Source organism: Lentimicrobiaceae bacterium (assembly GCA_023227965.1).
GTDB lineage: Bacteria > Bacteroidota > Bacteroidia > Bacteroidales > JALOCA01 > JALOCA01.
Map to the genome: position 1 here is coordinate 1 of JALOCA010000007.1, position 57,671 is coordinate 57,671.

Sequence of the window (57,671 nt, forward strand, 5' to 3'; positions counted from 1 at the left end):
GGAAAAACAACCTTTTTCAATTAGGAATGTATTTACTTATCGTCATTCTTATCAACATCATAGGTTCGTTTCTCTTTACCCGGTTCGATCTTACTGCCGAAAAAAGGTACTCGCTTTCCCCGGCAACTAAAACGATGTTAAAAGAGCTTGACGATATAGTTTTCTTCAGGGTGTACCTTGACGGGGAATTTCCGGCAGGTTTCAAACGATTGAAAAATGAAACTAAGGAAATGTTAGACGAATTCAGGGCATACAGCAACAATATTGAGTATGAATTTATCAATCCTTCGGAAAGCGGAAACAGCAAAGAAAGAAACGATACTTACCAGCTTTTGGTAGAAAGGGGGCTTAATCCTACCAATTTACAGGTAAAAACAAAAGAAAGCAATTCGCAGCAGATTATCTTTCCAGGGGCTTTAGTAAGCTATAAAAACCACGAAGTTCCCCTGCAACTACTTATTTCCCAAATGGGCATATCATCCGAACAAATCATCAATAACTCCGTAAAACAACTGGAATATAACATAATTAACGCTATCCGAAAACTGGCTGTCCGCGAAAAGCCTAAAATTGCTTTCATTGAAGGACATGGTGAACTTGACAAAATGCAGGTGTATGATATTACCAACGCACTGAGTGAGTTTTACACAGTAGAACGAGTAAAAATCGATGAAAAAGTTTTTAGCCTTACTAAACGCGATAGCACAAAAGACGGGAAAATACACGTAAGAAATCTTTACAAAGCTATTATCATCGCCAAACCCGATTCCGTTTTCAGCGAAAAGGACAAATTTATTATTGACCAGTTTATCATGCGTGGAGGGAAGGTTCTGTGGCTGATTGACCCGGTGAGTGCCAGCATGGATAGTCTGCAAAATACCAGTCAAACCATGGGCATTGCCAACGAAATTAATCTTGAAGACCAGCTTTTTAATTATGGGGTCAGATTAAACAATAATTTGTTGATGGACCTTACCTGTCTTCCTATTTCGATGGTTACCGGAATGATAGGTAACCAGCCGCAAATCAGCCTGTTCCCCTGGTATTATTTCCCGGCAGTTTTTTCGCAAAGCGAGCACCCCGTGGTAAATAATCTCAATGCCGTTAAATTTGAATTTGCGAGCAGCCTCGATACGGTAGGAACAAGCGACATAAAAAAAACCATTCTTCTTACTACCTCAAAATACACCAAAATAGTCAATACACCAGCCCTGATTGACCTCGAAATTTGCCGTAACGAGCCTGACGAAAGCCAGTTCAACAGTTCTTCTCAACCTGTGGCTATTCTGCTCGAAGGGAAATTTGAATCTTTTTACCGCAACCGTATTCCACCTGCACTCGCCGACAACAAATACCTCAGCTTTGTTGAATATGGCGAACCTTCTGCAATGATGGTAATTTCCGATGGCGATGTCATCAAAAACCAGTTTCTGCGTACACAGGGGACGCCTCTTCCTTTAGGCTATGACCAGGATACACGACAATCATTTGGCAATAAAGATTTGATATTGAATATTATGAATTATTTTTGCGATGATTCCGGTTTGCTGGCAACCCGTACCCGTGAAGTCCAACTACGCCTGCTTGATAGCTCCCGGATAGAAAACGAAGGCTCCTATTGGAAATTGCTGAATGTTATTGTTCCCATTTTGCTGGTAGGTATTTTCGGATGGATACAATTTCTGTTTCGAAAAAGAAAATATACGCGGTAATATGCATTTTTACATACCAATTATTAATAGAAACTTATATCTAAGTAAAAGTCCATTCCTGTGTTTAATTCTATTTATCAAAACATTATAAAAATAATGACACACTAAAACAGTAGCAATTATGAAGAAAAACAAGAAAATTATAATAATTACTTTATTACTATTATTAGTTGCTACTGCTCTTATACTGAGCGACAAGACTTTTACCATTCAAAAGGCACTCCGGGATTTTGCCGTTGACGATACCGCTTCAATAACTAAGATATTTTTAGCCGACAAACGCGATAATATGGTTACCCTTACCAAAGTTTCACCCGGTGAATGGAAGGTAAATAATAAATTTACCGCCCGTAAAGAGGGAATAGACATTCTGCTAAAAACAATACTAAACGTAAGTGTAAGAGAACCTATTGCCAAATCAGCTCATAACACTGTGGTAAAACTGCTGGCTACCCGTTCGGTAAAAGTGGAGATTTACCAGAAAGTATTTCGTATCCACATCGGCAAACTCCGCCTTTTCGAACATGAAAAACGCACCAAATGCTATTATGTGGGAGATGCTACCATGGACAATCAGGGCACCTTTATGATAATGGACAAATCTTCGCAACCCTTTGTTTGCTACTTGCCACATCTGCGGGGTTTTCTTACTACCCGCTACACTGCAAAGGAAGATGACTGGCGCGACCACAGTATTTTCCCATTAAAACCACAGGAAGTTACATTTCTGGAAATTCGTTTTTCGGAAACGCCCAAGCAATCCTTCAGGGTTACGCACCGTCCGGGAACCGACCAGTTTACTTTTACTGATTATAACAATAAGCAACTCCTTGATTTTGACATTCCTAAAGTGGTAGACTTATTTACTACTATCAGCACTTTAAAATTTGAAGCATTGCTCAACAACGTTGTGCCTGTTGAAATCCGTGATTCTATCCTTTTGTGTACTCCGCTTCATACCATTACCTTGCACGATAAGTTCAACAAGGAATATGTTTTACAGACTTTCCATAAGCCGCCCCGCTTTGATGATGAAACCAATAGTGCAGGTGTACCTTTACAATTCGATCCCGACCGTATGTACGCTTACTCCGTGTGGAGCAACGATTTGTTACTTATTCAGTTTTATGCGTTCGAAAGTTTTCTGAAACCCGCTGCATTTTACCAGCTTTCGGGAAAATAACAATTGTGCATTCCAGTTGTAATAAAACATTATTTCTGATTTGTTACAAAAATTCGGGAATATCTATTAATGTTTTTTCATTTTTGTTTTGCATATGGTTTTTTTTCTCCTAAATTTGCCCTATCCTTAAGACAGGAACAAATAATGAAAAAAATATTGTATTTTGTTGTTTTTTTGGTTGCACAATTATTTCCAATTGTATTAAACGCACAGGGGCTGGTTATTAATGAAATCATGTCGGCAAACAATAATACCATTGCCGATGAAGATGGGGATTACGAAGACTGGATTGAACTGTACAACGAAACCAACGAAATAATTAATCTTGCAGGTTACTCTCTTTCCGACAAGATAAGTTCTCCAACAAAATGGACTTTTACCAACTATCTACTCGAACCAGGCACCTATTTACTTGTGTTTGCTTCCGGAAAAGACAGACATACACTTCCATATTTCCATACCAATTTTTCTATTAAAGCAGAAGGAGAAGATGTTTTACTCAGCAGTCCACAGGGAGAAATAATCTCTCATTATAATGCTGTTTCTTTGACGGAAAATAATAGTTATGGTTGCCGAACGGATGGTCTTTTGAACAATCTTGTGCTTTTTAAAGGTTCTACTCCTGAGAGTACCAATAATTTTCAGCAAGAGCTAAATAGCATGGACAGTTTGACTTTTTCAAAGCCTCAAGGGTTTTATACCAGCAATTTCAATTTGGTCATTACCCACACTAAGCCCGAAGCAATTATCCGCTACACACTCAATGGCAGCGATCCTACTCCGCAATCGCCCGTTTTTATTTCTCCTTTGCTTATTAAAAATTGTGAAAATGATCCCAATGGAATATCAATGATTCCAACCAACCCATTAGATTTGCCTTATCATGAATTTGTGTGGAAAGAACCGCGAAATAATGTTTTAAAAGCTATAACTTTAAAAGTGCGTTCTTTTATCGATACCATTGCTGTTTCTGATGTTTTTACCCAAACATATATTGTTCACCCCAATATTTTTACCAAATACGCCAATTTTGCCGTAGCCTCTCTGGTTACTGATTCGCTTTGTTTATTTGACTATGCAACCGGTATTTATATCCCTGGTTTGTATCACGACCTTGATCCCACTTGGTATTTTTGGTATGGTACCGGAAATTATTTCCAAAAAGGAGACAATTGGGAACGTCCGGCTAATCTTACTTTTTTTGAGGGTAGTGGTTCTTTAGCTTTTCAGCAAAATGTTGGAATCAGAATAAATGGAGGAGGTACAAGAGTTTTTCCACAAAAGACTCTACGAATATATGCAAGAAATACTTATGGGCAAAGTAATATTAATTATAAATTGTTCCCTGAAAAGAACATAACAAAATATAAACACTTTCTGTTTTCAAACAACGGACAAGATTTTGTTAACTCAACTATAAATGATATTGTTTCTTATTGTATTGTGAAAGAATTGGATATAGAAGTTCAATCATACAGACCTTCTGTTTTATTCATCAATGGGGAATTTTGGGGAATACATAGTATAAGAGATAGGCTTGATAAGTATTATCTTGAATATACAAAAAATATTAACCCTGATAATGTTGATATTATTGAAAACTACCGGGAAGTTGTGGAAGGTGATACTCTTCAATATACCGCTATGCTTGATTACTTAAAAAATCATGATATCACCCAACAAGCGGTTTACGATTCGGTTTCTTCCTTGATAGATATTAATAATTATATTGATTATAATATTTGTAAGCAATTTTTATCTTCCACTGACTGGCCAGGTAATAATGTCTGTTTCTGGAAAGAACGAAGCCCGGGACACAAATGGCGTTGGATGATTTATGATAATAATTTTGCTTTGTTAAATTATGAGGAAAATACTATTGAAATTTCTACAGTAGCGGGAGGTCCTCCCTGGCCTAATCCTGACTGGTCAACTTTTCTGTTAAGGACACTGCTTCAAAATGAAATTTTTAAACAACAATATTTGCAAAGATTTGAATACCATTTATTAAATACTTTCCATCCAAAAAAAATCCTTCATTATATTGATAGCTTATCTGCACTTATCCAGCCTGTTCTTCCCGAACACATTTCCAGATGGAGCTACCCTCAAAGTTTTAATTATTGGCAAGAGCAACTAACAATAATGAAAGAATTTGCCTTAAAGCGTGGCTGTTATGTCCGCCAGTTTCTTATCGAACACTTTAATATTGCCGATTCAACTTATGCAGAAGGTGCTTGTTTATTGAATATACCAAAACTGACTAAAGACATTGTGAAAATTTATGTGGCAGATAATATGGTACATGTAAATATGCCTATGGAATTACACGGAGACATATATATACTCAATATGCTTGGACAAAAAATACTCTATCAACCGGTAGGTGGACAAAACAATTATCAGTTCCCGATAAACGGGGTAAAAGGCTGTTATATAGTCCGGATAATAGTGAACGGGGACTCATATAGCCAAAAAATTGTATTCTAATTTAAAATTCTGAACATTGACATTATGTATGGAATCGCTCACTCTCCCAAGGCTTTGCAAAAGCCTTGGCTACTTATATTTTTTTCTTACTTTTGCCGCTTTTAAAATATTTTGATGAAAAAAATCATCTATTTAATACTATTCCTGTTTGTATTTAGTCATCTGCAAACGTATGCGCAGCATAAAGCTACCATTACCTCTGCCGAGTTGAAAACAGATGTGTATTTTCTTGCTTCCGACTCACTCAAGGGTCGTAAGCCCGGAACCCCGGAAAGCAAAGTTGCAGCCAACTATATTTTAAACGGTTTGGTGCAAAGTGGTACAAAGCCTTTGTGTGAGAATGGTTTCCAACCTTTTGACCTCATCACTAATGTGCAAGCCGGCAAAAACAACATGCTTTTGTTCGGCAATTTTAAAGGAATTGCAGGCAAAGATTTCATTCCTCTATCCTTTTCTGCCAATGCCACACTTTCTGCTCCGGTTGTTTTTGCCGGTTTTGGTTTTGATGCCGATTTTGACAGTATTCATTTACACGACTATCAAAATATGGATGTAAAAAGCAAATGGGTGATGATGCTTCGTGGCGAACCGGATCCGGACAATCCTCACAGCTTGTTTGGCTCCCTGAGTTCCGAAAGAGCAAAAGTGCTTACCGCAAAAGATAAAGGTGCTGCCGGAGTGATATTTGTAAGCGGCAGCAAATTTGAAGAGAATGACAGACTAACCTCTCTTTCCTACGACATGTCTGCTTCCGATGCCGGTTTGCCAGTGATCAATATCAAAAGGATAGTTGCCGACAGTTTATTAAAAAATTCCGGGGTTACCATTGCCCAACTGGAAAGCGATCTTACACTAACCATTAAGTCTAATTCTTTTGAATTACAGACTATTTTAACCGCTCAAACGGAAGTAATTCCCCGGAAAGTACAGGCACAAAACATTGTTGCCTGGATAAAAGGAAAGGATAAGAAACTTTGCAACGAATATATTGTGATTGGTGCACATTACGACCATCTTGGAATGGGAGGTGCAAATTCCGGATCCAGAATTCCGGATACGGTAGCCGTTCATAATGGTGCCGACGACAATGCTTCCGGAGTAGCTGCCGTATTGGAACTTGCCGGTAAATTGGCTAAAGCTAAATTGAAACGTAGTGTAATCTTTGTGCTTTTTGATGCGGAAGAGATGGGATTGATTGGGTCTAAATATTTTGTAAAAAATTCCCCGGTTCCTCTTCCTCAGATAAAAGCAATGATTAATGTGGATATGCTGGGCAGGTTTAAAAAGGATACCAAAACCATCTCGGTAAGCGGAACGGGTACTGCTGCTGAAATGGACTCACTACTCAACATTGCTGAAAAGGGAAGGACTTTTACCATTGGCAGAACCACCGAAGGTTACGGTCCTTCCGACCATGCAACTTTTTACAGCGAAAATATCCCGGTTTTATACTTTACTACCGGTGCTCACGACGATTATCATACCCCTGCTGATGATGCCGATAAGTTGGACTACAACGATGAAGCATTGATTTGCAATATGATAGCAGACATTTCCCTTATTTTTGCCAACATGGAAAAATCTCTCTCTTTCCATGAAGCAGGCCCAAAAGCTCAACCCGAAGGAGGAAGAAGGTTTAAAGTTACCCTTGGCATTGTTCCCGACTTCACTTCTTCCGAAAACAAAGGTCTGCGTGTGGATGGTGTAAGAAAAGGTGGCCCTGCAGAGCGGGGTGGAATAAAAAAAGGAGACATTATAATAGCCATTGACGGACAGATAGTTTCTAATATTTACGATTACATGACCCGCCTTACGAAACTGAAACATGGGCAAACCATCATAGTGGAGGTACTTCGCAACAACAAAAAAGAAGTATTACTTATACTGTTATAAATCAGATTTATTTATGTACGAATTGTTGACAAGAGAGTTTTTGATCAAATTTTTAAAATTCGGAGTAGTGGGCTTTTCCGGCGTTTTTGTGGACTTCGGCACTACTGCCGTGGGAAAAGAAATTGTAAAAATTCCCAAGTTTATCGCCAATGCCATCGGTTTTTCGGTGGCTGCCTCCACCAACTACTTTCTGAATCGCCATTGGACGTTCAACAGTCAGAATCCTGATATCGCCGTTGAGTTTGGCGAATTTTTTCTCATTTCCATGATCGGTTTAGCTATCAACACACTCATCCTTTGGCTGATAGTAACCAAATTGAATAAAAATTTCTATTTTTCCAAGCTTTTTGCCATTGCCGTGGTTACCGTTTGGAATTTTTTCGCAAATGCTTTTTTTACTTTCGTATAATATTTATCCTTCAAGTAAACATTCCCTGCCCAGAAAATTACTCAATATGTGGCATAAGGCAACTGGTGCATCGGCATGCACCCAATGACCAGCCTTTTCGACGGTTTTTATTTCCGCTAAAGGAAATAACTTGTAGATCAATTCCTCATCTTTATCCAAAACATAATCCGACTTCTCTCCTTTAATAAACAGGGTCGGTTTTTCAAATTTTCCATTTCCGGCAATTTGTTCGGAAATATCTTCCAGATTCGCTACAATCGCTTTTAAGTTGGGTCGCCAGGCAAAAGCTTCTAAGTTGATCCTGTACAGATTTTTCATGATAAACAAGCGGATTCTTTCGTCTGCAATTTTTTCAGCAATAATTTTTTCAATTTCACTGCGTGAAGACATTTTACTTAAATCCACTGAAAGCATGGCGTTTACCATATCCATATGCATGCTTCTTACTGGATAACTTCCCGGACTGATGTCAATAACCACAAGTTTTTTTACCATTTCCGCGCTCTCAAGCGCAAATTGCATTGCTACTTTTCCGCCCATGGAATGTCCGATGAGTACTGGATTTCTCAACTGGTTTTCTTCAATAAACTCCTGCAAATCCGCAGAAAGTGCAAAATAGTTAAACGTATCGCTGTGCAGCGACTGTCCGTGATTTCGCTGATCGGGAATAAAAACATGAAATTTTTCGGCAATGCGTCTTGCAATGGTTACCCAATTGTCGGACAGACCAAACAGTCCATGCAAAATAATGATCGGTTCTCCCTGTCCGTATTCTCTAAAAAACAACTTCATAAGCTATTACACGGTTGCCTTTGAAAGTTGGTACCAACAACAATTTTTTTTCCTGAACGTAGAAAATATCAGTAGTATTCAATTTTTCTTTACTGGTATCCAATAATTTAATGACTACTTTGGGTGGGTAAACTGCACTGATTTTTCCGTTAAAATCAGAAACCAGCACAAAACCTTTTTCTCCTGATGTAATGCCATCAATAGTTCCGGTTTTTTCAGCAAATGGATGTACCTTTTTGGTTTTTGCATTCACTCTTACAATAGTGTTTTCGCAGCCGATTAGCATTTCATTATTATTGAAACACATCCCATTAGGTTTTTTTATATCAGCAGAAGCCAGCCAGATTTTGGCTTTGCCGTCTTTCAGCATAAAAATTTTATCTGCCTGGGTATCAGAAATAAAAATGTTTCCCGTTCTGTCAATTAAAATATCGTTCAGGAAAACAGCATTTTCAATAGGAAATATTTTACTGATGCTTCCCTTTTCGAGGTCAATTTCCACTACCCTTTTTATGTCGGCAACATACAATTTATCTTTATAAATCCCCATTCCTTTGGGAGCATTTAATTTTTTAATCCATTTTAGCTTTATTACTTTTCCATCTAAAGATAGTTTGGAAATAAAACCATTTTTGTCTTCTTTTGAAGGGCTTCCATTAACATTGGAAACATAATAAACACCTCTTTTAATGTCGTAGCAAACAGATTCGGGAGTTTTAAATACAGCTGGAGTTTCCCATTTTTTCTTCATACGCGATTGTACATCCTGTGTATGCAGCGTGCCAATAAAAATACATGAAAAAAGAAAAAAAAATATTTTTTTCATTTTATAATAAATTATTTGAGTTCACGTAAATACATTTGAATTGTATTTTCCAGTCCAAAATACAAAGCATCACAAATCAACGCATGACCGATGGATACTTCCAGCAAGCCCGGAATTTGCTGTGCAAAATATTTCAGGTTATCCAAGTTCAGATCATGACCTGCATTAATGCCTAATCCGGCTTCATTGGCAACTTTAGCGGCGGTAACATAAGGGGCAATGGCTTGTTCCTTACCTGCCTTATATTCTTTTGCATATGCTTCCGTATAAAGTTCAATCCGGTCAGTTCCGGTAAGTTTAGCATGACGTACCATTTCCACATCCGGGTTTACAAAAATAGAAGTACGGATTCCTGCATGGTGAAAATTCCGGATAATTTCGGAAAGCAACTTTTGGTTGATGATAGTATTCCAGCCATTATTGGAGGTAATGGCATCGGGCGGATCGGGTACAAGGGTTACCTGTACCGGTTTTATTTCAAGAACAAGCGAAATAAAACTTTCGTTCGGATACCCTTCAATGTTGAATTCAGTAGTAACAAGGGGTTTTAAATCACGCACATCCTTGTAGCGAATGTGGCGTTCATCCGGTCGCGGATGTACAGTAATTCCTTGTGCACCAAATTTTTCACAATCTATTGCAGCTTTCAGTACATCGGGCAAATTGCCCCCTCTCGCATTGCGCAAGGTGGCAATCTTATTTATATTTACACTCAGACGGGTCATTTACCAAAATTTTCACAAAAGTAATAAATTCGTATGTTTGTATTGAATTAGTAATCGGTGAAAAAATGGATATTAGTAAACATTCGTTAGCCATTTAATTATTCGATATTCTTCTGCAAACCCTAAATCGCAAAAAGCAAGCATGATAGCCATAGAACTCATCCACAAAGACTTCCTTCCGCTACGAACGACCGATACTGCCATTATTGCTCTAAACTGGATGGACGAATATCGGATAAGCCACCTACCTGTTGTTAATAACGAGGAATATGTAGGATTAATATCCGATACCGAGATTTATAATCTGAGCGAGTTTGAGCAGCCGGTAGGAAATCACCTGTCTGTATTAGCGAAACACAGCATACTGCACAACCAACATTTTTACGAGGTATTAAAAGCCATTACCCTTTTAAAAATCAGTATGCTGCCGGTGGTTGACGAAAAAAATCACTATCTGGGGTCCATATTGTTCAGCGACTTGGTTTACAAGTTTTCTGAATTTATTTCAGCACCAAATCCAGGAACTATTTTTGTACTTGAGATGAATATTAATGATTATTCACTAAACGAGATTTCCTTTATTGTTGAATCGAACGATGCAAAAATTCTTAGTAGTTGCGTTACCACTCATCCCGACAGCATGAAAGTGGAGGTAACCCTGAAAATTAATCGTATGGATTTTATGCCTGTTTTACAAAGCTTTAACCGACATGAATACTTTGTTAAAGCTTATTATGGCGAAAGCGAATACTTCGACGATTTGAAAGACCGCTACGATGCATTGATGAACTATCTGAACATATAATCGTATGCAAGACAAAGCCTGCATTTATTTATTTTCCATTTTATTTATCTTTATTTTAAATACAAAATATTCATATTCTCAGGCACCTTTAGATTCATCGGTTGTAATAAACAATATCATAATTAAGGGAAATAAAATCACAAAAAATAAAATTATTTTTCGTGAAATTTTATTTTCTATTAATGATACATTATCCAAACAGAAGCTTTTCGGAATCATAGAACAAAGCCGGGAAAACCTTATGAACGCAGCTATTTTTAATTTTGTAACCATTGATACTGCCGGAACGGGTAATTCTCCGCGGCAGCTCACTGTTACTATTAATGTAACAGAGCGATGGTACACATGGCCTACTCCCATTTTTCATCTTGCCGACAGGAATTTTAATGTTTGGTGGAAACATCGCGACCTAAGCCGGTTAAACTATGGCATTTACCTTGTACAAAAGAATTTACGTGGCAAAAGGGAAACCCTGCTCATAAGACTACTTACCGGTTACGACGAAAATTACAGTATCTATTATGAAAAACCTTATATTACCCCCGAGCAAAATCTTGGTGCTGGCTTTATGCTTGGGTACGCCCGTAATCATGAAGTAGCATATATGACTGAAAATGATAAACTTTCTTTTTACAAAAACGAGAATTCATATCCTAAAACCGATCTTTTTGGTTTTTTGCAAAGCACTTACCGTTTCGGCATACATACAACCACTACATTTTGCATATTGTACGATAAATACAAATTTTCCGACAGTCTGGTAACAAAAAATATCAATTATACTATTGACAAGCAAAAAAATGTACAGTATTTATCACTGTTTTTTCAATATAAGAACGACCATCGCGATTATAAGCCTTATCCACTTACTGGATACTATTTTGATGTAGAATTAAATAAATTAGGATTACTGCCTGATGAAAAATTAAATTTTTTTTATACAAAGGCTACTCTGCGGAAATATTGGCAATTACATCCAAAATGGTATATTGCCTCCGGTATAACGCTAAAAATTTCTGATAATGGTTTTCAGCCTTATTTTATCAAAAGAGGACTTGGGTATGTCCGTGATTTTGTGAGAGGATACGAATACTATGTGATTGATGGCGAAAGTTATTATCTTGTTAAGTCCAACATTAAGTACAGGCTGATTCAGCCGGGTGTTTTCAAAATACCATTCATTAAAACGGAAAAATTTAATAAGGTCCCGTACGCTGTGTATGCAAACCTTTTTACCGACTGGGCTTACGTGCAAAGCCGCTACCATAAAGAGGAACAAAACAATAAGCTAATTAATAAAATGATTAACGGCAACGGATTAGGATTAGATTTTGTAACTTATTACGATAAGGTGTTTCGACTTGAATTTTCGGTAAACGGAATGGGAGAAACCGGTATCTTTGTGCACTTTATTTCGCCCATATAAATTTGCACCCATGAATATTGCCATTTACGGTAGAACAGGCTCGCTGGAAATAAACGGTTACGTACAGCAATTGGTAAGCAAACTTGAGTCTATGCGCTGTAAGCTACTTGTTTATAAACTTTTTTACGATGACATCTGTAAAAAAATCACTTTTAATTCCGATATCCGTTTATTTACTTCCTACGAAGAACTCAACGGGCACACCGACTTCCTTTTTTCAATCGGAGGCGATGGAACTCTGCTCGAAACCATTACCCTTGTTCGTGATTCTGGCATACCGATTATGGGTATCAACCTCGGAAGGATGGGATTTCTTTCCAGCATCCAAAAAGAAATGATTATTCCGGCAGTAGAAGAAATTATTAATGGCAATTATTTGATAAACACGCGTTCATTACTCCATCTCGATACTGACAGAAATATTTACGGAAATCTTAATTTTGCATTAAACGAAGTTACCGTCAGCAAAAAGGATTCTTCCTCAATGATAAAAATTCACTTATTTGTTAACGAACAGTTTCTTAACTCTTATTGGGCTGATGGGCTTATAGTTGCTACCCCAACGGGATCCACAGGTTATTCACTCAGTTGCAATGGTCCCATACTTACTCCCGATTCTGAAAATTTCGTTATCACTCCCATTGCCACACACAATTTAACCGTACGTCCTATCGTTATACCCGACAAAAGTACCATTCGTATCAGGGTTGAAGGAAGGGAAGCCCATTTTTTAGTAGGATTGGACTCAAGAACGCAAACCATTGATTCATCAACAGAGCTCATTATCCGGAAAGAAAATTTTAATATTAACCTTGTGCAACAACCCAGCGAAAACTTTTTTACCACCCTCAGAAGGAAACTAACCTGGGGATTAGATTTTAGAAATTAATTAACTTCCACTTGTTTATAAGAATTATGCAGGTTGAAAAAATTTCTTAATTTTACAAACTTTTTCATGAAAAATTATATTTTAATATTTTTGATTCTATTGAGTAGTACTGTTTTTTCACAAACGGCAGAAGTAGGCATTACAGGCGGAGGAATGTATTACCAGGGCGACATCAATCCGGGAACTCCTTTTGCAATGACAAAACCTGGTTATGGCATTATTGTCAGATACAATATTGATACCCGCTGGGCGCTGAAATCCAATGTGCTCTTTGGCACCCTGCAAAGCGATGATGCCACCATTGGATACAAAAAAGAAAGAGATTGCAGGTTTAGCACCTCGCTTATCGAAACTACCATACAAGCAGAAGTTAATTTCCTCGACTATTTTACAGGAAGCATGCGTACATATTTTTCACCCTACATCTTTGCCGGTGCTTCATTTTTCATGACAGACAACGTAACATCGGCTGCCATACCCTTTGGAATTGGTGCAAAATACAGCATTTCAAAAAGGATAGGTTTCAGTGCCGAATGGGGAATGCGGAAAACATTTACCGATGAAATTGATGGTCTGGCAGCTACATATCCCGATGGACGACAATTGAGCGATTCACAAACCAACGATTGGTTTTCCTATGCCGGAATTGGCCTTTCCTATAAGTTTAAAATCCTTTCACGTACCCATTGCTTGAATTCAGAAAATGCCTATAAACAATAGCCATTGTAAATGAGTGTAAAAGAAAATATCAACCTGAAAAAATTACCCAAACATGTAGCCATTATCATGGATGGTAACGGCAGATGGGCTAAACAAAGGGGAAAATTCAGGATTTTCGGGCATCAAAGTGGTGTAGAAGCTGTACGCGATACCACCGAAGGAGCTGCCGAACTCGGCATACAATACCTTACCCTGTATGCTTTTTCTACCGAAAACTGGAATCGTCCTAAAAAAGAAGTGGACGCCCTGATGAACCTGCTGGTTGATACTATTTTAAAAGAGACCAAGACTCTTAATAACAACAATATCCGCCTGTTAGCCATAGGCGATCTTGCCAGCTTGGGCACTAAAGGCTACAACAACCTGCAGGAAGCCATTGCCAACACTGCTGGAAATACCCGGATGTCACTTGTACTTGCCTTGAGTTACAGTTCCAAATGGGAAATAACTACCGCAGCAAGAACCATTGCCGAAAAAGTAAAAAACAATCAGCTTAACCCGGCAGATATCACTCAGGAACTTTTTGCTTCTTTCCTTACCACAAATAAAATACCTGACCCAGAACTTCTTATCCGTACCAGCGGCGAATACCGTATCAGTAATTTCCTGCTTTGGCAAATCGCTTATTCCGAACTGTATTTTACCCCCAAATTTTGGCCTGATTTCCGGAAAGAAGACCTGTACAATGCCATTTATGATTACCAGCAACGTGAACGCCGTTTTGGTCTTACTAGTGAACAAATAAAATAACCTGTAAAACAACATGAAGTTTCTCACAGTCTTTTACCGCAAACAAGAATATCATTATGCTATTTTAGCAATTCTTTTCATCATCCTTCCTGTTTTTTTGCAAGCACAAATTACTATTGGAAATGCTTCAAACGATGAAATTGATTACCTTAATCCCAAACGGTACGAAATAGGAGGAATAACTGTAAGCGGCGTTCAATATTTAGACAACAATGTACTTATATTACTTTCGGGCTTATCTGTGGGTCAACGGGTAACAATACCTGGTGAAGATATTAAAAATGCCATTGAAAAACTGTGGCAACAGGGTTTATTCGAAAATATTAAAGTTTCGGCTACCAAAATTGAAGGAGAGATTATTTTTCTGAATCTTGACTTAAAAGAAAGACCGCGTTTATCGAAATTTTCCTTTTCTGGGGTGAAGAAAGCAGAAGTTGATAAAATACGCGACGAAATAAAGCTTACAAGAGGCGATGTGGTTACCGAAAACCTGCTGATGCGTACAACTAACAGCATTAAAAAATATTTCATTGAAAAAGGCTATCTGAATGTGGAAGTAGCCATTGAACAACAAAAAGATACAACGTTACAAAATACTATAGCCCTAAAAATTGATATACATAAAAGGGGAAAAGTACGAATCAAAACCATCGAATTTGAAGGAAACAAGGCTCTTAGCGATATTCAATTGAAAAATGCACTGAAAACAACCAAGGAAAAAGGGGCCTTCCGTCCTTTTTCGGTAATGGACTGGATAGTACTCAATACCTATAAGCTGTTTATCGGTAAATCCTTCAACTGGTATTACAATGGTTTGGTTATTTCGGCTAACCAACATTTGAAATTCAGAGTGTTTAAGCCATCAAAATTTATCGAAGACGAATACTCTACCGATAAAAATAAAATAATAGAAAAATATAACGAACTGGGTTATCGCGATGCACGTATTCTGAAAGATTCCGTATTCCGTAATAATGATAACTCTATTGGCATACGGTTTCAGTTGTACGAAGGACATCGGTATTACTTCCGTAATATCACCTGGGTGGGAAATACAAAGTATTCCTCCGAGTACCTTAACCAGGTGCTCCACATTAAAAAGGGAGATATTTACAACCAGAAACAAATGGAAGAAAGTCTCATGGCAAGCATGAGTGGTTTCGATGTGTACAGCCTTTATATGGATGACGGTTACCTGTTTTTCCAGGTAAATCCGGTTGAAATAAATGTGGAAAACGATTCCATTGATATAGAAATGCGAATGTACGAAGGGAAACAAGCTACTGTAAATAAAGTTTCCATTTCGGGCAATACACGTACCAATGACCATGTGGTGATACGCGAGCTGCGTACCCGTCCCGGACAGCTGTTTAGCCGCAGCGATTTGATACGTTCGCGTAACGACCTTGCTGCACTCAGCTATTTCAACCAAGAGAAGATTATTCCCGATGTACAGCCTAATCCTGCCGACGGTACTGTGGATATTGAATATAAAGTGGAAGAAGCTTCGAGCGACCAGGTGGAATTGCAGGGCGGCTGGGGTTACGGGCGTATTGTAGGTACCTTCGGGCTAAAATTCAATAACTTTTCATTACCCAATTTCCTTAAATTCGACCTTAGCAAGTGGAGACCCATCCCTTCGGGCAACGGGCAAAAACTGAACCTCCGTGTACAATCGTACGGAAAAGGTTATTACAGCTATAGCATTTCATTTATCGAACCTTGGTTAGGCGGTAAAAAACCTAATTCGCTCAGTCTTTCATATTACCATTCACTATATTCCAATGGGTATTCCAAAAGTAGCAAAAATTATGCAGCTTTTAGAATAGATAGCTACTCGGTGGGTTTAGGCAAACGCCTGCGCTGGCCCGATGATTTCTTTATCCTTTCGCAGAGTATCAATCTGCAAATGTATCACCTTGACAATTACAGCAATATTTTTTCATTTGGTTCGGGCAACGGTAAATTTAATAATTACAACTATGAAATAGTTCTCTCGCGCCGTTCGATTGACGCACCTATTTATACCCGTTATGGCTCTGAAGTATCGCTGGATGTGGAACTCACTCCCCCCTATTCCCTGTTCAACGACAAAGACTATACCACCATGAACCAGGACGACAAGTATAAATGGATAGAATACCATAAATGGCGCTTTACAGGCAATTTTTATAAGCAGATAATAGGCGACCTTGTACTGAACACAAGGATAAAATACGGTTTTCTCGGATGCTACAACCAGGATATTGGTATTACCCCCTTTGAGCGGTTTTACCTGGGTGGTGATGGGCTAAGTGGTTATAACCAGCTTGATGGAAGGGAAATTATCGGCTTTAGGGGCTACAGTAACGAATCAATGACTCCCAATTATTTCTTTAATAAGAATACCGGCGGTACTATCTTTAACAAAAACACCATTGAACTGCGGTTTCCGCTTTCACTCAACCCCAGTTCTACCATTTACGCCCTTGCATTCCTCGAAGCGGGGAACGCATGGATGAATTTTAAGGAATTCAATCCTTTTAATATTAAAAAATCGGCAGGTGTAGGTATCCGGGTGTTTCTTCCTATGTTCGGTATGTTAGGTCTCGACTGGGGATATGGATTTGATGATATTCCCGGTATCCCCTCTGCCAGCAAAGGTCAGTTCCACTTCTCCATTAACCAGTCTATTGATTAATGCACCTGTGATAAGCAGTTGTCTGTTTAATTATTGATTTTATTACAGGGAATCTTATATCTCAAAACAATACATCATCAGTATTTCATCATTATTTGTGGGAAATAATGACAACCTGAAAATAATTCATCATTATTTGAGAGAAAAAATGGCAACTTGAAAATAATTCATCATTATTTGCGGGAAAAAATGGCAACTTGAAAATAATTCGTCATTATTTGGGAGAAAAAATGGCAACTTGAAACCGATAAGGCATATTTTAAAAAGTAAAGGATGTTTTATATTTTTCAAAAACCCTCAAGGGCTTTAAAACCTTAAGGGCTTTCATCGGCTACGGCAACATGCTGAAATATTACAAAAATGGTTTGCAACCTTACGCCAAACTCAGGTTGACAAAAAAAGACTGCCTCTCATTGTAGAGAAGCAGTCTAAACACAGTTTGTAATCAAGTGCCCTTACTTTTTGGGTTGCTCGGCTTTTTTAGGCTGTTCGGCAGGTTTTGCCTGTGGTTTGGGCTCCTGCATTTTTATTTCTGCCTTTTTTACACGATGATGTTTTTTAATCTGTTTTTCAGTTTTTACAGTGTTGGTTGTAGCAGGTTCTTTTTTCTTTTCCTGTGAAGTTGGTTGTGCAACTTGTTCGGTTTTTACAACAGAGGTTTTGTTTTCAGATTTTACAGGTTTTTGCGGATTTTGAGCAAAAACACCGCTTACGGTTACGCCGGCAACGAAAATCATTGTGAAGGCGAATGCAATTAATTTTTTCATGTCTTTAAATTTTTAATTTGTTTGACAATTCAAAATTACCAAGGATAGCCATCTCAGCACAAGAAAACTGTGTTAATAAGTGTTAAGGTAACTGTTAAACAACGTTAATGCAGTAATCGCCTATTTTATTGATTTTGCATACTTTTTACACAGAGACGGCAATATAGCCGGCTTTTTTTAACAATTCGATAACATATTCCCCTGTAAGATGTTCCCCACTAACCAAAAGAATTTTGTCCGGACTATTAATATCGGCACTCCACGAATGGATATTCGGGTCGCTGTTCAGAAACGGGGTGATAGCGGCAACACAGCCGCCACATTTCAAATTAGTTTTAAACTGAAGTGTTATCATAGGTTTTAAATTTCAGATTAGTTGTGCAAAATAACAAAATGTCTATAAAAAAGTTTATTATCTGCAATGGGAGAACATTCCAAGGCAAAACAGGATTATTCATCCGTACCGCTGCAATGCAATGATGGCTTAGTTACAAAAAATTTAGGAAAACACTCTCCAAGCCCGGGAGCGATACGCACATCAAAAAAACATGTAATTTAGCAGCCGTTTTATTACGTCTGGTAAATTTGCAATAAGTATCTATTCTGATTACATCCCAGGAGTTGCAATATTTTCAGATTTACCGGGTTAATAAACCATCGGGTATGCCGGATGCATTCTGATTAACAACCTAAAAACCGAAATATTTGTATATGGTAATACTTATCAAAGCCTTACAACTCATCCTCAGCCTTTCTATTCTGGTAATTTTTCATGAATTCGGGCATTTTATTACTGCAAAATTTTTCAAAACCCGTGTTGAGAAATTTTTCCTGTTTTTTGACCCATGGTTTTCGCTTTTTAAATTTAAAAAAGGAGAAACTGTATACGGTATGGGCTGGCTTCCGCTGGGTGGGTATGTAAAGATATCCGGAATGATTGACGAATCCATGGACAAAGAACAAATGAAACAACCGCCCCAGCCTTACGAGTTTCGTAGCAAGCCTACATGGCAACGGCTGATTATCATGTTGGGTGGTGTGAGCGTAAACATACTTCTTGCCTTCGTAATTTATATGGGTATTTTATTTGTTTGGGGCGAGCAATATCTTCCTACCAAAGAAGCAAAATACGGAATTACGGTAGATTCTTTAGGATATGAAATGGGATTGAGAAACGGGGACAAAATTCTGAGTCTTGATAACAAACCGGTGGAAAATTTCTTTAAAATTCCATCCCACCTCATCCTTGATGATGTAAAGTCCATACAAGTAAACCGGCAGGGCGCTACTACAGAAGTGATTATTCCCAAAGGGCTAATAGGTAAGATAGTAAAACATCAATCGCCCGATTTTATTTCTATACGAATTCCCTTTGAAGTGGACAAATTTACCCGGGAATCAGCAGGAAAAACCGCCGGGTTACAAAAGGGGGATAAAATAATCGGTATAGACAGTTTGCAACTGCAATATTTCGACGAATTCCGTGATGTAATAAAACAGTTTAAAAACACAAAAACAACGCTTACCGTGGTTCGCAAAACCGATACCCTGCAATTACCCGTTCAAATACCCGAAGCAGCAGTAATTGGTGTGTATCCTGTTCAGAGCCTTAGCCATTATTTTACATTAAAAGAAAAGCAATACACCGTTTGGGAAGCCATACCGGCAGGTTTCTCAAAAGGGGTTCATGCAATAGATAACTACATGAAACAGTTAAAACTGCTGTTCTCACCCGAAGTAAAGGCTTATGAGTCAGTGGGGGGCTTCATTACCATAGGTAACATTTTCCCCGGGGCTTGGGACTGGGAAGCTTTCTGGAGTCTTACAGCATTTTTGTCGGTAATGCTTGCCATTTTAAACGTTCTGCCTATTCCGGCATTAGACGGAGGGCATGTACTTTTTCTACTTTACGAAATCATTACCCGCCGCAAACCGAGTGATAAGTTCCTTGAATACGCTCAGATAGTTGGTATGATCTTGCTGTTTGCCCTGTTGATACTGGCAAACGGGAATGATATAATTAAATTGTTTCGATAGCTGAGGTAAATTTTCAACAGGTATTCTTTCCTCATTTTCCGTCTTTAAAATCCGGACATTAGCAGGTTATATTTTCTGTTATTGAAAAATCACGGAATGTATTTTGCCTAAAAACATGCTAAGCCTTTTCTTAATCTGTTTTTTCAATTTAGCTAAAACAAAATAATGTGGGTACGTATTTAATAAAATACTTATTTTTGAATATCAAAAGAAAGGCTTCGTATGAAAAACTTATTATTCATTTGTTTCATTTTTATATCGGGAAATATTTTAGCCCAGGTAACCGATGCAGAAAAGCATTTGCGTACACAAAATAATGACACCATCAAAGGATGGAAAACGGGAGGTGTAACTGCACTTAATTTTTCACAAACATCCTTAACCAATTGGGCAGCCGGTGGACAAAGTTCCCTGGCAGGCAATACCATGATAAACCTGTTTGCCTATTACAAGAAAGGAAAATCCAGTTGGGACAATACCCTGGATTTTGGCTATGGGTTGCTTAAACAGGCAGACAAGAAAAAAGCCTGGAAAACTGACGACAAGATAGAACTATTGTCGAAATACGGCGAAAAAGCTTACCGAAACTGGTATTATGCCGTTTTAGTAAATTTCAAAACCCAGATATCGCCCGGATATAATTATCCGAATGATTCTGTTAAGATATCAAACTTCTTTGCTCCTGCTTATCTGCTTGGTGCCATCGGTATGGATTACAAGCCGAACGAAAACTTTAATGTCTTTATCACACCTTTTACCGAAAGGTTCACTTTCGTTTACGATCAAACGCTTGCCAACAACGGAGCTTTTGGTGTAGATCCTGCCACTTACGACACAACCGGAAAAGTCATCAAAAAAGGAAAAAACCTACGTACAGAGTTTGGCGGATATGTCCGCATGCTTTTTAAGCACACCCTGATGCAAAATGTAGCTTTTCAAACTAAACTTGATCTGTTTTCAAATTACCTGAAAAATCCGCAAAATGTGGATATTAACTGGGAAGTCCTTCTTTCGCTTAAAGTAAACAAGTTCATTTCTACCACCGTTTCCACCCAGTTGGTTTATGATCACGATGTGCTGATAGTGGATGGTAAAAAACCTGATGGAACTGATAAAAAAGGACCCCGTACTCAATTTAAAGAAGTATTGGGTGTAGGATTTTCGTACAATTTCTAAAAAAATATTAATCTAAAATTTATTTACTTATGAAACTCATGACAGAATTCAAACAATTTGCCATGCGTGGCAACGTGGTAGATATGGCAGTTGGTATCATCATCGGAGGCGCTTTTGGCAAAATCGTATCTTCGCTAGTTACAGACGTAATTATGCCTCCCATCGGGTTGCTGGTAGGCGGAATTAACTTTTCGGATATCAAAATCAAGCTGAACAATGTGGTTGCCGACCTGGCTGGTAATGCCAATGCCCAGCCGGTTACCATCAACCTGGGAAATTTTATTCAAACGATATTCGATTTTCTGATTGTGGCATTTGCTATTTTTATGATGATAAAAGCACTAAACCGGATGAAGAGAAAAGAAACCGGGGTTCCACCTGCACCCGCTGCACTTCCACCACCCACAAATGAGGAAAAGTTACTGTCGGAAATCAGAGATATTTTAAAGTCAAAGTAGCATAAATACTTACGTTAACTAATCAGTACTTTATCTGTCGGCTTTACAGAAAAATATTCTAACGGTAAATCTAAGTTTCGTTTTTCAGACTGCCAGAATTATTCATCGGCTAACTTTAAAATTCATGAATAGTCCGGACGAAAGCAATGAACCAAAGTCTTACCGAAATTCATGAACCGGAAGGCTAATTTTGAGGGAACAGATACGTTGACTACGACGGTATCTCCTGTGAAGCATCGGCTGTATGAAAAATCTTAACGGTGAATGTATTCAATCCCCTGTACAAAAACGGTAATATTTTACTTTCACGTTCTGTTATTTTTATAGAATAATCCCTACTTTTGACCCCCGATTCATCGTAGGGATTTTTTATTTTAACTCACAATGACAAAGCAAGAAGCAAAAAAGAAGGCTGGCAAATCATTTGATGCCAAGGTAAATTATAACGAAACAAAAAAAGCCATCGGCTACGTTCCACGCAAAAAAGCTACACAAGAAACATATGATCGTTTAGGTTTTATGTCGGGGCTGGAAGTACATCAGCAACTAAAAACCGATAAAAAACTATTCTGTAACTGCCCTGCCGGCTATTACCAGAAAAGTGATCAGTTCGACGCAGAACTTATCCGCCACATGCGCCCAACTTTGAGCGAACTTGGCGAATACGACGGAACTGCCCTGATGGAATTTAAAACCCGCAAACAGATCGTTTACCGGATAAAGAACCAAACCGCCTGTACTTACGACGTGGACGACACTCCCCCATTCCCCATCAACAAACAGGCACTGGAGATTGCACTGGAAATTTCCATGCTATCAAAAATGAATGTGGTGGGCGAAGTGCACATCACCCGTAAACAATACCTCGACGGAAGTATCCCTACCGGATTTCAGCGTACTGCCATCATTGGAGTAGAAGGAGAAATACCCTTAAAAAATAAAAAAATTCGCCTCATCCAGTTAAGTATTGAAGAAGACTCCTGCCGTGAGGTAACCGACATAGGTCATACCCGCATTTACCGTACCGACCGTCTTGGGGTGCCCCTGATTGAAACGGTAACTTACCCTGAATGTCTTAATCCCGACGAAATAAAGGAAGCCTGTAACTACATCCGTTTCCTGAACCGCAGTACCGGAAAAGTTCGTACCGGAATAGGCGCTGGCAGGGAAGATGTAAACGTAAGTTGCAAAGGCGGAACCAGGGTGGAAATAAAAGGTGTAGCCCATACCCGCTGGATACCTGAACTTACCCATAACGAATGTTTCCGTCAATGGGCATTGTTACACATCCGCGAAACTTTACTGAAACGGATACCCGATTATAAAAACTGGAAAATACAATCCCAGATATTCGAAATAAACGGATTTGCATCGAAGAATGCGATTGTAAAAGATGCTAAGAGTAAAAAATACAAATTCGTTGCTGTAAACCTCCCGGGTTTCCATGGAATGTTGTCTCATTTTGATCAACCGGGGAAAGTGTTTGCCGATGAGTTTACCGACAGGCTGAAAGTTATCGCCTGCCTCGAAAAGCCAAACATGACCCATTCGGAATCTTTGGAAAAAATATTTACAAAAGATGATTACGGCAAACTGAAAGAATTATTACATGCCGGTGAAAACGATGCCCAAATCGTATTCTGGGGACCGGAAGAAGACATCAAAACAGCATTGGAAACCATAGAAGAACGGGCATTGATGGCATTTGAAGGTGTTCCCAAAGAAACCCGCAAGTCGTTTGACGATGGTACTACCATTTTTGAACGTGTACTTCCCGGTGCCGACCGTATGTATCCCGATACCGACTCTGCTCCTATTCCTCTTGAAGACGAGTATATCGAAAGACTGAAGAAAAATCTTCCGAGCGAAGTGATGGATCGTTACCAGCAAATGGTACAATGGGGCATTCCGGAAGATACCTACACTTACATCCTGAAGAAAAATCTCTTCCCACTCATCGAAAAAATAATTAACGAACTGAATATTAATCCATCTTTTGTTGGTACTTTCTTCGGTCATACTTTAAAATATGTAGAAGGTCATAATACCCCGGCTTTAGAGTTTGATTGCAAAGTTATTTTTGCCATGTTCCGTTATCTGTTAGATAAAAAACTGGATCTGCAACTGGCAAAACGCATGATACCGGTAATTTATCAGCATCCCAAAATGGATTTTGATTCGGTATTGGTAAGCATAGGTTTCAAACATATTACCAAAGAAGATTTGCTGGCTAAGGTTCCTTTTTTGAAAAAGAAATTTGCCGAAATACATGTTTCCAAATTGAATGAACATGTAGAAAAGAACTGGATAATGGGACAATTAAACAGCCAGGCTGTTGGAAATGTAAATTTAACTGAGTTTTCAGAAATAGTTTCAAGTTTATAATTTTAAATTATAGAAATGGCATAAGTAAAAAGTTTTCAGATTTTGCCGGTAAAGGCAAGCCTGAAACTTCAAACTTCAAATAACAAATAGAATGAACGAAGATTTTTTCCAGGGATATAAGGGATCAGCCCTCGAAGTGCTGAAAAATTTTAATGTACGTGTTTGGGGTCAAACCGTTGTAAACACCCGTCGTGGTACCTTTACCGGGACGGTGTTGCCACGTGCAGAAAACGACGACGATAAACATATCGTATTAAAAATTCCTACCGGATATAATGTGGGTATTGATATTCATACCATCATTGATATGAAGGAAACCGGTTATAAAAAAGCCAATTACAAGATACCCGAAAGAGAATTTCCCTATACTCCAGGATTGCCGAGTGTAAAACTGCTTGGAACCGGTGGTACCATTGCTTCCCGCCTCGATTACCGTACCGGAGCCGTTATCCCTGCTTTTTCGCCGGGCGAACTGTACGGAGCCGTACCCGAACTTGCCGGAATCTGTAACCTGAAAACAGAAAAACTGTTTGCAGTATTCAGCGAAAACATGGGACCAGAACAGTACAAGAAACTGGCAATTGCCATTGGCAAAGAAATAGAAAACGGAATTGACGGGATAGTAATCGGACATGGTACCGATACCCTGCATCATACCGCTGCTGCGCTTACTTACATGGTACAAGATTCACCCATTCCTATCGTATTGGTAGGCTCTCAACGTTCGAGCGACCGTCCGAGTAGCGATGCTGCCCTGAATCTTATGCATGCAACCACCGCAGCCGGACATGGCGACATTGCCGAAGTAATGGTATGTATGTTTGGACCTACTTCCGACGAATACGGTTTCCTGCATCGCGGAACACGTGTTCGTAAGATGCACTCTTCCTATCGCTCCACTTTCCGTACCATTGGCGATACCCCGGTAGCTACCGTTACCCGCCAGGGAGTTAAACCTATCAAGGAAATTTACAATCATCGCCGTAACGACAAAAAAGTAACCATTAAACCTTACTTCGAAGAAAAAGTAGCCATCATATATTACTATCCAAACATGCAGCCCGATATGATAGATTCGTTGGTTGACAACGGATACAAAGGCATCATCATTGCGGGCACCGGGCTGGGACATGTTAATAAACCGCTATATCCTGCTATCGAACGTGCAGCAAAGAAAGGTGTGCACATGTATATGACTGTACAGACCTTATGGGGTTATGTGCACATGTTTGTGTATGATACCGGCCGCGACCTGATGGCAAAAGGCATCATCCCTACCGAAAATATGCTTCCCGAAGCCGCCTATATTAAATTAGGATGGGTGCTTGGACAAACCAACGACCCTGAAGAAGTAAGGCGTATGATGCTTACTCCTATCAACTATGAAACTACCGAACGCGAGCCTTACAATGGCTATCTTGTTTATCAGGGTGGAGTTCCGGAAATAGAAGAATTTATTCGTAAAGTACACAAATAGTTCAAAGCGGTAATAACTACAAAAACCTGTACCCGCCATTATAAATAATGAACACCAAACAATTGTCGTATAATCGAATTTAAACAACTCAGGAATAGAACACGGGGATTTTTGCTGATGCCAACGAATTTTAGATCTCTTTATATTTTTATCAGCGTTTATCTGTTTTATCCATGGAATCTGTGTTCCATTCTTTTCTGATATACGACATTCTATTTGCCCAATTACTTTCAAAAGTAAGAATTGTATCAATGAAAAGTGTCGGTTGTATCTTTTATTTATGATGCGTTCTTTTAATGTTTCATAAATTGTAAACATATAGTTTAAATCATTAAATATCCTGTTTATATAAAACAATATTCTGTTTATATATATAAACTTCCAGTTTGCAGTAATAAACTTCCAGTTAATTTTATTAAATATCCTGTTTGTAATATTAAATAAACATTTTCCCAATATAAATTTCCAGATTGTGTAAATAAACATTCAGTTAATTAAATTAAACATTCTATCAACAAATTTAAACATTGCAGTTATTTTTACTATCTTTGTATTTGTTAAAAACCCCTTCGTCATGAGCATACACATCGGAAAACTAATCAAAGAATACTGCTACGAGCACCGGATTTCTATTCATAAACTGGCAACAGGCATGAACTTCACCCCACAGGGTGTTTACCGCATGCTTCGCTCGTCCGACATGAAAATCAGCTATATCCGTAAATATTCAGAGCAGCTTGGGCATAATTTTTTCCTTGACCTTGCATCCCAGCCTCAGTCTGCCACCTCCGTAACCGAATATCCGGCACTGCTAAGGGAGCTTGAACAGCTTCGCCAGCGCAATTTTATGCTCGAACAGGAGAATTCCTACCTGAAACAAATCAATGAGTTGCTTAAAGTAGGCAAAAGCTAACCGGGAAACCCAATAATTGACCGGCATAGCCGGTTTTCTCATAACTTAGTGCTCCTTAATGGTTAAAAAATGTCGGGCCAGGCCGGGCGTAGTCGAGGTCGGTTTATTATCCGTTTAAATTTTCTATTTTTGTACAAAATATTTACGAATGAAAACCATTGTAGTACTCACTGGTGCAGGCATCAGTGCCGAAAGTGGCATCAAAACCTTTCGCGACAGCGGCGGACTCTGGGAAGAGTACCGTGTGGAAGATGTTGCTACCTACGAAGCATGGGAACGTAATCCAAAACTTGTATTAGATTTTTACAACCAGCGCCGCAAACAGTTGTACCAGGTACAGCCCAATGCCGCTCACTATGCCCTGGCGCAACTCGAAGAAAAGTTTAACGTACACGTCATCACCCAGAATGTGGACGATCTGCACGAACGTGCCGACAGCAAAAATGTCCTCCATCTGCATGGAGAGCTGAAGAAAGTCCGTAGTACGGTGGACGAAAACCTGGTTTACGACCTCGACGGATGGGAACTGCACTGGGGCGACAAATGCGAAAAGGGGAGCCAGCTCCGTCCACATATCGTTTGGTTTGGTGAAGCGGTGCCCAACATTGTTCCTGCCGCCGAAATAAGTGAAAAGGCAGATATTTACCTTGTCATTGGCACTTCTCTTAACGTGTATCCTGCTGCAGGTTTACTCAACTATGTTTACCCCGACCGTCCCAAATATATCGTAGATCCCAATGATGTTACGGCAAATCATATCCGCAATCTTTATCACATTAAAGAAAAAGCCGGTGTTGGCGTTCCGGCTCTGGTGGACAAATTGCTTGCCGATGGATAGGAAAACGGCTCTGGTGAAATTGCAGAAATTCTGTGCATATCAGGAGCGTTGCGAGTTCGAAATACTTGCAAAGCTCGGCGAATGGGAACTAAATGCTAAAGATATTGCCCGGGTTATGTCGCAGTTGAAGGAGGAGAATTTCTTTAGCAATACTCGTTTTGCCGAGGTGTTTGCCGGTGGAAAATTCCGGATGAAATGCTGGGGAAGGTTAAAAATTGCGGATGAACTTCGCAAGCGACATATCAACGAAAAAGATATTACTTTTGCACTCCAACAAATCAGCCCTGAGGATTATCGCGAAGCACTGAAACAACTGCTCGTTAAAAAAGCTGCTGAACTGCACGAGGAAGATGATTTCACACGAAATGGCAAACTGGCAACTTATGCCATGTCGCATGGATATGAAACCGGATTAGTTTGGGAAACCATTAAAATGCTTAAAGTAAGCTAAAGTTTGAAATGCTTAAAGTACTTTAGGTACTAAAATATAAACGATGACCAACATAAAAGAATTACAGAAAAGGTTAGACGACCTGAGGAGGTTCCTTTGACCTGGATGGCAAACTAAAACAAATTGCCGACGAGGAAGCTCTTACGCAGGCTTCCGGTTTTTGGGACGACCCAAAAGCTGCTGAACAGGTTTTAAAATCTATTCAATTAAAGAAAAAATGGACAGATTCCTGGCAACAGGCAAAAGACCGCCTCGACGACCTGCAAATTTTAAACGATTTTTACTTAGCAGGCGAAGGTAGCGAAGCCGAACTGGAAACAGTCGCCAATTCAGTGCTTACACTGATAGAAGAGCTTGAGTTCCGGAATATGCTCCGTAACGAGGAAGATATTCTTGGTGCTGTTTTAAACATTAATCCTGGTGCAGGTGGCACAGAGAGTCAGGACTGGGCACAGATGCTTATGCGAATGTACATTCGCTGGGGTGAACTTAATGGCTATAAGGTGAAGGAACTCGATTTCCAGCCAGGCGATGTGGCAGGACTGAAATCTGTTTCCCTCGAGTTCGAAGGTGATTATGCCTTCGGTTACCTCAAAGGTGAAAACGGCGTGCACCGCCTGGTACGGCTTTCGCCTTACGATGCCAACAACCGCCGCCACACCTCTTTTGCTTCGGTGTATGTTTATCCTGTTGTTGATGATAATATTGAAGTAGAAATAAATCAGTCAGACATCACCTGGGATACTTTCCGCTCAAGCGGTCCCGGCGGGCAGAATGTAAACAAAGTAGAAACAGCAGTCAGGCTGAAGCACGAGCCTACCGGCATCGTCATTGAATGTCAGGTTACCCGTTCGCAATTGCAAAACCGCGAGAAAGCATTGCAGATGCTGCGTTCACAGTTGTACGAAATAGAATTGCGTAAACGAAGGGAAGCCCAGGCAGAAATCGAAAGCAACAAGAAAAAGATAGAATGGGGTTCGCAAATACGCAGTTATGTACTGCACCCTTACAAACTGGTAAAAGATGTCAGAACCGGTTGTGAAACCTCCGATGCTCAGGGTGTGCTCGACGGCGGACTGAACGCTTTCATCAAGGCATACCTGATGGAATTTGGGAATATTTAAACCTTCCAGAGTGCGAAGCACCTGGAAGAGTTTTAAAAAAGAGTTCAAACGAAACAAACTTTAGTCCTTTAGACTTTTGAAGGTTTACAAAATTTTTTATCTTTGTAGGGTAATTAATTTTTTTTGCCATGAAAACCCGTACTGAAAAGGACACGATGGGAACCGTGGAAGTTCCTGCCGACAAATACTGGGGTGCACAAACCCAGCGTTCGAAAGACAATTTTAAAATAGGCGATGGCAGCATGCCCCGCGAAATAATTTACGCTTTTGCTTACCTGAAAAAAGCTGCTGCACTCACCAATTTCGAGTTAGGTGTCCTTCCCAAAGAAAAATGCGACCTTATCTGCCAGGTATGCGACGAAATTCTGGAAGGTAAGCTCAGCGACCAGTTTCCATTGGTTGTTTGGCAAACAGGAAGCGGTACCCAAAGCAACATGAATCTGAACGAAGTGATTGCCAATCGTGCCCATGTGTTGCATGGCGGAAATCTGGGAGATGAGAAAAAATTCATCCATCCCAACGATGATGTCAACAAAAGTCAGTCATCCAACGACACTTTCCCTACGGCAATGTCTATCGCAGCTTATAAAATGGTAATGGAATGCACTCTTCCCGGAGTGGAAAAACTGAAGAATACCCTTGCGGCTAAATCGGAGGCTTTTAAAGATATTGTAAAAACCGGTCGCACTCACATGATGGATGCCACTCCGCTTGCGTTGGGACAGGAGTTTTCGGGCTATGTGTCGCAACTGGAACATGGCATCAAAGCTTTAAATAACACCTTGGATCATCTTTCGGAGCTTGCCCTTGGTGGAACTGCCGTAGGAACCGGACTCAACACGCCCAAAGGTTACGATGTGCTGGTAGCAAAAATAATAAGTGAGCTTACCGGTTATCCGTTTAAAACGGCTCCCAATAAATTTGAATCTCTCGCAGCACACGATGCCATTGTGGAAACTTCCGGGGCTTTAAAGACTTTGGCTGTAAGCCTGATGAAAATAGCTAACGACACCCGTCTGCTCGCTTCGGGTCCCCGCTGCGGCATAGGAGAAATAAAACTTCCGGAGAATGAACCAGGCTCTTCCATCATGCCTGGGAAGGTAAATCCTACCCAAAACGAAGCCCTGACGATGGTTTGTGCCCAGGTGATTGGTTGCGATGCTGCCATTACCATTGCCGGAACCCACGGACACCTCCAGTTGAATGTTTTTAAGCCGGTAATGATTTATAATCTGCTTCTATCAGCCCGTTTGCTTGGTGATGCCTGTGTCTCCTTTAACGATAACTGTGCCATTGGTATAGAACCTAATCTGCCGTTTATCAAAAAGAACCTTGAAAACTCACTGATGCTGGTAACGGCATTAAATACCCATATAGGATACGAAAACTCGGCTAAAATTGCCAAAAAAGCCCATAAAGAAGGTAAAACTTTGCGTGAAGCCGCCATTGAATTGGGTTTGCTTACCAATGAGCAGTTTACACTCTGGGTTAACCCGGCAAAGATGGTATAGGAAGATCATAATAATAAACGCTCAAGTTGAGTGTTTTTTTTATTTTGGCATGTTTTCTTTTTTCCATGCTCCATATCGTTTCCCGGTCTTTTCCATCGCATTCAGGATGGAGTTTGCCCAGTAGTTCCTGAAGCCGATGCCTCCGGGTTTGCTGGTTATTCTTTCCGTAATAAGCACCTTATTGGTTGCTATATCAAAGAATGTTACAAACATATTTGCCTTTTCGCCTGCTTTATCGAGGCTTTCCATGATAAACACAATGCCAATGCCGGTTCTATCGCCCACCTTATATCCTGATACTATTTGTTGTACGATATTTTCGTTCAAGGTAAGCCGGTCGTCGGGATTATCCGAAACCAGGTTGTTTACGTCCGAAAGCTGGTTCTGAGCTTTTACAACCGTTAAATCGTATTCCACAGATTTTTTTCTGATAAATTTACCAATACAAAACTTTTCTTTTTCATTTACCATCAAATTATTAATGGATTCAAAATATATGTCTTTAATTTTGGGTACATCTGTAAAACCTGTCGAACCAATCAGTTTTACATGGGAGAAGTCAATTCCGTAAAAAACAATATCAGTAGTCGTAAAAATTTCACTGATGGTGTTTTGTGCATGGGTTGTCGTTTCGCACAAAACAAAAACGAACAACAACAAAATTAATTTTTTCATATTCAAGTGTTTGATAATTAGTCAATCTTTAAGTTTGTTTTTGTATAATATCCTTGCTAAATAAAATTTCCTTTTATTATATTTTCATTGTAAAGCATCAATTCATCAATGCGTGTAAACTGAGTCTTTTTTTTGATTAAAATGTTTATTTGTATTTTTACAAAAGGATTAATAATTGCAAAATTAAAAAATTGCAAAAGAGATACAATATTTTTGAATAATTTGTTTCAATGCAAAATAGGCTTGGGCAGGTTTTTCAAGCTGCAGCCAGAAGCGTTTTAGTATAATTTTCATGTTGCATTGAACAATGCCGTTTTTACGGCTGAAAAATGAAATTGTAATTTGAATAATTATTTTTAATAAAAAAGGCATACTAAAACAGCATGCCTTAATTTACCGGATTGAAAAAAATTATTTATACACGTTTTTTGCAAAATATTTGGCAACAATTGTTCCTGCAAATTCATAAGCTTTCAGCAACCGGTAACCCGAATCGAAATCAAAACCCGCTGCACCTCCACCGGCAATTTTATTAACGGTGAATTTAGCCACTTCTGCTTTAGGATTTGCAGTTTCAATAATGGTAACTTCAATGTCAATGCTTGCATCCTTACGGACAACTCCAACATTAAAACCTGGTTCGAGAAAAACTGTACGTACAATCATAGTATATTTTGCCTTTTTAAAATCAGAACTTACTTTAATACCTTTATTAACAAGAAAATTATTAAAGTTAGTTTCAAATCCCGGCTGAAACTTTTGTTTTTTATCATTATTCCATGCAACAATCCATTTATCGCCTTTTCCAGCTTCCTTTTTGTTGTACTCCTCAACTTTACTCTTAGTGTATTCATCTTCCTTATCAAATTTTCCTACAGCCATTCCATCGTAAGAAAACGAAATCAGAATTTCTTTTTCAGCCTTCAACTGGGCGGGGTCGCCCGAAACCAATTTAACTTTCTGAGCATTTAAAGTGAAAGCTGAAACAATAAAAACGCTCATAGTCATTAGGATAACAATCTTTTTCATTGTCGTGAATTATTAGGTTAATACTTAATGATTGAAGGCATAAATTAACTACAATATTTTCGATTTTCTGATATTTTATTTGTTTTTTTATAACTTATTAAAAAAAATAATTTTAATGGAAAAATAGTATTTTTGAAAATTATTCAAAAAGATGACAGTGCTGGATGGTATTAAAGCCCCTGTAAAAACGCAATTAGAAGCGTTTGAACAATCTTTCAGAAAGAGCATGCAAAGCAATGTTCTGCTTCTTGATAATATTACTAGGTACATCCTTCGCAGAAAAGGCAAACAAATGCGTCCGCTTTTCGTGATGCTGAGTGCCAATATTTGCGGGGGAATAAATGAAAGCACTTTTCGTGCAGCATCTCTCATCGAACTGCTACATACGGCTACCCTGGTTCACGACGATGTAGTGGACGATTCCAATGAACGCCGCGGTTTTTTCTCTATCAATGCTTTGTGGAAAAATAAAATAGCTGTTCTTGTAGGCGATTACCTGCTTTCAAAAGGTTTGCTGTTATCACTTGACAACAATGATTTTAACCTGCTAAAAATTGTTTCGGAAGCCACAAGGCAAATGAGTGAAGGCGAGTTGCTTCAAATTGAGAAAGCCCGTCGTCTCGACATACGCGAAGACGTATATTTTGAGATCATCAGTAAAAAAACAGCCTCTCTCATTGCTTCCTGTTGTGCCTGCGGAGCTTTTTCGGCTGGTGCTGATGCATCTGTGGTTGAGAAAATGCACAGTTTTGGCGAAAAAGTTGGTATTGCCTTTCAAATCAAAGACGATCTTTTTGATTATGAAAAAAGCCGGGAAACCGGAAAGCCCAACGGAATTGACATAAAGGAGCAGAAAATGACCCTGCCTTTGATTTATCTGCTCGAAAACAGTACCTTTATTGAAAAACGAAGAATCATCAACATCATAAAAAACCATAACAGGGATGTTGTTAAAGTAGCCGAAATTATTCAAAAGGTAAACCAAAGCGGGGGAATAGCTTACACCCGTCAGAAAATGGCAGAGTATCGGCAGGCGGCACTGGATATTTTACACCAATTCCCTGAAAGCCCTTCACTACAAGCGATGGAGCAATTGGTTCTTTATACTACTGAACGAAAAAAATAACGAATCTTAGCGAGCTTTTTCCAGTGTAAATCCAAAGGTAGTACCCACGCCCAGGGTGCTTCTTACATTAATGGTTTGCTTGTGGGCTTCAATAATGTGTTTTACGATAGCTAACCCCAACCCAGAGCCTCCCTGGTCGCGCGAACGGGCTTTGTCGGTACGGTAAAACCGTTCAAAAACACGGGAGAGTTCCTGCTCGGAAATTCCCACCCCATTGTCGGTAACCTCTACCAGGACGTGCTCGTCCATATCAAAAAAGCGGATACGGGTTTTCCCTCCTTCCACCCCGCAATATTTTATAGAATTATCAACCAGATTAATAAATACCTGTCTGATTTTCTCACGGTCGGCACTCACCGGGATTGGTTTGTCGGAACCATTGTCGAGGGTAATAAACATCTTTTTCTTTTTGGCTTTTATCTCGAGAAATTCAAGTACTTCCCTTGACAAAGAAACAACATCAAATTTTTGAAAATTGACTTTAAGTTCCCCTGATTCGAGATGCGCAATGGCTTCGAGATCTTCTACTATGGCAATCAGGCGGTTTATACTTTTATTGGTGCGCTTCAGGTATTCACGGTTGATAGTGGGGTCTTCCAGCCCGCCGTCGAGCAGGGTTAACACATATCCCTGCAAGTTAAAAATTGGCGTTTTCAGTTCGTGCGAAACATTACCCAGAAATTCTCTTCGGTACAATTCCTGCGTTTTCAAATCCTCAATTTCTTTGCTTCTTTCTTTCGCCCATTCGGTTACGTCCTGGTTAACTTCTTCAATATCCGATTTTAAAGCTATTTTCTTTTTTGCATTTTCAGGAACTTTCAGGTGCCGGATGGTTTTGTATATGAGCCTGATTCTGTCTAAAATGAAGCGCTGCAACGAATAATAAAAGAAAAAATAAGAAAAGCCCAAAATAGCCAAAGCCGTTATCAGCATTGCAAGTTCTAACGAAATGCCAATAACCAGTTTAAAAAGGGAGAAGCAAAGGATGAAAACCACTACAACTAAACTTGCGTTTATGAATGCCAGGATTTTCGGGTTGGAATATTTCATTATATGATTATCTGATATCTTACCTAAAGAAATTTATTAATAAAAATTTCTTTGCGCTCCTTTGCGAAAAACTCAGCAATTCTCCGCGGTTTAAATCTTTTTTACCGCAGAGGACGGGAAGAATTACGCAGAGAAAACCGCAGAGAAAACCGCAGAGCCTGCTTTGTTGAAAAAATAATGTATCATAAAAGAATCATTAATATTTTTCTTCATAGATTATGGTTTTATACTTTTTAGGCAGAAAAACGGATAATCATTTTTCATTATTCCTCGTATTTATAACCTACTCCTTTAACGGTTCTGATGTTATCAATGCCAATTTTTTCACGGATTTTGCGCACATGGACATCAATAGTCCGGTCACCAACAATTACATCGTTTCCCCAAACCTTGGCAAAAATTTCTTCTCTTGTGAATACCTTATTGGGTTTTGAAGCAAGGAGCATCAGAAGTTCAAATTCTTTTTTGGGTAAAATAATTTCTGTCCCGTTTTTTTCGACAATAAATCTTTCTTTATCAATAACCATGTCTTTGAGTTGCAACGATGAGGCGCTACCCGTTTCGGTTTTAAACCTCCGGAGCAAAGCCTGAATACGGCTGATTAAGACTCTGGGTTTAACTGGTTTAGTAACATAATCGTCGGCACCGGCTTCAAATCCGGCAATCTGGGAATAATCTTCACCGCGGGCTGTCAGAAAAATTATTACGGCATTTTGCAATTGGGGAATTTGTTTGATTTCCCTGCAAGCTTCCATGCCGTCCATCTCAGGCATCATCACATCAAGAATTATCAGATGAGGACATTCTGTTTTGGCAACTTTAACGGCTTCCATTCCGTTTCGGGCTGTAAAAACCTGAAAACCTTCTTTTTTCAGATTATAACCCAGAAATTCAAGGACGTCTTTTTCATCGTCAACCAGGAGAATTTTTATTTGTTCGTTATCCATACCGGTCAATTACTTTTGATGAAGAATAGCAGGTTTGCAAAGATACTTTTTTTTAATCGGTTAATTAACTTGTTGGTTAATTTTATGTTAAGTTTCACTTAGCTGCCAGTATCAAGGAGATTACTCTGTTTTCACAAGGAAGTAACTTTTTTTGCCTTTCTGTATCAGCAGGTAAGTATCGTTAAGCAGGTTCTGCCGGTTTACGATAAAAGTGTCGGTTATTTTTTCCTTATTTATCAGTATTGCCCCTTCTTTGATTAAGCGGCGTGCTTCGCTCTTTGACGGGAAAATACCGGTAATATCTGAAAGGAAATCGGCTATGGGAATGTCTTTTTCGAGTTCGGTACGGCTGAGTTTCGAAATGGGTACGCCCTCAAAAACGGAAAGAAAAGTAGCCTCGTCAAGGTTTTTCAGCATAGCGGTAGTGCCTTTACCGAAAAGAATTTCTGAGGCTGCCAATGCCTGCTGAAAATCATTTTCAGAATGAACCCTGATGGTGATGTCTTTGGCAAGATTTTTCTGTAGAATCCGAAGGTGGGGAGCCTGTGCATGATTTTTTGCCATTTCCTCCACTTCTTCCTTACTGAAAAGGGTGAAAATTTTAATGTATTTAAGAGCATCATCATCAGAAACATTGAGCCAGAACTGGTAAAAATGGTAAGGAGATGTCTTGGCAGCATCAAGCCACACATTTCCGGTTTCGGTTTTTCCGAACTTTCCACCATCGGCTTTGGTAATCAGTGGGCAGGTAAGAGCAAAGGCTTCTCCTCCGGTTTTACGCCTGATGAGTTCGGTGCCGGTAACTATGTTGCCCCACTGGTCGGAGCCTCCCATCTGGAGTTTGCAGTTTTTATTTTCATATAACCATAAAAAATCATAGCCTTGCACCAATTGATAGCTGAATTCGGTAAACGACATGCCTTCGCCGCTTTCGCCGCTCAGACGTTTTTTTACCGAATCCTTCGACATCATATAGTTTACGGTAATATGCTTACCAATGTCGCGGATAAAAGAAAGAAATGAAAAGGTTTTCATCCAGTCGTAGTTGTTCACCATTTCGGCACGGTTGGGTATATTTCCGTCAAAATCAATAAACTTTACCAGTTGTTTTTTGATGCATTCCTGGTTGTGCCTCAGTACATCTTCGCTAAGCAAGTTTCGTTCTTCATTTTTACCCGAAGGATCGCCTATCATGCCAGTGGCGCCACCTACCAGAGCTATGGGTTTGTGTCCGGCAAGCTGAAAGTGTTTTAACATCATTATTGACACAAGATGACCGATATGAAGCGAATCGGCAGTAGGATCAATTCCAACGTAGGCTGATGTAATTTCTTTGTTCAGTTGTTCTTCCGTTCCTGGCATCAAATCGTGTATCATGCCCCTCCAGCGTAGTTCTTCAACAAAATTCATGGATTAAAATTTTTGCAAAGATATAAAAAGGGAATCATGAGAAGTTTTGGACATGTATAAATGGATTATATCGCCACACGGTAGGGGTACCTGTCTGTCTACAGCTTACTGTGTAGACATATTTTTTTGTTTAGATAGCATCTAACCGTATATCAAATTTTTCAAAACTCTATTTTATAGCTTAATATTGGGATTTCAGAAACTCTTCAATGATATTTTCCACACTTATGCCTTCGGCTTCGGCTTTGTAGTTGCGCACAATGCGGTGGCGGAGTATGGAGGAAGCCACTGCCTGTACATCTTCAATGTCGGGAGAGTATTTCCCGTTGATTGCAGCATGGCATTTAGCCCCCAGGATAAGGTATTGCGAAGCCCTTGGACCGGCTCCCCAGTTAAGGTAGGCTTCGGCAAAAGGATGCGCTCCGGCGGCACCCCGGCGGGTTTTTGAAGCCAGCGTAACGGCATATTTAAACACGTTATCCGTTACCGGTATTCTGCGTACAAGATTTTGGAAAAACTGTATTTCTTCGGCGGTTAAAATCACATTCAGTTGGGCTTCGTACTGGGCGGTAGTTTGTTTCACCACGTTCAATTCTTCTTCAAATGAAGGGTAATCAAGCCAGATATTGAACATAAAACGGTCGAGCTGTGCCTCTGGAAGTGGATATGTTCCTTCCTGCTCTATTGGGTTTTGGGTAGCCAGCACAAAAAAAGGTTCGGCAAGCTGGTATGAATTGCCTGCAACGGTTACTGATTTTTCCTGCATGGCTTCCAGCAGTGCGCTCTGGGTCTTGGGTGGGGTGCGGTTAATTTCGTCGGCAAGAATAATATTCGCAAACACAGGACCTTTAATAAACCTGAACCTGCGATTTTCGTCCAGTATTTCCGTACCGATAATATCGCTGGGCATAAGGTCGGGTGTAAACTGTATGCGGTTATAACTCAATCCGAGAACTTTCGAAAGGGTATTTACCATAAGCGTTTTTGCCAGTCCGGGAACCCCAACCAGCAATCCGTGCCCCTTACTGAAAATACAGATAAGGAGGTTTTGTATCACCTCGTCCTGCCCTACTATCACCTTGGCAATTTCAGAACGGAGTGTGCTATATTTTTCATGAAATGCTGCAAAAGCATTTACGTCGGATGAATAATTCATAGTGTTGTAAAAAAGTTTTCCGGGGTTAATTAGTCCATCTATAGGTAAAATTGCAATCCCTATAATCTTCGTTAATGCTGATGTATGTTTTTTGTGTTTTGTCTTTTATCCAGCCGCTGATCATTTCCTGTTTTTTCCCATCGAGAGCCCATTGCTGGAAGCGGGTGTAATCATCCTTTAGATTGGCTTTATGCGGAGTTGTACGTATTTTCAGGTAAAGAATACGGTAAGCCTGCTTTCCGTCATCCGAAACCATTGCAACGGGGTTTGAGATTTCTCCTATTTTCAGTTTGTCAATAACAAAAAACATTTTGGCGTCCAACTGGCTTGCTTCGAAACGAGTATTGCCGGTAGCATTATTCACCATCATGCCTCCGTTCATTTTCGAAGGATCGTCGGAGTATTTTTGTGCTGCTTTTTCGAAGGTTATCGTATTTGCACGAATGAGTTTTGCAATACTGTCGAGGTAAGTGTTTGCCGAGGCAAGGTCATAAGGCGAAACTTTGGGCTGGATAAGGATATGTCTTGCATTTATATAATCGCCTTTACGATCAATCAACTGAATAATATGGAATCCTGCCGGAGTTTTTATTACGTTGGAAACTTCGTTGGGTTTTAAAGAAAAGGCAGCCGCTTCAAACTCGGGATACATTTCGCCTCTTCCAAAAGAGCCTAATTCACCTCCCTGTTTAGCCGAGCCGGGGTCTTCGGAGTAAAGGATGGCGAGGGTTGAGAATTTTTCCCCGTTCAATATTCTTTTGCGTAATGTATTAATCTTGTCCTTTGCTTCGTTAAGGGCTTCGTCGCTTATTGGCGGCTGCTTTACTATCTGTCCTATTTCGTATTCTGTTTCCACAAAGGGAATGCTATCCTGGGGCAAACGGTTAAAAAATGTCTTTACCTCGGTGGGAGTAACTTTGGCATCGGCAGTAATTTTTGAATGTACCTGGTCTATCATCAACTGATCGCGGATAAGGTCGTGCAGTTCATCTTTGATTTCTATAAGCGATTTCTGATAAAACTCTTCCAATTTCTCCTGCGAGCCAAACTGTTGAATATAATAACGCATGCGTTGGTTCATAGTGCCTTCAATCTGACTTTCGGTTACCTGTATGCTATCAAGCTCTGCCTGGGTCAGCATGAGTTTATCGAATAACAGGTTTTCGAGAAACTGGCAGCGCATAGAGGATGCATTCCCTATGCTTCCCTGCATACGGTATTGCACGTATTGTGTTTCGATATCAGATTTTAATACTATTTTGCTTCCTACCGTAGCAACAACCTCGTCAATAACCTGGCTGAATACCGGTGTACAGTATAAAAAAGCAGAAAGTATTATACAAATTACAAAGAGGCTTTTTTTCATCAATTGGAGATATTATTTAATAGATTTGGAAATCTTTTTCTTTCCTGGCTTTTTCAAAAACCTCATTCTGCATTTTGTTTACAAGACTGAGTTTTCGTTTGTTAAGAATAATTTCACGGATGTTTCTTTTTTCAAAATCAAGGGGTGAGATGCTTTCTTTTTCTTTAAAATCGCGGACAGCAATAACAAAGAAATGAGTAGAATCGTTGATTTCAATAAAATTATTTTTCTTTTGTAAATCTTCCCGCGAAATATTTTTTACCGGAAGCATTCTTTCAATATCATCGGGCGAAAGCCAGTTTTGGTCAGTTACGGAATAATTTAGAGCATTTTCCTGGCAAAATTCTTCCAGTTTTAGTCTGTCAGATTCTTTTGTTGAAAGCATCAGACGTTTTACGGTACGAATTGCCGAAAATCCGGAATTAAATTGTGCCCAATTTATCAGGATAATATTTTGGCGCAACTGGAAATCAGCAGTATGTTCCTGATAGTATTTTTTAATTTCGTCGAATGGTACTGTAGTATCGAGTTTTTGACGAATAAGTTCGGTTTCATATTGATAAACTAGCAGGGAATTCCGGTAATTTTCAAGTTGTTCAGTAAAGTCCTTCTGGTCGCTTGGCAGGTTTGCCTCTGCCTGGTTAAGAAGTGCCTGCTGCCTGAGCCAGTTATTGATAAAATTCTTTACGATATTTACACTGTCCTTTGGGTGGCTTCCTTTGGGAACCACCCCCTTAAGGTCGGAACGGTAAAGATAATTATCATATGCCCTTGCAATTATATCCTCCTTGTTACCAGAATGAAAATAATGGCAGGAAGAAAGAAAAACAGCCAATATGAAACCCCATTTCTTCAAATCGTTATTCTTTAATTATCGAATTAAAAACTTCCTTGTTAACAGAGATAGGATATTTTTGGCGTAAAGATTTTATCCATTCTTTTTCAAGATAATTTTGGTAGTCGGCAGTAACCAGTCCTTTTATTTCACCAAGAAGTTTGGGTTCGGGTGGAATATTTTGGTGCACTGCGACAAAAATAGTTGTGTCTCCCGAAACAACGGGTTTGGTAACTGATTTTTCCCAGGCGATGCCATCAATTTGCGGGTTGTCGCCTTTACTAAATTTCTTATGGTCAATGCTTAAAACTACCGTGGAGTCGTGATTTATCGTTTTAAGTATTTCAGCTTCGTCTATGCCTTTGGAAGCCATTTTACGGGCTTTTTTCAAATCCTTGGAGGAAGTTTTTACCAATGTGTACACTGAGGCATCGAGACGGTTGCCCCACATATAATTGGTTTTGTTCTTGTTATAGTACTCCTGCAGACCGGTAGAGTCTTTCACAGCTTTCGACCATATTTTGCGATCGGTAAGGTCGAACAGTAAAATACCGTCGCGGTATTCTTTCATCAACGATCTGAATTCAGGGTATTTGTTTTCGAGTTGATTGTCTTCGTAAGCCAAACAGCTTTCGTCGGTAAATATTTTGTAAGCATTATCAATATATACCGCCAAGTCTTGTTTGTTCATACTTTTCTGGTTTTTGGAAATGTAATCTGCAAAATCTTTTTGTGTAAAGGTTTTATCGCCAAGCAGGAACAAGTTTTTGGTAAGTCCGGCGGCTTTAGCTACATCCCATTTGCCTGCAAAAACAGTGGTATCCATTACTTTTACGAATTCGTTTTTTGATTTCAGATCTTCGGTAAAGAAATATTCTTTTTTGATTTTATGGATAAGAGATTCTTTGCTTTTCAGGTTGCGGTCACTTTTTGCAAGTGCCTGTTTGAGTTCGGCTTTGGTTTCTTCAAAAGAGCCAATGGGTTTTCTATCAATGAGTTTTATTATATGCCAGCCAAAATGAGTTGAAAAAGGAGGGGTTACATCGCCTTTATTTTGTAATTTACTGATTTGGTATATAAAATCGGGAATCATACGATTCGAGCCGAACCAAGGCATAATTCCTCCTTTGGTAGCGGTACTTTTATCATCGCTAGTTTCTTTAGCCAGTTGGGCAAAATCAGTTCCGGAAGTTAATAATCCATAAATACTGTCGGCTTTGGCTTTTAAGTGGTCCATATCGGCAGAGGAAACGTTTTTAGGGTACAATAATAAAATATGTGCAATTTGTACCTTTCCCATTGCCGGCTTTTTATCAATAACTTTAATAAGGTGGTACCCGTAATCGCTGCGAACGGGCATTGAAATTTCGCCAACCTTTGTATTATATGCTCCATTTTCAAAAGGATACACCATATCGAAAGCCGAAAAATATCCGAGATCGCCTTTGTTTCCCGGTATGGTTCTTCCTCCTTTAATATCGTCTTTTGCCGATAAATCGTCGGAAAGTTCTACGGCTAAATTTTCAAATGTTTCTCCGGCAAGGATACGTTTTCTTATTTTCATAATCTTATTGTAAGCCTCAAGGGTATCTTTGGGAGGGGCATTTTTATCCAATTTTACAAGAATGTGGCTTGCCCTGATATCAAATTGCTTACGTGCATAGGATTCATCGAGCAAATATTTGTTTATGTCTTCATCAATTAGGTAGGGTTGGGCTAATTGTTTGCGATAGCCTGCAAGCTCGTCTTTGAAAGTCTTCAGTGTATCAAGTCCAAATTCTTCTGCCTCGAGTACCTTGAGTTTGAAATTAATATATAAATCAAGGTATTCTTCAAGCGATTTACGATCCATGGCATCGCCCTTGATGTTGTTTTTTTGGTAAATGTTAACAAAATCTGTTTTGGTAACTTTTTCTTTACCTACTGTTAACAGTGCCGGGTCCCTGTCCTGTGCATACATGGCAAAAGAAATAAAAACAAGGATTCCTGCGAAAAAGGTTTTCATAGCATTGAAAGTAGCATTATTCAGCATAGGTTTTATAATTTAATTGTTGAACGTTTTTTTATTGATAATATTTTGGTTGAGAAAATCAATTTGTTGTTAAGGAAATATTTTAACGGCTGTAATTGGGAGCTTCACGGGTTATGATAATGTCGTGGGGATGGCTTTCGGCGACGCCAGCAGCGGTAATTTTAATAAATTTTGCATTCTGGAGTGATTCTATATCGGCGGAACCTGTATAGCCCATACCTGCCCTGAGTCCTCCAACCATTTGGTGGATAACTTCCGATAAATCGCCTTTGTAAGGAACTCTCCCCACGATTCCTTCGGGGACCAGTTTTTTAATATCCTCTTCCATGTCCTGGAAATATCTGTCTTTTGAACCTTTCTGCATGGCTTCGAGAGAACCCATTCCACGGTACGTTTTGAATTTTCTCCCTTCAAAAATTATGGTTTCACCAGGCGATTCGTCCACCCCGGCAAAAAGAGAACCTGCCATGATGGTGCTGGCACCTGCCGCAATGGCTTTTACGATGTCGCCAGTATAGCGGATACCACCGTCGGCAATTACTGGAATTTTTGCACTTTTTACTGCCTGTGCAACATTATAAATAGCAGATAATTGTGGTACTCCTATGCCGGCAATGATGCGGGTTGTGCAGATAGAGCCGGGACCTATGCCCACCTTTATGGCATCAACACCTGCTTTCACAAGCGCTGATGCAGCTTCGGCAGTAGCAATATTTCCTACAACAAGCTGAATTCCGGGATATTTATTTTTTACTGCAACAATCATATTTATAACACCCTTTGAATGACCATGGGCTGTATCAATCACAATGGCATCTACTCCGTTTTTTACAAGTGCATCTACCCTGTCGAGCGTATCCTGGGTTACTGTTACTGCTGCTGCAACCCGCAAGCGGCCTCTTTCGTCCTTACAGGCATTGGGGCGGGCTTTTATCTTAATAATATCCTTATAGGTTATCAGCCCTATGAGTTTGTTGTTTTTATCAATTACAGGTAGTTTTTCAATTTTGTATTGTTGAAGAATATCGGCAGCTTTTTCAAAATCGGTAAATTCGGTTGTTGTAATTAAGTTTTTTTTGGTCATAATCTCGGCGATAGGTCGCAGAAGATTGCGTTCAAACCGGAGATCGCGGTTAGTAACAATTCCTACCAGTTCCTTGTTTTTGTTTATTACCGGGATGCCGCCTATTTTATTTTCCTTCATAAGCGCAAGTGCATCTTCAACCCTTGCATCTTCATGTAAAGTAACCGGGTCGAGTATCATACCGTTTTCAGCACGTTTCACCTTCCTGACTTCGTTTGCCTGTTCTTCTATGGTCATATTTTTGTGTAACACACCAATACCGCCTTCCTGTGCCATAGCAATAGCCATAACAGATTCTGTAACAGTATCCATAGCAGCACTTACAATAGGAATATTTAAACAAATATTTTTCGTGAAAAAAGTTGAAATGTTCACTTCACGGGGAAGTATTTCAGAATAAGCAGGTACAAGCAATACATCATCATAGGTAAGCCCTTCACCTGCAAATTTATCATTATTCAAAAACATACAACGTTGTTTTAATTGGCAAAAATAGGAAAAATAGCGCTTCCAATTTTTTTCCGGTTTTTTTTTAAAAAACATTTACAAAATTTTAACAAACTGAAATGCAGAAATATTTATTAAAATCACCCGGAAAGGTAAACATCCGGAATGTTTATTAAAACCGGAATGCTTAACAAAAATAGTACTTTTGCAAAAAAATACTGTTATGGACGAACGCCTGCTCGCTTTTGAAAAACTATTGCATATCATGGATACGTTACGGGAACAATGTCCGTGGGATAAAAGCCAAACCTTTGAGACGTTACGATACCTTACAATTGAGGAAACCTATGAATTATCGGACGCTGTCCTGGAAAAAAATATTGACGAAATTAAAAAAGAATTGGGTGATTTATTGCTACACATAGTTTTTTATGCCAAAATTGGAGAAGAGAAGAATGCTTTTGGAATAAAGGATGTAATTGACCATATCAATGAAAAACTCATCCGGCGGCATCCACATATTTATGGTGAAGTAGAAGCAAATGATGCGGAAACCGTAAAGAATAACTGGGAAAAAATTAAACTCAACGAAGGAAGAACATCCGTATTGTCGGGTGTGCCACAGGGATTGCCTGCCATAGTAAAAGCGTACCGCCTGCAGGAAAAAGCCCGTGGTGTGGGTTTCGATTGGGAAAATCCCGGACAGGTTTGGGACAAAGTAATAGAAGAACTAAAAGAGCTGAAAAGTGAAGTGGAAACTGATGCCCCGCATGTTGCAGTAGAAGCAGAGATGGGTGATCTGCTTTTTGCTTTAATCAATTATGCCCGTTTTATTTCTGTAAATCCCGAAGATGCACTCGAACGTACCAACCGGAAATTTATAAGCCGTTTTAAATACCTCGAAGAAAAAACTCTTAAAAAAGGAAAATCGTTGCACGACATGAGCCTGCAGGAAATGGATGTGTACTGGGAAGAGGCTAAACAAAAAGAAAACGAGGCTCTTTAAATAAAAGAACCTCGTAACGGTATTTCCTTTTTTTAGTGTTTGCTCAGATAATCGGCAACACCATCATGTGTAGGGCTCATTGCATCTTCCCCTTTTTGCCAATTGGCAGGACATACTTCTCCGTTTTCTTCAAAAAACTGGAGCGCATCCACCATACGCAATGTTTCATCCACGCTTCTGCCCAAAGGAAGATCATTAACTACCTGATGCCGAACTATTCCCTGTTTATCAATAAGAAAAAGGCCGCGAAGGGCAACAGGATCACCCTTGAATTCAATTTCATCGTCTTCATTATAGCTCCATTCGCCGGCAAGTACATCGTAATTTGCCGAAATGGTCTTAGAAAGATCAGAAACTATGGGATAGTTTACGCCTTTTATTCCTCCTTTGTTTCGTTCGGTGTTGAGCCATGCCCAATGTGAGAATTTAGAATCAATGGAACAACCTACCACTGCGACATTACGCTTTTCGAATTCAGCAAGTTTATCCTGAAAAGCAATAAGTTCTGTCGGACAAACAAAGGTAAAATCGAGAGGGTAGAAAAAGAAAATTACATGTTTTTTCCCGATATACTGTTCGAGTGAGAATTTTTCAACAAATTCTCCTCCGTTTATAACAGCATCTGCATCAAATAAAGGGGCTTTTTTGCCTACTAATACTGACATTTTTTTATTTTTTGGTTATTATCTGGTATAATTTAACTGATACATAATATAACCGGAATAGTGAAAAATTGTTTTGGGTTCAATTAAAAAAACTGTCCTGATATTTGCATTTATTTTGCATAAAAGTTGGTACGGATAGCAGAGGCAATTTTTTCAAACGCTTCGGGACTAAAGTGTAACTTTTTTCTTTTGAAATCCATATCGTATAAGGAATGAAGAGGTATAAGATGAATATGGGCATGGGGAACTTCCAATCCGATAACCGTTACACCGATTCGTTTGCAGGGTATAGTTTTTTCAATTGCGATTGCCACTTTTTTTGCAAAAATAAAGAACTCTCCAATGGTTATATCGTCAATATCAAAAATGTAATCTGTTTGCTGCTTGGGTATAACCAGCGTATGACCTTCAGCGAGAGGGTTTATGTCAAGAAAAGCTAAAAATTTTTCATTTTCAGCAACTTTGTATGCCGGTATTTCACCTTTTACGATTTTAGAAAAAATAGAAGTCATAGTTATACAGTATTAACGAGAAATTTCAATGATTTCGAAAGTAACTATTCCTGCTGGAACGGTAATCTCTACGGTATCGCCAATGGTTTTCCCCAGTAAGCCTTTGGCTATGGGAGAATTAACGGAAAGTTTACCGGCTTTAATATCGGCTTCGTTTTCAGGGACGAGCGTATAGCTTACAACCGTTCCGAATTTCAGATTTTTAATTTTAACAGTTGAAAGGATGAGAACTTTAGAATTATCCATTTTTTTTTCATCAATTATCCTTACGTTAACAATAACATCCTGAAGTTTGGCAATACGCATTTCGAGCATTCCCTGTGCATTTTTAGCAGCATCGTATTCTGCATTTTCGCTTAGGTCGCCTTTATCACGGGCTTCTGCAATTTGTTGAGAAATTAATGGTCTTTCAACAGAAATAAGCCGTGTGAGCTCGTCCTTTAGTTTTTGTAAACCTTCCTGTGTATAATATTTAATATTTCCCATATCTTCAAAAATAATAATAAGATAAAAAGACCCTTAAAAAAGGGTCCTTTTATATATTTGTGTTAAAAATAAAATATAACGATCAGTATCAGAAGTTGATTCTGGCTCCTATACTATGTGTTCCATCAAAATTATCCGTAGCGCGATATGAATAATCTACCGCAAAACTCGAACCTCTTTCTTTGTTAAAAGGTACCTGAACGGTAATACCTCCGCTCAATCCTTTGGAGGCATTAGATCTTTCAGGATTGGTAACCTTTTTGTCAATGCCTTCTTCGTAAGTATAAGCGCCTCTTAACATTAGGTACGATTTCATATCGTACTGCAAACCGGCTGTAAATTGGTCTTTTGTAAATGAGTTAGAGGTAAAACTTCCGGCTAAGGTTAAAAGATGTTCTTCAGCAAGGTGAATATCGTAGGCAGCTCCAATATTTAACTGAGAGGGTAGCTCAAAATCGGCAGAACGTTGTTCCACTGTATATTCTCCACTACCATTGGGAGAGGGAACACGTATTGATAAACCATCGCCTCTGAAACGCATGGTAGGTCCGATATTTTTCAGTGCAATACCAAATTTGATATTTTCTGTTTCGCCAGTTACGTATTGAATACCTGCATCAATAGCAACACCCATAGCACTTACGTCAGAAATTACTTCGGAAATTATCTTAAAGTTAATACCTCCGTAAATACTGTTGGAAAATGCTTTAGCGTATGCAACACCAATATTCAGATAATTGGGCGAAAAGGTACCAATTCCACCTTCGGGATTGTTAACTTCGGTAATTTCAATATCGCCGAATCGCATTGACATAATACTTATACCCAAGACTCCGGATTCGCTTACTTTGGAAGTAACCCCGAAATTATTGATATTAATGTCAGAACCTTTTAACCACTGTGTATTGGAAAAAATTAATTCTGTATGTTGTGTAAAAGCTATACCTGCAACGTTGCTGAACATAGATTCCAAACCGCGTACGTTAGAAACATTTACACCTCCCCAGCCGCTGCTTCGCGCCCAAGGATTAATGAGGAGTTCGCTGGCTCCTGCCTGACCTGATCTGTCCTTGTTTCCTGCCAAGGCTTCGTTTATAGGTAAAGTAAAATAAGCTACTAGCAATATTGCCAGGAAATATTTATAGATGTTTTTCATATTGTACATTATTTTAAATGTCTAAACATTGATAAAAATTAGAAAGCATTCAGGTCAATTGGACGTAGTGTACCAAACCATTTAATGATTTTTTCACCATAGCCTTCGGCTTTTACATGAATAAGATATACACCACCGGAGATAGGGATACCTGCAAAATTTTTCAAATCCCATTCAATTTCAGTTTGCATATCGTCTTTAGTAAACTGCCTTATAGTTGTACCGCTGAGATTATAAATGGTAACAACACACTTTTTAGGCAGATTTATAATTTTAATACGATTGTCTAACTGATTGGCTTCGTAATTACTGAATGCATAATAGGGATTTGGAACCACATTGATAAGATCAAGATCGCTTTTTGCCTTTTGCACATTTTTAGTTACTGTTGCAATATTTTCGGTGTTAAATACATATTTAGGATAGTTATTGTTATCGTTGTGCTGTATAGCCATCAAACTATCCAAAGGAACAGAATACCAGCGTTCGTAGGGTTTCGCTACGCGAAGCCGTACTTTCACATCGTTATCGAGCCAGTTTTGACCTCTTACTGCTATAGGTATATTTACCCACATACAGGTAGCATATGCCAAATCGCGCGGCGACAAAACACTGACCGGAATAAAATCTAACTTGGGAATAAGTATTTGCTTGCGGAGCTGAACACAGGCATCGTAAGCAGGATTTTCAAAGGTATTGGTCAAAGGACCCCTTTTTGCAACTATTTTGGCATGTGCCATAATGTACACAAAATGTCTACCGCCAAAAACAGGTTCTCCGCCACTATACAAGTTTGATGTAGGATTCCACAGCATATCTCTTCCGTTTTCGGAGCTCAGCCATGAATCTTCCCCAAACATGATATTCAACCGTTCGCCTGTTTCTATATTGATTGCATAGCCGGGGAACCATCCCATACCGGTAGCTGCAATATATGCAGGATTTTCAGGGTCGTTACTGGGTTGAGCATCTACGGGTGCAAAATTTCCGTTTTTATCTACAGAACGTCCAGCACGAATATGGAATTTTTTCACACCACCTTCGGCAAGTAAAAAATCAGGACATGTTTCAATTACGAGAGAACGTGTCCATTTTGATTTATCAGAAGTAAAAATAACATCCACACTACCAAAACTTTTGGCATTCCAAACTTCTTTTGATTTAAAAGAAATTGCTGGTGCAACAGGACTTTGTCCTTCATCGGTAAAGTTACCCTGAGCATTAATTGTCGGTCCGCAAGCAACCATATTATAAGGTGCCCATGTACCACCCAATACTTTTTCATAATCGGCGTTGGGGTCGTAAGCTATTCCTATGGGTGTACCATCAGTTCCAATTTTCATACTCCAGTCGTTATAAGCGGGATCGTTGTTATCGGCGGCGGTTCCCGAGCGAATCCAGTTTGTAGGTACAGGTCCATCTTCATCTGCTATGCCGGTAAGCCATCTTTTTGAGCTGTCAGCAAATTCTATTGAGGATTCGAGAAAACCGTTGTTAGGTACGAGCATTGCTGTTACGTCATTTAAGTCTGATCCGTCGGTTATTTTTCCAACGATGTAGACACTTGGATTGTAAACCTGGTTTACTTTAACTGAAAATCCCAAATCGAGGAAGAGTTTTTCATTATCGGTAAGAATTGCTTGCTTGGTAGCTCCTGATGGTTCGTAAAAAGGAACCACTTCGCCGGTGTTGTTATCAATTAAAGACCAGTTACCAATTTGTTTAACGGCGGTATCACCACCAGCATTTACAGTTTGTCCACTTACATTATAAAAAAGAGAGTCATAAAGTGTGTCGAAACGGATAGTGTAAGAACCGTTTTTTACGTTAAGAGGATCAATAACTTTAATCTGAATTGGAGTTTTTCCGTTTTGGTAAATCGGTTTGTATGCAATTGGATAGGTATCGGAACCATATACGTTATTCAATGAATCTGCGGGAGGTTTTGACATGATTTCGTTAATAGTTTCCTGAGCCAGGTCGAGTACCAAACCGCCATTTCCCTGACCCTGGATACGGGTAATAATAGGACCGTCGCCATAACTTGCTGATGGTGTTGTTTCGCCAATAGTTATATGGGGAATACCTGTATAAACTTTAATATTTTTACGTCCGGCGAGGTAAGGTTTCTTCTGACCTTTATAGGCAGAAGGATCGTTTGGATCGTAACGTTCATAATTATTATAGCCATAAGCAACAGCAAGATAATAATATTGCTTGTGGTTAACAAGAGCTTCGCCAGTAAATTTGTCTTCAGTAACTACAAATGAGTGAGATATTCCTTTATCTGCTCCATCAACTTCCATAACTGGAACATTACCGTTCAATGATTGGTCATAATAAAAGTTAACTAACTTTGTTACACCATTTTGAATGTCGCATTGGGAAACCAGACGGGCTTTGCTTGCATCGTGAATATCGGCAACTGATACACTTGCATCGTACAATTGAAATACTTGATAACCTTCGAAATTGTAGGTTGAGTCGTATCTGTTTGGAGCTAAAACGGTGTCGGGTGATTTTATGCTTGGGTCAATTTCTTCGTACGATTCGTTACTGTTATTTCCTACATCGTTGGTTTTTTTGTTTTGGATATAAATAATAAATTCTTTATCCAGTTCGCGGATTACGAGGTCGGGGGCATTAGGACCGCTAACTACTGCAAAGCAATTGTCGAACAGTTGCTGGCATTTATCGTCAATAACGCGGAGTAATTCTACAGAAGCCCATGCACCTCCGGAAGTGGCGCGTGCCCAAGGCATCCCAACAGTAATATAATTTACAGCACCTGGTTCAAGGGTGAAAGGTCCGGCTGATTGCATAAAACGACGGTCTTCTGCAGGATTACCGGCGGTAACTTCTGTCCAATAGCGAGGACCGTTAGGTGGAATGCCTTTAGTACCCCAGTCGCATGGGTCGGAATCGCCAGGAAACATAAAATCGCATTCAGGTCCGTAACCTCCTCCAGTGGTGTGTGCATTTCCGCCATAAATCATTTTAGTATTATCTTTCCAAATTCCTTTCAGGAAGTTGTAATATTCGGGGGCATAATCAGGGTCGGTCATATAGTCGGGAACGCCAGTGTTGTTGTGATAAACGAAACGGCGCATTCCGAAACGTTCGTCGTCAACAATTCCATTACCAAAATTGACACCGTTGATGGCTTCGGACTTTACGAGAAATTGTCCGGACAGGCCATTACTTGGTCCGTAATTCATGGTAATTGTATTGTTGTTTAAGGTAACTATACTGCAATCGCCATGAAAAGAAGGACCTTTTGTGCTTGAAGCATCGAAAGAAGGGTTATCGTATCCATCGGCATCCATGTAAGGTCCCTGGAAAAAGTCAATTCCAATTGCAGGTGGTTGGTCGCCATAGGCATTGTACTGACCAGCACCGTCAATAGGTCTTCCATTGTAACAATAGCCTAATCCACGCAAAACGTCGCAACCTACGCGGTCGTCTTTAGGAAAACCCAGATCGGGGTCGGTCCATTGGCTAAAATAGGTGTCTTTTAAACGGTAAGTTGAGCGGTTGATGATTTCATAACTGTAGAAAGTCATGTTATTGATCTCATCATTTGTTGCAAAGGCAAAAGCCTGCCCGCGTATTTCGAGACCTATAGCCTGTCCTTGTGTTTCGGTATGTATATTTCCTTTGTCGTTAAACACCCACCACAATGTTTGGTCGCCTTTTATTACCTGGTCGGCGAGTAAGCCTCCTTTATTAATTCCCTGTTCGGTTTCAATTGTAGGTTGTTTTGAATGGCAAAGCCCATTGGCTAAGTCATAATAAGGATAATCACCTGCTTCAGGTTCATAAATAAGGTTTTCATTTACGTCTTTAAAAGGAGCAAGATAAAAACTCTGGTTTAATGCAGGATCGCCATGTGCTGGCCAATCTTTAATAGAAGTGGGGATGCTGTAGCCGGGGTAATCATCGGGGCTGACAGTCCATGCAAGAAATTGATCTACTTCATTTCTGGAAATAGGAAATATTTTATCATACTTAGAGCAGGTTGCTTCGCTTATGGCTGCTTTATCGTCTATTGTCAGAGGTCCGGGCCAGTAGTCGTTACCACCACCAAAATTTGGTCCTTGGCGATAACGTACGGCGGCACATTTTAGCTGGTCGTTTTCGTCAACTCCTGCAATCCAAAGTGAACCTGCAAACATGGAGGTTTTTTTTGAACCTTTAGGGATTTCGTATTGCGGAACTTCAAGGTCCCACCACATATCGCCACCTGTATTGATACGGCATCTTACATTATTCAAATCTAAATATTTGAATCCGGAGCCCGGCAAACAACCGGCAGCAGTTGATTTAAGAGTCGCTGTACTTTTATTGTTTGTTTTCGCGCGATATTTCTCAGCATAACCATACCCTGCTATCAGGATGCAGCTAAGCACAATTATTAAAAGTCGAAAGGTATTTTTCATTTTTTCAAATTTTTTCATTAAACCGGATTAAAAATTCAAAGACAAACCCAAACGAATTTGGCGGGGTGCGCTATAATTAGAGGGATTGAGCAGAGCGTATTTATATAATAAGCGATAAGATTCGGAATCTAATTGCTGATTTATCTGTGTCTGGTATTCGGCAGCGGCAAGATATCCGTCATCGTCAGCGTTGCCGGTAGCTTCATAAACAGCGAGGATGTTTTTGGTATCAAAAATATTCAGAACCTGAAGATAAATATTCATATATGCGCCGCTTTTTCCCCAGTTGAGCATGATATCACGGTCGAGGCGGGCATCAATCCTAAACGACCAAGGTAAACGGGATCCATTGATAGAACCTTCGATTACACGAGAACCACCCAAAGGATAAATTTTGCTCGATTTAGTATAGGGTGTACCCGAACCTCCGTTGATTGTAAAGTTAACCCCAGTATTTTTTAGCAACTGATAGGTTTTTACCTTGTCTGTTCCTTTTACTGTATGCTTGATTACGGGTCCGTTATATTGTGCACCTTCATCCCAACGATAGTCAAGAAGGATGTTGATTGAATGCCGACGGTCATCATTTAATGGCAACAATGTACGTAGGTTGGGTTGTCCTGAGGTAACAAGGCTACGGGCGGTATTTTCGTTAGATCCGGTACCATTGGCAAATTGCAATGAATAGCTCGCACGTACCCGGGCATTCTGGGTACGACGAAGGTCGTAAGTTAATGTTAACCCTTTAATAGTACCAAAGTCAATATTATTGTAAGAATAATATGTTTTAGGGTAAGCACCCGTATAACGGTAAATCTGGATCTGATCGCGGACTTCTCGATAGTAAGTAGACAAAACCAAAGAGGAGGAATTGGTTAATTTCTGCTGGAACCCTAATTCATAGTCAATGGTTTTTTCAGGTTTCAGATTGGGATTATTAATGGTTGGGCTACTGCGAACATTTAGGAACAGATAGTCGGTGGGATCCATTTGTAATACTCGGGATGCTGGACGCTGGGTAAGAACATCGTAATGGGCAAAAAATAATGCTTCATCCGAAATGGGGAATGAGAACGATATACGAGGCATGAAATTCCACTGCGGGTCATAATCTTTGAAAACCCTTTGAATGGTTTTTTCTTGCGTGAGGTTTTCACCACCCTCATCTTCATTTAAATAAGGAAGAACACCATTTCCACTTTTTCCTAAAACTGCTTCCGGGTCAGAAATTTCCAAGCCGTCAGCATCGTACCATACATTTCCGTTTCTATATCCGGAAACTACAGAATTATCAGTACTTGTAACATAAACAGTATAACCATCTTTCATATTTCCCGGATGTGAAAATTCGTTTTTGGTTTCACCTACTGTTTTTGCAACGCATAATAAGTAGGGGTCAGTCATCACCATTTGATTTGCATCGAAACGGTCAACACGTAAACCCACATTAAAAATCAAATCTTTGAATGCAAATTTATCCTGAATATATCCTGCCATGTAGATGGGTTCAAAAGCTCCTATACTACGTTTGCCGTCGTTACTGGTAAAAAAATCACTAAAAACTGGTTTGCTATTCAGTTTTTTACCGGTATAGTCGTATCCGTAATAGGTTACCAATGAATTACCACTGTTTAATAATTCATCAGCGCTAAACATATCAATGTTCAGAGGTTTTGTAAGCGAAATCGTTTGCAGTTTTTGATCCTGATCGTAATAATTGATGGTATGTTTTTCAATGTCATATGAGTCAATATCAATATATTCAGTACCATCAATATTTAGGCCCATGAGTTGTCTCAGGTTTTTGTCAAATTTGCTTTGAGAATTAGCATCGTAAAGGCGGTGATAATAAATGGTATCCTGAAAAACACCGTCGAGCATTACCTTTTGGGGGTCGGATTTATCAAGCTGTTCGATGTGGGCATTGGTGAGCCCATACATCTGTTGCCATAGCTGCGGAACCTGTAAGTAACCATATCCTCTATCTTCGCGTTGTTCGTATTGTCCCCCAATTTGTATCGCATGGTTTCCGATATCTGCCGATAAATGAAAGTTAATACCGATTTGCGTATTATCAACAACACTATAATCTGATTGCAGGTTTCCGGGAGCACCCCAGAGACTGTACACTGCGTCGGCATTCATTCCATTTAATAATCCTTTACCATTAATTACATTGTCGCGGTTGTCGTAATTGCCGGCTGTTTCATCATACATGCTATAATATAGTGAGGTATAATTGGCAAGAACGGGATTAACTTCTGAACGTGTAAAAGATAGTAAAGTATCGCGAAAATCATTCTGAAGATGTGCGTACAAGCCTGAAATAGAATCACGCTGATAATCAGTTGTAAATGAACGAATCGTGTGGCGTTCAAATTTCCCGATGTATCCGTATTTGAAAAGATCGTCTTTGTGATTGGCATCCTGTGCTACGCCGTGGTATTTGGTATAATCGCCCTGGATGCTGTAATAAATGTTTTTAATGAGTTGTTTACTTTCTTTATCAGCAGGGATACGATGGGTAAATTTTACAAAACCTCTATAAGTAGAATTAATGTATTGTGCATTGTTGTCCCAGTTGTACATGGAATTATAAAAATTGAATTGACGTCCGTTATTGTAGTTATACGATCCACCAATGGTAAGGTTGGTGTTTTTGGTTGTACGAACGTCAATTTTCCCAGAGCCATTGAACTCGAGATCAGAAGTATTAAGTGTGGAATTGATGTGTTCCAAATCTTCTTTGTGAATAAATGCAGAGTTGGGATAAGATCCTGAACCTGAGCCTGACGGGCGCAGAGGGCTATCTTTAATATCCTGTAATACATCGCTTTTCACTTTCCAGAGTCCGGTACTGGTCGGGCGACCATCACGATTATAGGTTCCTTCTGCTGCAATGAAGTATCCGAGAAGGGAGGTTGGCTGATTTGGGTCGCGGCTTTTGATAAGTGGTCCCTGTAGGTTCAGCCCTAAACGATTGTATCCATAAGCATCAAGGAATTCTGATGTTTGACCATCAATACCTGCACCGAAGGTACGAGAAGGACCTTTGGTAGTAACATTGATAATACCTCCTGTAACATCGCCATACTGAGCGGGAACACCTCCAAGGATTACCGAAACCTGGTCAATGGAGGCTTCGGGAAGGCTTTGGGATCCACGTACCTTGATACCATCTATATACATTACGGTACCGTCGGAACGTTGCCCGCGGATACCTCCTACATTACCGTCCGACGAAAAAACACCTCCTACAGTAGTAGCAATGGCGTTAGCTGAACGGTTAGGCATTTTGGCAATTTCTTCCGAAGTAACGGTAGCCCCGCTGGCAGTCTGGTCTTTGCTAATCAGAGGCACCTTGTAGTCAACAACTTCTACTTCAGTAAGTTGCGTTGTTGTGGCTTCCATTTCAAGGTCGAGAAAAGTAATTTTATCGGAGTTAATAATTACTCCTTTAATAAGATAGGGTTTATACCCTACAAAAGTTGCTTTTACATTGTATTTTCCTGGAGAAATCGGCTTAATAGTATAATTCCCGTCAAAATCCGAGGTGGAACCACCCGCCTGAGTACCTCCCAATTCTATTACAATGTTAGCAAAGGGAACCGCATCTTTTGTCGTTTTGTCGGTAATTTTCCCTTTCAACGTTCCTGACTGCGAAAAGACTAACGCAGATGCTGCCAGTACAAGTCCAAATGTTAAGAGTAGCTTTTTTAACATACCATACAGTTTTATGTTAGATTACAACGTGTTTTTTAAAAAGTGCGTAAAGGTAAAAAGAAAAATAAGTATCTTCCAAATGATATTTTCACCCTCTATCAAAAAAAAAGATTTATGCTTAATAATTGCGTTTCAGTATTTCCGAATAAATTACTGCTTTTACGGCATCAAAATCCGTATTTGCATTTGTCTGTTGATGTTCTCTGATTTCTGTTTTTTCCTCTTTTTTTCCCTGCTGTTGTTGATTTATTTCTTCTTTGGCAAGGCTGTCGTAAGTAAATATTTTAGATTGTTGTTGCAAAGTAAGTTCATCATAGGTAATCGTTGGTTCGGGTATATTTTCTTCCTGTGCTTCGGGTTCCGGGCTAAAAGGTTCAAAAAAAAACTGTTGTTGTGTAAGGGGTTCTGAAAAACTGTTTTTCGTTGTATCAGTTCTCTCAACTGCTGCTGGCGGTTTTTTCACGGTTTGTAATTTCTGATTTCCTTTATAGATGGCATAAATTAGCCAGAATACACCTATTATTATATATATTACATCATCCATGGGATTTTATTTTCATTAAAAAAAAACAAGAATACTGTTATTGTGCCGTTTCCTGTTTACTTTTTGGGAACTTCGTTTTGTTTTTTTCATCATTTTTTTGGTATCCGTACTTTGCATTTTGTAGTGGGCTTTTTTGGCTTTATTATATTCTTTTTCAGATGCTTTATCCTCTGCTTCTTTCTGTTTTTCTATTTGTTTCTCTTTTTTAGCGATTGTTTTTTCTTTAGAATTTGACAAAAGGATTTTGCATCCGGAAGCTATTTGTAAAAAACATACTATTAGTAATAAACACCCTGTTCTTTTCATTTTTTGTCGTAAGAATTTCCTGTCTGGAATAAAGTTTTAAAATTATAAATAATTTCTTTATCTCCTGAAAATTATAAAGAATAATCTGCGTTATTTGTAAAATTATCGGTCAACTTGCTTTTTTTGCCGTTATTTTGTATTTTTGTAAATTTATTTATCATTCTGAACATGAAATTTTTATATAGGATTTTATTTCTTTTAGTCATGTTTTTGCCGGTTGCCGGTTGCGATGATGATTACTCGGACGTCCCCTATGCTTATATAGATATTTACATAAATCCTAATTCAACGGAATATAATGAGTTGAATACAGTAAACGGTTGGGTATATCTGAAGGGTACGTCTCCAAGCAGAGGGATTATTGTTTGCAGAATATCACAAGATGAATTTATGGCTTACGAGCGTACTTGTCCTTACGATGCTGATAAGGATAATGCAATTGTAGAAGTCGAATCTCCTCTTGTAGCCGTTGATTCTCTTTGTGGTTCCCGGTATATTTTAACAGATGGCAGTCGTTTTGACGGACCTGCCAAGTTACCCCTTAAGCAATATCGTACAAACTACAACGGTGCAATTTTGCACATCTATAATTAAACCTGACAGACAACCATGTAATTTTTACCCATTGGATGCAGGGCAAAATGATTTTCTGGCAATAAAGATTCACAGGATAAATTATACTGTACACACTATCTATAAGGAACCCGGGTTCCTTTTCAGCAAGCTAAAATCTAAATAAATTCAGATTAATATCTGTAATGGTCAGCCTTATAGGGTCCATTTATGGGAACACCAATGTACCCGGCTTGTTCAGGGGTAAGTGTTGTCAGTTTTACTCCGATTTGCTCAAGGTGAAGGCGAGCGACTTCCTCATCGAGTTGTTTGGGTAAACGATACACACCCACTTCATACACATTGTTCCAAAGATCAAGTTGGGCAAGGGTTTGGTTGGTAAATGAATTACTCATCACAAAAGAAGGGTGCCCCGTTGCACAGCCCAGGTTTACCAGTCTGCCTTCGGCAAGCAGAAAAATTACATGACCATCTGGGAAAATGTATTTATCTACCTGAGGCTTAATGTTCACTTTTGTAACTCCTTGGTAATTATTTAGTTTATCTACCTGTATTTCGTTGTCGAAATGACCTATATTGCAAACGATTGCCTGGTCGTTCATTTTAGCTAAATGTTCTATTGTGATTACGTCGCGGTTACCGGTAGTGGTAACAAAAATATTGCCTT

Annotated in this window: 47 protein-coding genes (1 of these 47 running past the window's edge); 24 read left to right on the forward strand and 23 right to left on the reverse strand. The window is 39.3% G+C overall.

From position 1 onward, the window contains the following. The 5 genes from gldG to M0R21_03645 all read left to right on the forward strand — a co-directional run. Positions 1-1,712, forward strand: a 1,712-nt coding sequence (gldG, locus tag M0R21_03625; GenBank protein ID MCK9616904.1) for a gliding motility-associated ABC transporter substrate-binding protein GldG, incomplete at its 5' end; no start/stop codon positions are given. Positions 1,713-1,833: 121 nt separating this feature from the next. Next, on the forward strand, positions 1,834-2,895 hold the full coding sequence (locus M0R21_03630) for a DUF4340 domain-containing protein (GenBank protein MCK9616905.1): 1,062 nt from the start codon (positions 1,834-1,836) through the stop codon (positions 2,893-2,895). Positions 2,896-3,039: 144 nt separating this feature from the next. Continuing rightward, positions 3,040-5,385, forward strand: a complete 2,346-nt coding sequence (locus M0R21_03635) for a CotH kinase family protein (protein MCK9616906.1) — start codon at positions 3,040-3,042, stop codon at positions 5,383-5,385. 114 nt (positions 5,386-5,499) lie between these two features. Further along, positions 5,500-7,278 carry a M20/M25/M40 family metallo-hydrolase gene (locus M0R21_03640; GenBank protein ID MCK9616907.1) on the forward strand — a complete coding sequence of 593 codons (1,779 nt, stop codon included), beginning with the start codon at positions 5,500-5,502 and terminating at the stop codon, positions 7,276-7,278. Positions 7,279-7,291: 13 nt separating this feature from the next. Then, the gene (locus M0R21_03645; GenBank protein MCK9616908.1) at positions 7,292-7,687 is read left to right on the forward strand and encodes a GtrA family protein; all 396 of its coding nucleotides are present in this window, start codon (positions 7,292-7,294) and stop codon (positions 7,685-7,687) included. 3 nt (positions 7,688-7,690) lie between these two features. Here the strand turns inward: M0R21_03645 and M0R21_03650 are convergent, their stop codons facing one another. From M0R21_03650 to M0R21_03660, 3 genes are read right to left on the reverse strand one after another with little or no spacing between them, the layout of a single operon-like run. Continuing rightward, complete coding sequence (locus M0R21_03650) at positions 7,691-8,479, reverse strand: alpha/beta fold hydrolase (protein ID MCK9616909.1); 789 nt, start codon at positions 8,477-8,479, stop codon at positions 7,691-7,693. Continuing rightward, a complete protein-coding gene (locus M0R21_03655; GenBank protein MCK9616910.1) occupies positions 8,463-9,305 on the reverse strand; it encodes a hypothetical protein in 843 nt (280 codons plus the stop codon). The genes M0R21_03650 and M0R21_03655 overlap by 17 nt, the downstream gene beginning before the upstream one ends. 11 nt (positions 9,306-9,316) lie before the next feature. Continuing rightward, entirely contained in the window at positions 9,317-10,030 is a 714-nt protein-coding gene (locus tag M0R21_03660; GenBank protein MCK9616911.1) for a pyridoxine 5'-phosphate synthase, read from the reverse strand. 142 nt (positions 10,031-10,172) lie between these two features. Between M0R21_03660 and M0R21_03665 the strand changes: the two genes are divergently transcribed. The 6 genes from M0R21_03665 (at position 10,173) to M0R21_03690 (ending at position 17,300) form a co-directional block, all read left to right on the forward strand. Beyond that, a complete protein-coding gene (locus tag M0R21_03665) occupies positions 10,173-10,835 on the forward strand; it encodes a CBS domain-containing protein (GenBank protein MCK9616912.1) in 663 nt (220 codons plus the stop codon). 4 nt (positions 10,836-10,839) lie between these two features. Next, positions 10,840-12,261: a BamA/TamA family outer membrane protein gene (locus M0R21_03670; GenBank protein ID MCK9616913.1), complete on the forward strand. Its 1,422-nt coding sequence runs from the start codon at positions 10,840-10,842 to the stop codon at positions 12,259-12,261. 10 nt (positions 12,262-12,271) lie between these two features. Further along, positions 12,272-13,150: an NAD kinase gene (locus M0R21_03675; GenBank protein MCK9616914.1), complete on the forward strand. Its 879-nt coding sequence runs from the start codon at positions 12,272-12,274 to the stop codon at positions 13,148-13,150. 66 nt (positions 13,151-13,216) lie between these two features. Then, a complete protein-coding gene (locus M0R21_03680) occupies positions 13,217-13,870 on the forward strand; it encodes a porin family protein (GenBank protein ID MCK9616915.1) in 654 nt (217 codons plus the stop codon). Positions 13,871-13,879: 9 nt separating this feature from the next. Then, a complete protein-coding gene (locus tag M0R21_03685) occupies positions 13,880-14,620 on the forward strand; it encodes an isoprenyl transferase (GenBank protein ID MCK9616916.1) in 741 nt (246 codons plus the stop codon). A gap of 13 nt (positions 14,621-14,633) precedes the next feature. Beyond that, positions 14,634-17,300, forward strand: coding sequence for a BamA/TamA family outer membrane protein (locus tag M0R21_03690; protein ID MCK9616917.1), 2,667 nt, complete (start codon positions 14,634-14,636; stop codon positions 17,298-17,300). 455 nt (positions 17,301-17,755) lie between these two features. On the opposite strand, the gene M0R21_03695 is transcribed toward M0R21_03690, so the two are convergent. Further along, a complete protein-coding gene (locus M0R21_03695) occupies positions 17,756-18,067 on the reverse strand; it encodes a hypothetical protein (GenBank protein ID MCK9616918.1) in 312 nt (103 codons plus the stop codon). Between the two features lie 145 nt (positions 18,068-18,212). Then, positions 18,213-18,422, reverse strand: coding sequence for a hypothetical protein (locus M0R21_03700; protein ID MCK9616919.1), 210 nt, complete (start codon positions 18,420-18,422; stop codon positions 18,213-18,215). 356 nt (positions 18,423-18,778) lie between these two features. Between M0R21_03700 and rseP the strand changes: the two genes are divergently transcribed. From rseP to fumC, 10 genes are all read left to right on the forward strand, one after another. Continuing rightward, positions 18,779-20,104: an RIP metalloprotease RseP gene (gene rseP / locus M0R21_03705; GenBank protein MCK9616920.1), complete on the forward strand. Its 1,326-nt coding sequence runs from the start codon at positions 18,779-18,781 to the stop codon at positions 20,102-20,104. Positions 20,105-20,326: 222 nt separating this feature from the next. Beyond that, a complete protein-coding gene (locus M0R21_03710) occupies positions 20,327-21,280 on the forward strand; it encodes a DUF3078 domain-containing protein (protein ID MCK9616921.1) in 954 nt (317 codons plus the stop codon). A 29-nt stretch (positions 21,281-21,309) separates the two neighbouring features. Then, positions 21,310-21,738: a large-conductance mechanosensitive channel protein MscL gene (gene mscL / locus M0R21_03715; GenBank protein MCK9616922.1), complete on the forward strand. Its 429-nt coding sequence runs from the start codon at positions 21,310-21,312 to the stop codon at positions 21,736-21,738. A gap of 384 nt (positions 21,739-22,122) precedes the next feature. Then, positions 22,123-24,123, forward strand: coding sequence for a Glu-tRNA(Gln) amidotransferase subunit GatE (gene gatE, locus M0R21_03720; GenBank protein MCK9616923.1), 2,001 nt, complete (start codon positions 22,123-22,125; stop codon positions 24,121-24,123). Between the two features lie 91 nt (positions 24,124-24,214). Beyond that, complete coding sequence (gene gatD / locus M0R21_03725; protein MCK9616924.1) at positions 24,215-25,600, forward strand: Glu-tRNA(Gln) amidotransferase subunit GatD; 1,386 nt, start codon at positions 24,215-24,217, stop codon at positions 25,598-25,600. 574 nt (positions 25,601-26,174) lie between these two features. Next, complete coding sequence (locus tag M0R21_03730; GenBank protein MCK9616925.1) at positions 26,175-26,513, forward strand: hypothetical protein; 339 nt, start codon at positions 26,175-26,177, stop codon at positions 26,511-26,513. A gap of 148 nt (positions 26,514-26,661) precedes the next feature. Beyond that, complete coding sequence (locus M0R21_03735) at positions 26,662-27,351, forward strand: NAD-dependent deacylase (GenBank protein ID MCK9616926.1); 690 nt, start codon at positions 26,662-26,664, stop codon at positions 27,349-27,351. After that, positions 27,344-27,802: a RecX family transcriptional regulator gene (locus M0R21_03740; protein MCK9616927.1), complete on the forward strand. Its 459-nt coding sequence runs from the start codon at positions 27,344-27,346 to the stop codon at positions 27,800-27,802. The genes M0R21_03735 and M0R21_03740 overlap by 8 nt, the downstream gene beginning before the upstream one ends. 43 nt (positions 27,803-27,845) lie before the next feature. Then, positions 27,846-28,926, forward strand: a protein-coding gene (gene prfB, locus M0R21_03745) for a peptide chain release factor 2 (protein ID MCK9616928.1) whose coding sequence is annotated in 2 segments (ribosomal slippage) — positions 27,846-27,899 and positions 27,901-28,926 — 1,080 coding nt in all. Because the reading frame shifts where the segments join, the coding sequence is not laid out codon by codon here. 128 nt (positions 28,927-29,054) lie between these two features. Continuing rightward, positions 29,055-30,437 (forward strand): class II fumarate hydratase, encoded by a 1,383-nt coding sequence (gene fumC / locus M0R21_03750; GenBank protein ID MCK9616929.1) that lies wholly within the window; start codon positions 29,055-29,057, stop codon positions 30,435-30,437. Positions 30,438-30,476: 39 nt separating this feature from the next. Here the strand turns inward: fumC and M0R21_03755 are convergent, their stop codons facing one another. Together M0R21_03755 and M0R21_03760 are read right to left on the reverse strand one after the other, a co-directional pair. Continuing rightward, positions 30,477-31,112, reverse strand: a complete 636-nt coding sequence (locus tag M0R21_03755) for a hypothetical protein (GenBank protein ID MCK9616930.1) — start codon at positions 31,110-31,112, stop codon at positions 30,477-30,479. Between the two features lie 411 nt (positions 31,113-31,523). Further along, a complete protein-coding gene (locus M0R21_03760; GenBank protein MCK9616931.1) occupies positions 31,524-32,141 on the reverse strand; it encodes a hypothetical protein in 618 nt (205 codons plus the stop codon). Between the two features lie 151 nt (positions 32,142-32,292). On the opposite strand from M0R21_03760, the gene M0R21_03765 reads away from it, so the two are divergent. Then, positions 32,293-33,267: a polyprenyl synthetase family protein gene (locus M0R21_03765; GenBank protein MCK9616932.1), complete on the forward strand. Its 975-nt coding sequence runs from the start codon at positions 32,293-32,295 to the stop codon at positions 33,265-33,267. A gap of 6 nt (positions 33,268-33,273) precedes the next feature. Here M0R21_03765 and M0R21_03770 read toward each other — a convergent pair whose 3' ends face one another. The 8 genes from M0R21_03770 to guaB form a co-directional block, all read right to left on the reverse strand. Continuing rightward, entirely contained in the window at positions 33,274-34,317 is a 1,044-nt protein-coding gene (locus tag M0R21_03770; protein MCK9616933.1) for an ATP-binding protein, read from the reverse strand. Between the two features lie 263 nt (positions 34,318-34,580). After that, a complete protein-coding gene (locus M0R21_03775; protein ID MCK9616934.1) occupies positions 34,581-35,264 on the reverse strand; it encodes a response regulator transcription factor in 684 nt (227 codons plus the stop codon). A 120-nt stretch (positions 35,265-35,384) separates the two neighbouring features. Then, complete coding sequence (tyrS, locus tag M0R21_03780) at positions 35,385-36,674, reverse strand: tyrosine--tRNA ligase (protein ID MCK9616935.1); 1,290 nt, start codon at positions 36,672-36,674, stop codon at positions 35,385-35,387. 181 nt (positions 36,675-36,855) lie between these two features. Continuing rightward, positions 36,856-37,830, reverse strand: coding sequence for a MoxR family ATPase (locus tag M0R21_03785; protein ID MCK9616936.1), 975 nt, complete (start codon positions 37,828-37,830; stop codon positions 36,856-36,858). 25 nt (positions 37,831-37,855) lie between these two features. After that, positions 37,856-39,196: a peptidylprolyl isomerase gene (locus M0R21_03790; GenBank protein MCK9616937.1), complete on the reverse strand. Its 1,341-nt coding sequence runs from the start codon at positions 39,194-39,196 to the stop codon at positions 37,856-37,858. 16 nt (positions 39,197-39,212) lie between these two features. Next, complete coding sequence (locus M0R21_03795) at positions 39,213-40,052, reverse strand: hypothetical protein (GenBank protein ID MCK9616938.1); 840 nt, start codon at positions 40,050-40,052, stop codon at positions 39,213-39,215. Positions 40,053-40,056: 4 nt separating this feature from the next. Further along, entirely contained in the window at positions 40,057-42,063 is a 2,007-nt protein-coding gene (locus M0R21_03800; protein MCK9616939.1) for a peptidylprolyl isomerase, read from the reverse strand. Positions 42,064-42,145: 82 nt separating this feature from the next. Next, positions 42,146-43,615, reverse strand: coding sequence for an IMP dehydrogenase (guaB, locus tag M0R21_03805; GenBank protein ID MCK9616940.1), 1,470 nt, complete (start codon positions 43,613-43,615; stop codon positions 42,146-42,148). Between the two features lie 202 nt (positions 43,616-43,817). On the opposite strand from guaB, the gene mazG reads away from it, so the two are divergent. Continuing rightward, the gene (mazG, locus tag M0R21_03810) at positions 43,818-44,600 is read left to right on the forward strand and encodes a nucleoside triphosphate pyrophosphohydrolase (GenBank protein MCK9616941.1); all 783 of its coding nucleotides are present in this window, start codon (positions 43,818-43,820) and stop codon (positions 44,598-44,600) included. A gap of 32 nt (positions 44,601-44,632) precedes the next feature. Here mazG and M0R21_03815 read toward each other — a convergent pair whose 3' ends face one another. The 7 genes from M0R21_03815 to M0R21_03845 all read right to left on the reverse strand — a co-directional run bounded on the left by M0R21_03815 (position 44,633) and on the right by M0R21_03845 (position 56,125). After that, positions 44,633-45,265 carry a peroxiredoxin gene (locus M0R21_03815; protein ID MCK9616942.1) on the reverse strand — a complete coding sequence of 211 codons (633 nt, stop codon included), beginning with the start codon at positions 45,263-45,265 and terminating at the stop codon, positions 44,633-44,635. Positions 45,266-45,375: 110 nt separating this feature from the next. After that, positions 45,376-45,777: an HIT family protein gene (locus M0R21_03820; protein MCK9616943.1), complete on the reverse strand. Its 402-nt coding sequence runs from the start codon at positions 45,775-45,777 to the stop codon at positions 45,376-45,378. A 12-nt stretch (positions 45,778-45,789) separates the two neighbouring features. Beyond that, on the reverse strand, positions 45,790-46,263 hold the full coding sequence (gene greA, locus M0R21_03825) for a transcription elongation factor GreA (GenBank protein ID MCK9616944.1): 474 nt from the start codon (positions 46,261-46,263) through the stop codon (positions 45,790-45,792). An 88-nt stretch (positions 46,264-46,351) separates the two neighbouring features. Further along, the gene (locus M0R21_03830; protein MCK9616945.1) at positions 46,352-47,419 is read right to left on the reverse strand and encodes a PorV/PorQ family protein; all 1,068 of its coding nucleotides are present in this window, start codon (positions 47,417-47,419) and stop codon (positions 46,352-46,354) included. Positions 47,420-47,457: 38 nt separating this feature from the next. Continuing rightward, on the reverse strand, positions 47,458-51,858 hold the full coding sequence (locus M0R21_03835; GenBank protein ID MCK9616946.1) for a T9SS type A sorting domain-containing protein: 4,401 nt from the start codon (positions 51,856-51,858) through the stop codon (positions 47,458-47,460). Between the two features lie 27 nt (positions 51,859-51,885). Beyond that, complete coding sequence (locus M0R21_03840) at positions 51,886-55,581, reverse strand: carboxypeptidase-like regulatory domain-containing protein (GenBank protein ID MCK9616947.1); 3,696 nt, start codon at positions 55,579-55,581, stop codon at positions 51,886-51,888. Between the two features lie 118 nt (positions 55,582-55,699). Beyond that, the gene (locus M0R21_03845; GenBank protein MCK9616948.1) at positions 55,700-56,125 is read right to left on the reverse strand and encodes a hypothetical protein; all 426 of its coding nucleotides are present in this window, start codon (positions 56,123-56,125) and stop codon (positions 55,700-55,702) included. Positions 56,126-56,599: 474 nt separating this feature from the next. Here M0R21_03845 and M0R21_03850 point away from each other — a divergent pair, with 474 nt between their 5' ends. After that, a complete protein-coding gene (locus M0R21_03850; GenBank protein MCK9616949.1) occupies positions 56,600-57,025 on the forward strand; it encodes a hypothetical protein in 426 nt (141 codons plus the stop codon). A gap of 152 nt (positions 57,026-57,177) precedes the next feature. On the opposite strand, the gene ahcY is transcribed toward M0R21_03850, so the two are convergent. Beyond that, positions 57,178-57,671 carry the end of an adenosylhomocysteinase gene (ahcY, locus tag M0R21_03855; GenBank protein ID MCK9616950.1) on the reverse strand. The gene runs 928 nt beyond the window's last position, so only the last 494 of its 1,422 coding nucleotides appear in the window; its start codon lies off the right edge, out of view; its stop codon occupies positions 57,178-57,180.

Coding starts and splice junctions, on each gene's coding strand:
- M0R21_03660 (MCK9616911.1), bottom strand. CDS start 10,030: ATGACCCGTCTGAGTGTAAATATAAATAAGATTGCCACCTTGCGCAAT.
- M0R21_03770 (MCK9616933.1), bottom strand. CDS start 34,317: ATGAAATATTCCAACCCGAAAATCCTGGCATTCATAAACGCAAGTTTA.
- M0R21_03850 (MCK9616949.1), top strand. CDS start 56,600: ATGAAATTTTTATATAGGATTTTATTTCTTTTAGTCATGTTTTTGCCG.
- M0R21_03765 (MCK9616932.1), top strand. CDS start 32,293: ATGACAGTGCTGGATGGTATTAAAGCCCCTGTAAAAACGCAATTAGAA.
- M0R21_03730 (MCK9616925.1), top strand. CDS start 26,175: ATGAGCATACACATCGGAAAACTAATCAAAGAATACTGCTACGAGCAC.
- M0R21_03735 (MCK9616926.1), top strand. CDS start 26,662: ATGAAAACCATTGTAGTACTCACTGGTGCAGGCATCAGTGCCGAAAGT.
- M0R21_03835 (MCK9616946.1), bottom strand. CDS start 51,858: ATGAAAAATACCTTTCGACTTTTAATAATTGTGCTTAGCTGCATCCTG.
- M0R21_03700 (MCK9616919.1), bottom strand. CDS start 18,422: ATGATAACACTTCAGTTTAAAACTAATTTGAAATGTGGCGGCTGTGTT.
- mazG (MCK9616941.1), top strand. CDS start 43,818: ATGGACGAACGCCTGCTCGCTTTTGAAAAACTATTGCATATCATGGAT.
- gatE (MCK9616923.1), top strand. CDS start 22,123: ATGACAAAGCAAGAAGCAAAAAAGAAGGCTGGCAAATCATTTGATGCC.
- fumC (MCK9616929.1), top strand. CDS start 29,055: ATGAAAACCCGTACTGAAAAGGACACGATGGGAACCGTGGAAGTTCCT.
- gatD (MCK9616924.1), top strand. CDS start 24,215: ATGAACGAAGATTTTTTCCAGGGATATAAGGGATCAGCCCTCGAAGTG.
- M0R21_03845 (MCK9616948.1), bottom strand. CDS start 56,125: ATGGATGATGTAATATATATAATAATAGGTGTATTCTGGCTAATTTAT.
- M0R21_03645 (MCK9616908.1), top strand. CDS start 7,292: ATGTACGAATTGTTGACAAGAGAGTTTTTGATCAAATTTTTAAAATTC.
- M0R21_03785 (MCK9616936.1), bottom strand. CDS start 37,830: ATGAATTATTCATCCGACGTAAATGCTTTTGCAGCATTTCATGAAAAA.
- M0R21_03755 (MCK9616930.1), bottom strand. CDS start 31,112: ATGAAAAAATTAATTTTGTTGTTGTTCGTTTTTGTTTTGTGCGAAACG.
- M0R21_03740 (MCK9616927.1), top strand. CDS start 27,344: ATGGATAGGAAAACGGCTCTGGTGAAATTGCAGAAATTCTGTGCATAT.
- M0R21_03640 (MCK9616907.1), top strand. CDS start 5,500: ATGAAAAAAATCATCTATTTAATACTATTCCTGTTTGTATTTAGTCAT.
- M0R21_03670 (MCK9616913.1), top strand. CDS start 10,840: ATGCAAGACAAAGCCTGCATTTATTTATTTTCCATTTTATTTATCTTT.
- M0R21_03830 (MCK9616945.1), bottom strand. CDS start 47,419: ATGAAAAACATCTATAAATATTTCCTGGCAATATTGCTAGTAGCTTAT.
- M0R21_03790 (MCK9616937.1), bottom strand. CDS start 39,196: ATGAAAAAAAGCCTCTTTGTAATTTGTATAATACTTTCTGCTTTTTTA.
- M0R21_03680 (MCK9616915.1), top strand. CDS start 13,217: ATGAAAAATTATATTTTAATATTTTTGATTCTATTGAGTAGTACTGTT.
- M0R21_03655 (MCK9616910.1), bottom strand. CDS start 9,305: ATGAAAAAAATATTTTTTTTTCTTTTTTCATGTATTTTTATTGGCACG.
- M0R21_03820 (MCK9616943.1), bottom strand. CDS start 45,777: ATGACTTCTATTTTTTCTAAAATCGTAAAAGGTGAAATACCGGCATAC.
- M0R21_03710 (MCK9616921.1), top strand. CDS start 20,327: ATGAAAAACTTATTATTCATTTGTTTCATTTTTATATCGGGAAATATT.
- M0R21_03775 (MCK9616934.1), bottom strand. CDS start 35,264: ATGGATAACGAACAAATAAAAATTCTCCTGGTTGACGATGAAAAAGAC.
- tyrS (MCK9616935.1), bottom strand. CDS start 36,674: ATGAATTTTGTTGAAGAACTACGCTGGAGGGGCATGATACACGATTTG.
- M0R21_03840 (MCK9616947.1), bottom strand. CDS start 55,581: ATGTTAAAAAAGCTACTCTTAACATTTGGACTTGTACTGGCAGCATCT.
- M0R21_03685 (MCK9616916.1), top strand. CDS start 13,880: ATGAGTGTAAAAGAAAATATCAACCTGAAAAAATTACCCAAACATGTA.
- M0R21_03800 (MCK9616939.1), bottom strand. CDS start 42,063: ATGCTGAATAATGCTACTTTCAATGCTATGAAAACCTTTTTCGCAGGA.
- M0R21_03675 (MCK9616914.1), top strand. CDS start 12,272: ATGAATATTGCCATTTACGGTAGAACAGGCTCGCTGGAAATAAACGGT.
- mscL (MCK9616922.1), top strand. CDS start 21,310: ATGAAACTCATGACAGAATTCAAACAATTTGCCATGCGTGGCAACGTG.
- M0R21_03650 (MCK9616909.1), bottom strand. CDS start 8,479: ATGAAGTTGTTTTTTAGAGAATACGGACAGGGAGAACCGATCATTATT.
- M0R21_03815 (MCK9616942.1), bottom strand. CDS start 45,265: ATGTCAGTATTAGTAGGCAAAAAAGCCCCTTTATTTGATGCAGATGCT.
- M0R21_03635 (MCK9616906.1), top strand. CDS start 3,040: ATGAAAAAAATATTGTATTTTGTTGTTTTTTTGGTTGCACAATTATTT.
- M0R21_03630 (MCK9616905.1), top strand. CDS start 1,834: ATGAAGAAAAACAAGAAAATTATAATAATTACTTTATTACTATTATTA.
- M0R21_03695 (MCK9616918.1), bottom strand. CDS start 18,067: ATGAAAAAATTAATTGCATTCGCCTTCACAATGATTTTCGTTGCCGGC.
- M0R21_03690 (MCK9616917.1), top strand. CDS start 14,634: ATGAAGTTTCTCACAGTCTTTTACCGCAAACAAGAATATCATTATGCT.
- guaB (MCK9616940.1), bottom strand. CDS start 43,615: ATGTTTTTGAATAATGATAAATTTGCAGGTGAAGGGCTTACCTATGAT.
- M0R21_03665 (MCK9616912.1), top strand. CDS start 10,173: ATGATAGCCATAGAACTCATCCACAAAGACTTCCTTCCGCTACGAACG.
- M0R21_03760 (MCK9616931.1), bottom strand. CDS start 32,141: ATGAAAAAGATTGTTATCCTAATGACTATGAGCGTTTTTATTGTTTCA.
- greA (MCK9616944.1), bottom strand. CDS start 46,263: ATGGGAAATATTAAATATTATACACAGGAAGGTTTACAAAAACTAAAG.
- rseP (MCK9616920.1), top strand. CDS start 18,779: ATGGTAATACTTATCAAAGCCTTACAACTCATCCTCAGCCTTTCTATT.